The organism is Nocardioides sp. URHA0020, from assembly GCF_000620705.1.
Lineage (GTDB): Bacteria > Actinomycetota > Actinomycetes > Propionibacteriales > Nocardioidaceae > Nocardioides.
On the sequence record NZ_KK211166.1, the window covers coordinates 272,822 to 326,796 of the forward strand.

General features: G+C 72.4%; 60 protein-coding genes (1 of these 60 cut by a window edge). 28 read left to right on the top strand and 32 right to left on the bottom strand.

What is annotated here, in order from left to right:
- Positions 1 to 144: 144 nt before the first annotated feature.
- Positions 145 to 459, bottom strand: coding sequence for a hypothetical protein (locus N542_RS0105735; protein ID WP_028643104.1), 315 nt, complete (start codon positions 457 to 459; stop codon positions 145 to 147).
- A gap of 117 nt (positions 460 to 576) precedes the next feature.
- On the opposite strand from N542_RS0105735, the gene N542_RS0105740 reads away from it, so the two are divergent.
- Together N542_RS0105740 and N542_RS0105745 are read left to right on the top strand one after the other, a co-directional pair.
- The gene (locus N542_RS0105740; RefSeq protein ID WP_028643105.1) at positions 577 to 1,287 is read left to right on the top strand and encodes a response regulator transcription factor; all 711 of its coding nucleotides are present in this window, start codon (positions 577 to 579) and stop codon (positions 1,285 to 1,287) included.
- Positions 1,284 to 2,696, top strand: a complete 1,413-nt coding sequence (locus N542_RS0105745; RefSeq protein ID WP_028643106.1) for a sensor histidine kinase — start codon at positions 1,284 to 1,286, stop codon at positions 2,694 to 2,696. The genes N542_RS0105740 and N542_RS0105745 overlap by 4 nt, the downstream gene beginning before the upstream one ends.
- On the opposite strand, the gene N542_RS0105750 is transcribed toward N542_RS0105745, so the two are convergent.
- The gene (locus N542_RS0105750) at positions 2,680 to 3,279 is read right to left on the bottom strand and encodes a TetR/AcrR family transcriptional regulator (RefSeq protein ID WP_028643107.1); all 600 of its coding nucleotides are present in this window, start codon (positions 3,277 to 3,279) and stop codon (positions 2,680 to 2,682) included. The two genes, N542_RS0105745 and N542_RS0105750, sit on opposite strands and share 17 nt — an antisense overlap.
- A gap of 49 nt (positions 3,280 to 3,328) precedes the next feature.
- Between N542_RS0105750 and N542_RS0105755 the strand changes: the two genes are divergently transcribed.
- Both N542_RS0105755 and N542_RS0105760 read left to right on the top strand, forming a co-directional pair.
- A complete protein-coding gene (locus tag N542_RS0105755) occupies positions 3,329 to 4,852 on the top strand; it encodes a flavin-containing monooxygenase (RefSeq protein WP_028643108.1) in 1,524 nt (507 codons plus the stop codon).
- Complete coding sequence (locus N542_RS0105760; RefSeq protein WP_028643109.1) at positions 4,849 to 5,685, top strand: SDR family NAD(P)-dependent oxidoreductase; 837 nt, start codon at positions 4,849 to 4,851, stop codon at positions 5,683 to 5,685. Before N542_RS0105755 ends, N542_RS0105760 begins: the two co-directional genes overlap by 4 nt.
- On the opposite strand, the gene N542_RS23595 is transcribed toward N542_RS0105760, so the two are convergent.
- Entirely contained in the window at positions 5,682 to 7,088 is a 1,407-nt protein-coding gene (locus tag N542_RS23595; RefSeq protein WP_081795035.1) for a threonine/serine ThrE exporter family protein, read from the bottom strand. The genes N542_RS0105760 and N542_RS23595 overlap by 4 nt on opposite strands.
- A gap of 37 nt (positions 7,089 to 7,125) precedes the next feature.
- Here N542_RS23595 and N542_RS0105770 point away from each other — a divergent pair, with 37 nt between their 5' ends.
- Positions 7,126 to 7,668, top strand: coding sequence for a DUF402 domain-containing protein (locus N542_RS0105770; RefSeq protein ID WP_028643110.1), 543 nt, complete (start codon positions 7,126 to 7,128; stop codon positions 7,666 to 7,668).
- Positions 7,669 to 7,687: 19 nt separating this feature from the next.
- Positions 7,688 to 8,818 carry a glutamate--cysteine ligase gene (locus N542_RS0105775; RefSeq protein WP_028643111.1) on the top strand — a complete coding sequence of 377 codons (1,131 nt, stop codon included), beginning with the start codon at positions 7,688 to 7,690 and terminating at the stop codon, positions 8,816 to 8,818.
- On the opposite strand, the gene N542_RS0105780 is transcribed toward N542_RS0105775, so the two are convergent.
- The 3 genes from N542_RS0105780 to N542_RS0105790 are packed head-to-tail and all read right to left on the bottom strand — an operon-like array spanning position 8,812 to position 11,334.
- Entirely contained in the window at positions 8,812 to 9,882 is a 1,071-nt protein-coding gene (locus tag N542_RS0105780) for a DNA polymerase IV (protein WP_028643112.1), read from the bottom strand. The genes N542_RS0105775 and N542_RS0105780 overlap by 7 nt on opposite strands.
- A complete protein-coding gene (locus N542_RS0105785) occupies positions 9,879 to 10,979 on the bottom strand; it encodes an FUSC family protein (protein WP_028643113.1) in 1,101 nt (366 codons plus the stop codon). The genes N542_RS0105780 and N542_RS0105785 overlap by 4 nt, the downstream gene beginning before the upstream one ends.
- A 37-nt stretch (positions 10,980 to 11,016) precedes the next feature.
- Entirely contained in the window at positions 11,017 to 11,334 is a 318-nt protein-coding gene (locus tag N542_RS0105790; protein WP_028643114.1) for a hypothetical protein, read from the bottom strand.
- 182 nt (positions 11,335 to 11,516) lie between these two features.
- Between N542_RS0105790 and N542_RS26445 the strand changes: the two genes are divergently transcribed.
- Positions 11,517 to 13,115 carry a protein kinase domain-containing protein gene (locus N542_RS26445; protein WP_051551433.1) on the top strand — a complete coding sequence of 533 codons (1,599 nt, stop codon included), beginning with the start codon at positions 11,517 to 11,519 and terminating at the stop codon, positions 13,113 to 13,115.
- A 46-nt stretch (positions 13,116 to 13,161) separates the two neighbouring features.
- A complete protein-coding gene (locus N542_RS0105800) occupies positions 13,162 to 14,568 on the top strand; it encodes a WS/DGAT/MGAT family O-acyltransferase (RefSeq protein WP_028643115.1) in 1,407 nt (468 codons plus the stop codon).
- Here N542_RS0105800 and N542_RS0105805 read toward each other — a convergent pair.
- Positions 14,512 to 15,405 (bottom strand): EamA family transporter, encoded by an 894-nt coding sequence (locus N542_RS0105805; RefSeq protein WP_028643116.1) that lies wholly within the window; start codon positions 15,403 to 15,405, stop codon positions 14,512 to 14,514. The genes N542_RS0105800 and N542_RS0105805 overlap by 57 nt on opposite strands.
- A gap of 84 nt (positions 15,406 to 15,489) precedes the next feature.
- Between N542_RS0105805 and N542_RS0105810 the strand changes: the two genes are divergently transcribed.
- Complete coding sequence (locus tag N542_RS0105810) at positions 15,490 to 16,359, top strand: LysR family transcriptional regulator (RefSeq protein WP_028643117.1); 870 nt, start codon at positions 15,490 to 15,492, stop codon at positions 16,357 to 16,359.
- Here N542_RS0105810 and N542_RS0105815 read toward each other — a convergent pair.
- The gene (locus tag N542_RS0105815) at positions 16,344 to 17,525 is read right to left on the bottom strand and encodes a site-specific DNA-methyltransferase (protein WP_028643118.1); all 1,182 of its coding nucleotides are present in this window, start codon (positions 17,523 to 17,525) and stop codon (positions 16,344 to 16,346) included. The two genes, N542_RS0105810 and N542_RS0105815, sit on opposite strands and share 16 nt — an antisense overlap.
- A gap of 25 nt (positions 17,526 to 17,550) precedes the next feature.
- Positions 17,551 to 17,991: a hypothetical protein gene (locus tag N542_RS0105820; RefSeq protein WP_028643119.1), complete on the bottom strand. Its 441-nt coding sequence runs from the start codon at positions 17,989 to 17,991 to the stop codon at positions 17,551 to 17,553.
- A 51-nt stretch (positions 17,992 to 18,042) separates the two neighbouring features.
- On the opposite strand from N542_RS0105820, the gene N542_RS0105825 reads away from it, so the two are divergent.
- Entirely contained in the window at positions 18,043 to 18,609 is a 567-nt protein-coding gene (locus tag N542_RS0105825) for a mismatch-specific DNA-glycosylase (RefSeq protein WP_028643120.1), read from the top strand.
- Positions 18,610 to 18,704: 95 nt separating this feature from the next.
- Here N542_RS0105825 and glgC read toward each other — a convergent pair whose 3' ends face one another.
- Positions 18,705 to 19,952, bottom strand: a complete 1,248-nt coding sequence (glgC, locus tag N542_RS0105830) for a glucose-1-phosphate adenylyltransferase (RefSeq protein ID WP_028643121.1) — start codon at positions 19,950 to 19,952, stop codon at positions 18,705 to 18,707.
- A gap of 37 nt (positions 19,953 to 19,989) precedes the next feature.
- Here glgC and glgA point away from each other — a divergent pair, with 37 nt between their 5' ends.
- The gene (gene glgA, locus N542_RS0105835; RefSeq protein ID WP_028643122.1) at positions 19,990 to 21,177 is read left to right on the top strand and encodes a glycogen synthase; all 1,188 of its coding nucleotides are present in this window, start codon (positions 19,990 to 19,992) and stop codon (positions 21,175 to 21,177) included.
- 80 nt (positions 21,178 to 21,257) lie between these two features.
- Here glgA and N542_RS23605 read toward each other — a convergent pair whose 3' ends face one another.
- Positions 21,258 to 22,526, bottom strand: coding sequence for an MFS transporter (locus N542_RS23605; RefSeq protein ID WP_197025869.1), 1,269 nt, complete (start codon positions 22,524 to 22,526; stop codon positions 21,258 to 21,260).
- 29 nt (positions 22,527 to 22,555) lie between these two features.
- On the opposite strand from N542_RS23605, the gene N542_RS0105845 reads away from it, so the two are divergent.
- Positions 22,556 to 23,224, top strand: coding sequence for a hypothetical protein (locus N542_RS0105845; protein WP_028643123.1), 669 nt, complete (start codon positions 22,556 to 22,558; stop codon positions 23,222 to 23,224).
- Here the strand turns inward: N542_RS0105845 and N542_RS0105850 are convergent.
- Genes N542_RS0105850 through N542_RS0105870 form a run of 5 tightly spaced genes read right to left on the bottom strand, consistent with a single transcriptional unit; the run spans position 23,209 to position 27,707 of the window.
- Complete coding sequence (locus N542_RS0105850) at positions 23,209 to 23,589, bottom strand: DUF427 domain-containing protein (protein ID WP_028643124.1); 381 nt, start codon at positions 23,587 to 23,589, stop codon at positions 23,209 to 23,211. The two genes, N542_RS0105845 and N542_RS0105850, sit on opposite strands and share 16 nt — an antisense overlap.
- A gap of 40 nt (positions 23,590 to 23,629) precedes the next feature.
- On the bottom strand, positions 23,630 to 24,517 hold the full coding sequence (locus N542_RS0105855) for a DUF1707 SHOCT-like domain-containing protein (protein WP_197025870.1): 888 nt from the start codon (positions 24,515 to 24,517) through the stop codon (positions 23,630 to 23,632).
- 29 nt (positions 24,518 to 24,546) lie between these two features.
- Positions 24,547 to 25,905, bottom strand: a complete 1,359-nt coding sequence (locus N542_RS0105860; RefSeq protein WP_036506558.1) for a GntT/GntP/DsdX family permease — start codon at positions 25,903 to 25,905, stop codon at positions 24,547 to 24,549.
- Positions 25,905 to 26,408 carry a gluconokinase gene (locus N542_RS0105865; RefSeq protein WP_028643127.1) on the bottom strand — a complete coding sequence of 168 codons (504 nt, stop codon included), beginning with the start codon at positions 26,406 to 26,408 and terminating at the stop codon, positions 25,905 to 25,907. The genes N542_RS0105860 and N542_RS0105865 overlap by 1 nt, the downstream gene beginning before the upstream one ends.
- A gap of 9 nt (positions 26,409 to 26,417) precedes the next feature.
- The gene (locus tag N542_RS0105870) at positions 26,418 to 27,707 is read right to left on the bottom strand and encodes a hypothetical protein (RefSeq protein ID WP_155992864.1); all 1,290 of its coding nucleotides are present in this window, start codon (positions 27,705 to 27,707) and stop codon (positions 26,418 to 26,420) included.
- 187 nt (positions 27,708 to 27,894) lie between these two features.
- Between N542_RS0105870 and N542_RS0105875 the strand changes: the two genes are divergently transcribed.
- From N542_RS0105875 to N542_RS0105900, 6 genes are read left to right on the top strand one after another with little or no spacing between them, the layout of a single operon-like run.
- Positions 27,895 to 29,070: an acyl-CoA dehydrogenase family protein gene (locus tag N542_RS0105875; RefSeq protein WP_028643129.1), complete on the top strand. Its 1,176-nt coding sequence runs from the start codon at positions 27,895 to 27,897 to the stop codon at positions 29,068 to 29,070.
- Between the two features lie 9 nt (positions 29,071 to 29,079).
- Positions 29,080 to 30,222, top strand: a complete 1,143-nt coding sequence (locus tag N542_RS0105880; RefSeq protein WP_028643130.1) for an acyl-CoA dehydrogenase family protein — start codon at positions 29,080 to 29,082, stop codon at positions 30,220 to 30,222.
- Positions 30,223 to 30,271: 49 nt separating this feature from the next.
- Positions 30,272 to 30,601 carry a WXG100 family type VII secretion target gene (locus tag N542_RS23610; protein ID WP_036506562.1) on the top strand — a complete coding sequence of 110 codons (330 nt, stop codon included), beginning with the start codon at positions 30,272 to 30,274 and terminating at the stop codon, positions 30,599 to 30,601.
- Positions 30,601 to 30,888: a WXG100 family type VII secretion target gene (locus N542_RS0105890; protein ID WP_036506565.1), complete on the top strand. Its 288-nt coding sequence runs from the start codon at positions 30,601 to 30,603 to the stop codon at positions 30,886 to 30,888. The genes N542_RS23610 and N542_RS0105890 overlap by 1 nt, the downstream gene beginning before the upstream one ends.
- A complete protein-coding gene (locus N542_RS0105895) occupies positions 30,873 to 32,282 on the top strand; it encodes an RNase A-like domain-containing protein (protein ID WP_155992865.1) in 1,410 nt (469 codons plus the stop codon). Before N542_RS0105890 ends, N542_RS0105895 begins: the two co-directional genes overlap by 16 nt.
- Positions 32,283 to 32,293: 11 nt before the next feature.
- A complete protein-coding gene (locus N542_RS0105900; protein WP_155992866.1) occupies positions 32,294 to 32,587 on the top strand; it encodes a contact-dependent growth inhibition system immunity protein in 294 nt (97 codons plus the stop codon).
- Positions 32,588 to 32,903: 316 nt separating this feature from the next.
- Here N542_RS0105900 and N542_RS27400 read toward each other — a convergent pair whose 3' ends face one another.
- The gene (locus N542_RS27400) at positions 32,904 to 33,047 is read right to left on the bottom strand and encodes a hypothetical protein (protein ID WP_155992867.1); all 144 of its coding nucleotides are present in this window, start codon (positions 33,045 to 33,047) and stop codon (positions 32,904 to 32,906) included.
- Positions 33,048 to 33,119: 72 nt separating this feature from the next.
- On the bottom strand, positions 33,120 to 33,281 hold the full coding sequence (locus N542_RS27405) for a hypothetical protein (protein ID WP_155992868.1): 162 nt from the start codon (positions 33,279 to 33,281) through the stop codon (positions 33,120 to 33,122).
- Between the two features lie 12 nt (positions 33,282 to 33,293).
- On the opposite strand from N542_RS27405, the gene N542_RS0105915 reads away from it, so the two are divergent.
- Complete coding sequence (locus N542_RS0105915; RefSeq protein ID WP_028643134.1) at positions 33,294 to 33,896, top strand: hypothetical protein; 603 nt, start codon at positions 33,294 to 33,296, stop codon at positions 33,894 to 33,896.
- Between the two features lie 4 nt (positions 33,897 to 33,900).
- Here the strand turns inward: N542_RS0105915 and N542_RS0105920 are convergent, their stop codons facing one another.
- Positions 33,901 to 34,395, bottom strand: coding sequence for a DUF4234 domain-containing protein (locus tag N542_RS0105920; RefSeq protein ID WP_197025871.1), 495 nt, complete (start codon positions 34,393 to 34,395; stop codon positions 33,901 to 33,903).
- A gap of 105 nt (positions 34,396 to 34,500) precedes the next feature.
- Here N542_RS0105920 and N542_RS0105925 point away from each other — a divergent pair, with 105 nt between their 5' ends.
- Entirely contained in the window at positions 34,501 to 35,130 is a 630-nt protein-coding gene (locus tag N542_RS0105925) for a maleylpyruvate isomerase N-terminal domain-containing protein (RefSeq protein WP_028643136.1), read from the top strand.
- 4 nt (positions 35,131 to 35,134) lie between these two features.
- On the opposite strand, the gene N542_RS0105930 is transcribed toward N542_RS0105925, so the two are convergent.
- Both N542_RS0105930 and N542_RS0105935 read right to left on the bottom strand, forming a co-directional pair.
- Complete coding sequence (locus N542_RS0105930) at positions 35,135 to 35,524, bottom strand: DUF2237 family protein (protein ID WP_028643137.1); 390 nt, start codon at positions 35,522 to 35,524, stop codon at positions 35,135 to 35,137.
- Positions 35,525 to 35,539: 15 nt separating this feature from the next.
- Positions 35,540 to 35,980 carry a hypothetical protein gene (locus tag N542_RS0105935; RefSeq protein ID WP_028643138.1) on the bottom strand — a complete coding sequence of 147 codons (441 nt, stop codon included), beginning with the start codon at positions 35,978 to 35,980 and terminating at the stop codon, positions 35,540 to 35,542.
- A 29-nt stretch (positions 35,981 to 36,009) separates the two neighbouring features.
- On the opposite strand from N542_RS0105935, the gene N542_RS23615 reads away from it, so the two are divergent.
- Positions 36,010 to 36,432, top strand: a complete 423-nt coding sequence (locus N542_RS23615) for an SHOCT domain-containing protein (protein WP_036506567.1) — start codon at positions 36,010 to 36,012, stop codon at positions 36,430 to 36,432.
- 16 nt (positions 36,433 to 36,448) lie between these two features.
- Here the strand turns inward: N542_RS23615 and N542_RS0105945 are convergent, their stop codons facing one another.
- From N542_RS0105945 to N542_RS27410, 3 genes are read right to left on the bottom strand one after another with little or no spacing between them, the layout of a single operon-like run.
- Positions 36,449 to 38,656: a heavy metal translocating P-type ATPase gene (locus N542_RS0105945; protein WP_028643139.1), complete on the bottom strand. Its 2,208-nt coding sequence runs from the start codon at positions 38,654 to 38,656 to the stop codon at positions 36,449 to 36,451.
- Between the two features lie 52 nt (positions 38,657 to 38,708).
- On the bottom strand, positions 38,709 to 39,698 hold the full coding sequence (locus tag N542_RS0105950; RefSeq protein ID WP_028643140.1) for an aldo/keto reductase: 990 nt from the start codon (positions 39,696 to 39,698) through the stop codon (positions 38,709 to 38,711).
- 17 nt (positions 39,699 to 39,715) lie between these two features.
- Positions 39,716 to 39,859: a hypothetical protein gene (locus N542_RS27410; RefSeq protein ID WP_155992869.1), complete on the bottom strand. Its 144-nt coding sequence runs from the start codon at positions 39,857 to 39,859 to the stop codon at positions 39,716 to 39,718.
- A 59-nt stretch (positions 39,860 to 39,918) separates the two neighbouring features.
- Here N542_RS27410 and N542_RS0105960 point away from each other — a divergent pair, with 59 nt between their 5' ends.
- Entirely contained in the window at positions 39,919 to 40,251 is a 333-nt protein-coding gene (locus N542_RS0105960; protein WP_028643141.1) for a TfoX/Sxy family protein, read from the top strand.
- A 3-nt stretch (positions 40,252 to 40,254) separates the two neighbouring features.
- Here the strand turns inward: N542_RS0105960 and N542_RS0105965 are convergent, their stop codons facing one another.
- Positions 40,255 to 40,587, bottom strand: a complete 333-nt coding sequence (locus N542_RS0105965; protein ID WP_028643142.1) for a TraR/DksA family transcriptional regulator — start codon at positions 40,585 to 40,587, stop codon at positions 40,255 to 40,257.
- Positions 40,584 to 41,714, bottom strand: a complete 1,131-nt coding sequence (gene rlmC, locus N542_RS0105970) for a 23S rRNA (uracil(747)-C(5))-methyltransferase RlmC (protein WP_028643143.1) — start codon at positions 41,712 to 41,714, stop codon at positions 40,584 to 40,586. The genes N542_RS0105965 and rlmC overlap by 4 nt, the downstream gene beginning before the upstream one ends.
- Positions 41,715 to 41,804: 90 nt before the next feature.
- On the opposite strand from rlmC, the gene N542_RS23620 reads away from it, so the two are divergent.
- Positions 41,805 to 43,265, top strand: coding sequence for an MFS transporter (locus N542_RS23620; protein WP_051551434.1), 1,461 nt, complete (start codon positions 41,805 to 41,807; stop codon positions 43,263 to 43,265).
- Positions 43,266 to 43,419: 154 nt separating this feature from the next.
- Positions 43,420 to 43,842, top strand: coding sequence for a DoxX family protein (locus N542_RS0105980; protein ID WP_028643144.1), 423 nt, complete (start codon positions 43,420 to 43,422; stop codon positions 43,840 to 43,842).
- Here the strand turns inward: N542_RS0105980 and N542_RS0105985 are convergent.
- Entirely contained in the window at positions 43,839 to 44,792 is a 954-nt protein-coding gene (locus N542_RS0105985; RefSeq protein ID WP_051551435.1) for a bile acid:sodium symporter family protein, read from the bottom strand. The two genes, N542_RS0105980 and N542_RS0105985, sit on opposite strands and share 4 nt — an antisense overlap.
- A 147-nt stretch (positions 44,793 to 44,939) precedes the next feature.
- Between N542_RS0105985 and N542_RS0105990 the strand changes: the two genes are divergently transcribed.
- From N542_RS0105990 to N542_RS0106000, 3 genes are read left to right on the top strand one after another with little or no spacing between them, the layout of a single operon-like run.
- Positions 44,940 to 45,335, top strand: coding sequence for an ATP-binding protein (locus N542_RS0105990; protein ID WP_028643146.1), 396 nt, complete (start codon positions 44,940 to 44,942; stop codon positions 45,333 to 45,335).
- Between the two features lie 45 nt (positions 45,336 to 45,380).
- Positions 45,381 to 46,259 carry a DUF1295 domain-containing protein gene (locus N542_RS0105995; protein WP_028643147.1) on the top strand — a complete coding sequence of 293 codons (879 nt, stop codon included), beginning with the start codon at positions 45,381 to 45,383 and terminating at the stop codon, positions 46,257 to 46,259.
- Positions 46,256 to 47,362, top strand: a complete 1,107-nt coding sequence (locus N542_RS0106000; RefSeq protein ID WP_028643148.1) for an NAD(P)/FAD-dependent oxidoreductase — start codon at positions 46,256 to 46,258, stop codon at positions 47,360 to 47,362. The genes N542_RS0105995 and N542_RS0106000 overlap by 4 nt, the downstream gene beginning before the upstream one ends.
- A 6-nt stretch (positions 47,363 to 47,368) precedes the next feature.
- On the opposite strand, the gene N542_RS0106005 is transcribed toward N542_RS0106000, so the two are convergent.
- The 4 genes from N542_RS0106005 to N542_RS0106020 all read right to left on the bottom strand — a co-directional run bounded on the left by N542_RS0106005 (position 47,369) and on the right by N542_RS0106020 (position 51,607).
- Positions 47,369 to 48,523 carry a fatty acid desaturase family protein gene (locus tag N542_RS0106005; protein ID WP_028643149.1) on the bottom strand — a complete coding sequence of 385 codons (1,155 nt, stop codon included), beginning with the start codon at positions 48,521 to 48,523 and terminating at the stop codon, positions 47,369 to 47,371.
- Positions 48,524 to 48,621: 98 nt separating this feature from the next.
- The gene (locus tag N542_RS27785) at positions 48,622 to 49,662 is read right to left on the bottom strand and encodes a nuclease-related domain-containing protein (RefSeq protein WP_081795038.1); all 1,041 of its coding nucleotides are present in this window, start codon (positions 49,660 to 49,662) and stop codon (positions 48,622 to 48,624) included.
- Between the two features lie 92 nt (positions 49,663 to 49,754).
- A complete protein-coding gene (locus tag N542_RS0106015) occupies positions 49,755 to 50,225 on the bottom strand; it encodes a TspO/MBR family protein (protein ID WP_028643150.1) in 471 nt (156 codons plus the stop codon).
- 2 nt (positions 50,226 to 50,227) lie between these two features.
- On the bottom strand, positions 50,228 to 51,607 hold the full coding sequence (locus tag N542_RS0106020; protein ID WP_028643151.1) for an NAD-dependent succinate-semialdehyde dehydrogenase: 1,380 nt from the start codon (positions 51,605 to 51,607) through the stop codon (positions 50,228 to 50,230).
- Positions 51,608 to 51,687: 80 nt separating this feature from the next.
- On the opposite strand from N542_RS0106020, the gene N542_RS26455 reads away from it, so the two are divergent.
- Positions 51,688 to 52,107: a hypothetical protein gene (locus tag N542_RS26455; RefSeq protein WP_155992870.1), complete on the top strand. Its 420-nt coding sequence runs from the start codon at positions 51,688 to 51,690 to the stop codon at positions 52,105 to 52,107.
- Positions 52,108 to 52,793: 686 nt separating this feature from the next.
- Here N542_RS26455 and N542_RS0106030 read toward each other — a convergent pair.
- Positions 52,794 to 53,975 carry the 3' portion of a cysteine desulfurase-like protein gene (locus tag N542_RS0106030; RefSeq protein ID WP_028643152.1) on the bottom strand. The gene runs 12 nt beyond the window's last position, so the window shows 1,182 of its 1,194 coding nt (coding positions 13-1,194); its start codon lies beyond the right edge, outside the window; it ends in the stop codon at positions 52,794 to 52,796.

Consider the following 53,975-nt stretch of genomic DNA (forward strand, 5'->3'; position numbering starts at 1 on the left):
CTGGCGCCTGAGCGTCGTCGAGACCCCCGCAACCCACCCGCGAACAACGCCCTGCCCACGCTGCGGAGGTTTCGAGGCTCGGGCCTGGCGGCCCTCACACCTCAACCACCGGCGATGCCGTACGCCGCCGGTGGTCGAGCAGCGTCAGCTGTCGCTGCCCTGCTGGCCGCTCGGGGGCTGGGGGACGTTGTTGCCCGGGCCACCCTGCTGGAAGCGCTGGCCGGGGCCGCCCTGGCGGAAGCCGTTGTCGGGGCCGTCGGAGTGCACGGCGTACCCGATGATGCCGCCGGCGAGGCCGCCGATCAGCAGGGTGGCGGCGGCGATGGCGGCCACGATGGGGAGGGCGAGGGTACGGCGCACCCGCGGCTGCTTCGGCGGGGCGATCGGTGCCTCGACGTACGGCGGGGGCGGCGGACCGTCGGCCGGGACGGTCACGGTCTGGTCACTCTGGCTGCTCATGGTGCGAGGGTCGCGACGACACCTGTGCTGAGCCTGTGGACGGGCGATGAGCAGGTCGTGAACGCAGCACAGGGCGCTCACAGGAGAGGCACAGGTACGGTCGGCAAGGTGTCCGTCATGGAGCTGACCCGACCCGACGGCACCCCCCTGCGCGTGCTCGTCGTCGACGACGAGGTGAACATCGCGGAGCTGGTGTCGATGGCGCTGCGCTACGAGGGCTGGGAGGTGCGCGCCGCGCACACCGGCTCCAAGGCGGTCGCCGCGGCCAAGGAGATGAAGCCGGACGCCGTCGTGCTCGACATGATGCTCCCGGACTTCGACGGCCTGGAGGTCCTCCGCCGGATGCGCGCGGCGCAGCCCGACCTCCCGGTCGTCTTCCTCACCGCACGCGACGCCGTCGAGGACCGGATCGCCGGGCTGACCGCCGGCGGCGACGACTACGTCACCAAGCCCTTCTCGCTGGAGGAGCTGGTGGCCCGCCTCCGCGCCCTGATGCGGCGCGCCGGCGCCCAGCAGGCCGCGACCACCTCGGTCCTGACCGTGGGTGACCTCGAGCTCGACGAGGACAGCCACGAGGTACGCCGCGGGGGGCAGGACGTCACGCTGACCGCGACCGAGTTCGAGCTGCTGCGCTTCCTCATGCGCAACCCGCGCCGGGTGCTCAGCAAGGCGCAGATCCTCGACCGTGTCTGGAACTACGACTTCGGCGGCCAGGCCAACGTCGTCGAGCTCTACATCTCCTACCTGCGCAAGAAGATCGACGCCGGGCACGAGCCGATGATCCACACCATGCGCGGCGCCGGGTACGTGCTCAAGCCGGCGTCGTGACGAGGCTCCGTGACCGGTTCCGGTCGCTGACCGCCCGGCTGGTGCTGACGACCGTCGCGCTGATCCTCGTCGCGACCACGCTGATCGGCGTCGCGACCACCGCGGCGATGCGCAACTACCTCACCGACCAGCTCGACCACCAGGTGCAGGACAACCTGTCACGCATGCTGCGGGGCCCGCGCGGCCCCGGCCTCGGGAACGAGGTCGGCACCGTGACCGGGGTCTTCCCGACCGGCGACACGGCGTCCTCGAGCGTCGTCGAGGACGACGAGTCCGGTCGGCCCAAGGCGCAGGCCCTGCCCGAGAAGGCCACGGCCGCGCTCGACCGGGTCCCCGCCGACGGCGACGTGCACAGCGTCGACATCCCCGGCCTCGGGAGCTACCGGGTCGTGGCCGCGGACCTGTCCGACGGGACCCTCGCCGTCGGCCTCCCGACCGGCGACATCGACGACGCGCTGTCCACGCTCTGGTGGCTCGAGGTGCTGTTCGGGCTCGTCGCTGTGCTCGCCGGTGGCGGTGCCGCGCTGGTCGTCGTACGCCGCCAGCTGCGGCCGCTGCGAGAGGTGGCCGCCACGGCGCACGCGGTGTCCGAGCTGCCGCTGGCCGAGGGCGAGATCGACCTCGCCGAGCGGGTCCCCGACCACCTCACCGACGAGCGCACCGAGGTCGGCCAGGTGGGCTCGGCCCTCAACACCCTGCTCGAGCACGTCGAGACCTCCCTGGCCGCCCGGCACCGCAGCGAGCAGCAGGTGCGGCAGTTCGTCGCGGACGCCTCCCACGAGCTGCGGACCCCGCTGGCGACGATCGCCGGCTACACCGAGCTCGCCCGGCAGCGACCCGACGACCCGGGAATGCTCGGCACCGCGCTCGACAAGGTCGAGGAGGAGTCGGACCGGATGACCTCCCTGGTCGAGGACCTGCTCCTGCTGGCCCGTCTCGACGCCGGCCGGCCGCTCGAGCGCGAGCCGGTCGACCTGACCCGGCTCCTGGTCGAGGCGGTCTCCGACGCCCGCGTGATCGACGCCGACCACCGGTGGCGGGTGGAGCTGCCCGACGACCTGGTCGACTCCCCCGCCCTCGTGACCGGCGACGAGCTGCGGCTGCACCAGGTGGTGACCAACCTGCTGACCAACGCCCGCAAGTACACCCCCGCCGGTACGACGGTGACCGTGACCGTGCGGCGCACCGGCTTCTCCGTCCACGACGACGGGCCGGGCTTCCCGCCCGACCTGGTCGAGCACGCCTTCGAGCGGTTCGCCCGCGGCGACGCCGCACGCACGCGCGGTCAGGAGGTGGGGGTCGGCCTCGGCCTGGCCCTCGTCGACGCGATCGTCTCGGCCCACCACGGCCGGGTCACGCTGCGGTCGGCGCCCGGCGACACGACCGTGGACGTCAGCCTTCCGGGATGATCCCGATCACGGCCGGCAGCGAGATGGCCACGATCTCGAGCAGCTGGTCGCGACTGACGCCCCGGGGCTCGTCGATCCAGGACAGCACGAGCTCCTCGGCCATCGCGGACCACCCGCGCACCACCAGCCGGGAGGCCGGGGTGTCCGGGAGGATCTCGCCCTGCCCCTCCTGCCGGAAGAGCCGGTCGTTGAGGGCCGCTCGCGACTCCTCGTAGATCGCCCGCAGGCTCTCGTTGCCCCCGGCCGCGGCCTTCACCAGGGAGACGTACCCCTCGTGGTTGGCGATCACGTAGTCGACGTACGCCGTCACCGCGGCCATCATCCGCACCAGCGGCTCACCGTCGGCCGGCGGCGCGGTCTGCGCGATGAGGTCGTCGGCCGCTCGGCGTACGACGGCCTCGTGGAAGGCCTGCTTGCTACCGAAGTAGTGGTACAGCAGACCCCGCGAGATCCCGGCCTCCTCGGCGAGCAGGTCGATCGACAGCTCCTCGAGGGACCGGTGCGCCAGGAGTCGTACGCCGAGGTCGAGCAGCTGCTCGCGGCGCTGTTCGGGCGACAACCGGGTGCGGGGGGTGGTCGTCATGGTCCTCACTCTATTGACGGTCGTTCAATAACGGAAGTACGGTCGGCGCATGACTCCACCGGAGGTCGGCGAGCACGTCGACCATCTCATCGTCGGCGCCGGGTTCGCAGGACTGTGCGCCGCGATCAAGCTCCAGGAGGACGGCGAGCGCGACTTCCTCGTCGTCGAGAAGGGACCGGACGTCGGCGGCACCTGGCGTGACAACACCTACCCCGGCGCCGCCTGCGACGTCCCGAGCCAGCTCTACTCGTTCTCCTTCGCGCCCAACCCGGAGTGGAGCAGCTCCTACTCCCCCGGCCCGGAGATCCAGGACTACATCCGCGGGGTCGCCGCAAGGTCCGGCACGCTCGACCGCTTCGTCTTCGACACCACCTTCGACGACGCCTCCTGGGACGGGGCCGCCGGCCGGTGGACCGTGCGGATCACCGGTCCCGGCGGGTCGCGCACCCTGACCGCCACGACGCTGATCCTCGGTGCGGGCGGCCTGTCCGAGCCGAGGCTGCCCGACATCGAGGGCATCGGCACCTTCGGGGGCGCGCTCTTCCACTCCTCGCGCTGGGACCACTCCGTGGACCTGACCGGCAAGCGGATCGCCGTCATCGGCACCGGCGCCTCGGCGATCCAGATCGTGCCCGAGCTGCAGGCGGTGGCGAGCCACCTCGACGTCTACCAGCGCACCGCGCCCTGGGTGATCCCGCGCAACGACCGGACGTACGGCGCCCTCGAGCGCCGCCTCCTGCGCACGGTGCCCGCGCTCGGCCGGCTCTACCGGACCGGCATCTACTGGGCCCACGAGGGCTACGTGCCGGCGTTCACGATCGAGCCCAAGATCGCCGCACCGGCGAAGAAGACCGCGATCGCCAACATCCACCGCGGCATCACGGACCCGGCGCTGCGCGAGAAGGTGACGCCGTACTTCGAGTTCGGCTGCAAGCGGGTGCTGCGGTCCAACACCTACTACCCGGCGCTCGCGGCGGACAGCACCGAGCTCGTCACGGACCCGATCGCACGCATCACCGAGACCGGGGTCGTCACGGCCGACGGCGTCGAGCGACCCGTGGACGTGCTGGTCGTGGCGACCGGGTTCTACACGACCGAGCTGCCGGTCACGGACCACATCACCGGCAGCGAGGGCCGCACCCTCGGCGCGGTCTGGCGCGAGAGGGGCATGGCGGCGTACAAGGGCACCACCGTGCCGGGCTTCCCCAACCTCTTCATGCTGGTCGGGCCCAACACCGGCCAGGGCCACACCAGCATGGTCTTCATCATCGAGTCGCAGGTCGCCTACGTGCGCGACGCGATCCGCACGATGCGCTCGCGCGGCTGGGCCTCGGTCGAGCCGCGACCCCAGGCGCTGCGGCGCTGGAACTCCGACCTCCAGCGCCGGATGAGGCGCACCGTCTGGACCCGCGGCGGCTGCTCGAGCTGGTACCTCGACGAGCACGGCCGCAACACCACCCTGTGGCCCAAGTCGACGATCACCTTCCGGCGCCAGCTGGCCGCCTTCGACCCCGACGCCTACGACGTACGTCGCCCCACGACCACCCCCTCCCGAGAGGATGTCCCCGCATGAAGAGCTTCGACGGCAAGGTCGCCGTGATCACCGGCGCCGGCTCCGGCATCGGCCGGGCGCTGGCGCTCGACCTCGCCGGCAAGGGCGCGCGACTGGCGCTCTCCGACGTCGACGACGCCGGACTCGCCGAGACCGTCGACCTGGTCAAGAACGCCGGGGCGCGCGAAGTGCGCTCCGACCACCTCGACGTGGCCGACCGCGCCGCGTTCACGGCGTACGCCGCACTCGTCGTCGAGCACTTCGGCCGCGTCAACCTGGTCGTCAACAACGCCGGCGTGGCGCTGGCGGGCGACCTGGTCGACCTCGAGTACCCCGACATGGACTGGATCATGGGCATCAACTTCTGGGGCGTCGTGCACGGCACCAAGGAGTTCCTGCCGCACCTGATCGCCTCCGGCGAGGGGCACCTGGTCAACATCTCGTCGCTCTTCGGGCTGGTCTCGATGCCGGGGCAGAGCATGTACAACGCCGCGAAGTACGCCGTCCGCGGGCTCTCCGAGGCGGTCCGCGAGGAGATGCTGGTGGCCGGTCACCGCGTCGGCGTGACCGTCGTGCACCCCGGCGGCATCAAGACCGCGATCGCGCGCAACGCCCGCTACTCCGACAAGGAGGACGGCGCCGAGAGCGCGGCGTTCTTCGACAAGAACCTGGCGCGGATGACCCCCGAGCGCGCCGCCGAGATCATCCTCAAGGGCGTCGAGACCGACAAGGCCCGCGTGCTGGTCGGGATCGACGCGCACGCGGTGCACCACATCGCGAAGCTGCTCGGCTCGCGCTACCAGGAGGTCTTCGCCAACCGGGCGAAGAAGCTGGCGCCCACCAAGATCGTCTAGCTCGCGTCCGAGGACCGGGGCTTGGCCCGCGCGCGCCGGGCTGCCCCGTCGGCCGGGTCGGCCCGGTCGGCCCGGAGGGTCCGCCGCGGGCGGTGCGGCCGCGACCGCAGCGGGCCGACGAGTCGCGGACCGGCCAACCGGCTCTCGAGCCGGCGGGCCTCGCGGTCGAGGGGCTGGGCGACGTACTCGCCCAGGATCACGCCGGAGGACAGCGCGATCGCGACCGAGGCCGCGGTGATCAGGGCGAGCAGTCCCTCCGAGGTGGCCTCCCCGCCCTCGGCCAGCAGGCTCAGGCCGCGGTAGATCGAGAGTCCCGGCAGCAGGGGGACGACGGCCGAGACCACGATGACCAGCGGCGGGATCCGCAACCGGGCGGCGAGGCCGTAGCTGATGAACCCGACGAAGACCGCGGCGAGCGCGGTCGGCCAGGTGCGTCCGAACCCGCCGACGCTGATGGACTGCGAGATGGCCATCGCGGCGGCGGCGATCAGGCCGATCGGCAGGAAGCTGCGTCGTGGGGCGTACGACGCGAACGCGAAGCCCGCCGCGCAGATGGCGGCACCGAGCGCCATCACCGGGACCCCCTTGAGGTCCGCTCCGACGCCGGGGTCGAGACGACCGACGTCGACGCCGATCACCTCGCCGAAGGTCAGGCCGCCGCTGACCCCCGCGATGATGCCCGCGGTCGCGAGCAGCGCCTCGGTGAGACGCGCGGTGGCGGTGACGTAGAAGCCGGTCAGGGCGTCCTGGAGCGCACCCATGAAGCCGATGCCGGCCAGCAGCATCACGATGTTGGCGGTGACGACGAGCGACGGGTCGAGGTCCAGGGGGCTCGCCGCCGCCAGCACCGCGATCACGGTGGCGACCCCACCCCCGGCGACCTGGCGGTAGAACGCGGGCAGCCGGCGCCGCGACATCACCAGCTGCAGTCGGTCGATGCAGACGGCCGCGACGAGGGCGATCGCGACGACGGCCACGTCGCCGCCGAGCTGCAGGCCCACGCCGGCGCACATCACGCCCCAGCCGAGGCTCACCGCCCAGCGGGGCAGGAGGTGGCCCGAGGAGACGATCCGGGCCAGCCGGGTCCGGGCCTCCTTGAGGTCGCAGTCACCGTTGAGCACGTCGCGCGTCAGGTGGTCGACCAGCGTGAGGTCCTCGTAGTCGATGTCGCGGTGCTTGACGTGCCTGATCAGCACGAACGCCGGCTCCTCGGGGTCGGCCTGGTAGCTCATCGACAGCTGGGTGAAGGTGACGTCGACCTCGGGGTTGCGCGCCCCGAACTGCCACGACAGCGACTGCATCGCCGCGGTGACGTCCGCCGCGCCGGCGCCCGAGGAGAGCAGCAGCTCGCCGATGCGGAGGCAGAAGTCGAGAGTCAGGTTGATCTCGCGCTCCTCCGTCATGGGCGCCATCGTCGCAGCCGTCTGGTAGACAGCGCACGTGGCACATCCCAGCCCCGGCGACGCCGTCCGTGTCGAGATGACCAAGTGGGGCGACCGGCCGCACTGGGAGTTCGCGGCGACGTACCTCGGTCGCGACGACCACGGCGACTGGCTGGGCATCCCCGCGGGGACCCGGATGACCCGACCGGGGGCGACGTACGTCGCGGAGACCAAGCAGGTGGGCCTGGTCCCGCCGCCCGGGCCGGACGACGCGCGCGGGTGGCTGGCGACCTTCCACGACGTCGGCGGACCGCTGCGGGTCTACGTCGACATCACCACGCCCCCGCGCTGGGACGGCGCCGTGGTGCGCGCCGTCGACCTCGACCTCGACGTCGTCTGCGGGCCGACGGGCCGGATCTGGATCGACGACGAGGACGAGTTCGCCGAGCACCGGGTCCGCTACGGCTACCCCGAGGAGGTGACCCGGGGCGCCCTGAGCTCCTGCGGCCGGGTGCACGCGGCGGTCGTCGACGAGGCGGCGCCGTACGACGGCAGCGCGACGCGGTGGCTCACCCGCCTGGGAGATCTGCTCGACGGCTGAGCTGTGGAACGCTGTACGGGTGCGCATCGACTTCCACGGGTCCCCCGAGCCGACGCTCGGCGTCGAGTGGGAGCTGGCGCTGGTCGACCGGCGTACCCGCGACCTGCGCAACGACGCCACGCACCTCTTCGCACGGGCGAAGCCGCGCCTGGCCGACCCGGGCAAGCTGCACAAGGAGCTGCTGCGCAACACCGTCGAGGTGGTCAGCGGGATCTGCCACACCGTCGGCGAGGCGATGGACGACGTCCGCGGCACCCTGGAGGCGGTGGTGCCGGCCGGCGACGAGCTCGACATCGACCTCTACGGCGCGGGCACCCACCCGTTCGCGTCGTGGACCGTGCAGCAGCTCTCGGAGGGCCACCGCTACGAGGAGCTGATCAACCGCACCCAGTGGTGGGGGCGGCAGATGCTGATCTGGGGCGTGCACGTCCACGTCGGCCTGCCGGTGCAGGAGCGGGTGATGCCGGTGCTGTCGGCCCTGCTCAACTACCACCCGCACCTGCAGGCGCTGTCCGCCTCCTCGCCGGTCTGGGCCGGCGTCGACACCGGCTACGCGTCCAACCGGGCGCTGATGTTCCAGCAGCTGCCGACCGCCGGGCTGCCCTTCCAGTTCGCGACCTGGGCGGAGTACGAGTCCTTCGTGCAGGACCAGATGACGACCGGCGTCATCGACGAGCAGAACGAGATCCGGTGGGACGTCCGGCCCGCCGCACACCTGGGCACCATCGAGAACCGGATCTGCGACGGCGTCTCCACGCTGACCGAGCTGGCCGCACTCACGGCCCTGACCCACTGCCTCGTCGTCGACCTCGACGCCCGGCTGGCCGCCGGCGAGGAGCTGCCCACGCTGCCGCCGTGGCACGTGCAGGAGAACAAGTGGCGCGCCGCGCGCTACGGCCTCGACGCGATCATCATCACCGACGCCGCCTCCCACGAGCGGCTGGTCACCGACGACCTGACCGACCTGGTCGAGCGCCTCGCGCCGGTGGCCGAGCGGCTCGGCTGCTCCGCCGAGCTCGCCTCGGTGCTCGAGGTGCCGCGGCGCGGGGCGTCGTACCAGCGCCAGCGAGCCGTCGCCGCCGAGCACGACAACGACCTGGTCGCCGTCGTCGACTCGGTCGTCCGCGAGCTGCGCTCGAGCCTTCAGTAGCCGCCCTCGGGCGGCACCATCTCCAGCCGCACGCCGAGCAGGCGCACGGCGCGGTCGTGGTCGACCCGCTCGAGCAACGAGACGGCCGCGTCCGCCAGCACGTCCGGATCGTTGGTCGGCTCGGGCAGCGTCAGGCTGCGGGTCAGGGTGATGAACGGCTTGAGCCGGATCTTCAGGCCCACCCGAGCCGCCGGTCGGCCCTCGTCGTCGATGTCGGCGACCGCGCGACGGGTGATGCGGCGGACGGCGGCCGCGACCTCGGCCCAGTCGTCCAGGTCGGTCTGGAACGTCTCCTCCCGCCCGTGCGCCCGCGGCACCCAGGGCGTGGCGTCCACCGGGCTGGCGTCCTCGCCCCGACCGAGCTGGTGGAGCCACGGCCCGGTCGTGGGCCCGATCTCGGCAGCCAGCTCGCGGGCGTCGGAGCGCGCGAGCTGGTCGACGGTGTCGATGCCGAGCGCGCCCAGCCGCTTGGCCGTCTTGCTGCCGATCCCCCACAGCGCCGTCGTGGGGCGCTCGCCCATCACCTCGTCCCAGTTCTCCGCCGTCAGCTGCCAGATCCCGCGGGGCTTGCCGAAGTCCGTCGCGATCTTGGCGCGCAGCTTGTTGTCGCCGATGCCGACCGAGCAGTGCAGCCCGGTCGCGGACAGCACCGCGTCGTGGATCTGTGCGGCGTACGCCCGGGGGTCACCGAGCTCGCCGTGCTCGGGCCCGGCGGCCAGGAAGGCCTCGTCCCAGCCCAGCACCTCGAGCACCACCGGCACGCCGCCCCAGGTCAGCGACCGCAGCGTCGCCATCACCTCGGCCGAGGCCGCGTCGTACACCTCGCGATCGACGGGGAGGAAGACCGCGTCCGGACACTTCCGAGCGGCCACCCGCAGCGGCATCCCCGACCCCACGCCGAAGGCGCGGGCCTCGTACGACGCCGTCGACACGACCCCGCGCTCGGTCGGGTCGCCCCGTCCGCCCACGACCACCGGGAGCCCCGCCAGCTCGGGGTGCCGCAGCACCTCGACCGCGGCCAGGAACTGGTCGAGGTCCACGTGCAGCACCCAGCGAGGGCTCATCGTGGTGGCGGCGGCAGTGCGTCCGTGGCCTCCAGCTGCCCGAGCCCGGAGACCATCAGCAGGTCCACGACCACCGAGCGCACCTGCGCCAGGACCGCCTCCGCGGCGAGCACCTCGGTGCGCTCGACCCGACCGGTGGCCTCGCCGACGGCGAGCAGCGGGACCTGCGAGGCGATCGCCATCCGGTCGGCCGCGAGCTCGGCCGCCGCCATCTCGGCCGCGGCCGCGAGGTCGAGCACCAGGCGGGCGTAGGACGACGGGACCGGCCGGCGGTGGTACGCCGCGACGGCCGTCTGCCGCACCAGCACCCGGGTGCTGCGCAGCGCCCGGTCGAGCGGGTCGACCAGCTCCGACATCTTGCGCAGGTCGCCGCGGTGGCGAACACGGAACGGCGAGGACGCGACGACCGACAGGCCCTCGTCGGCGGCCGCCTGCAGCTCGCGGATCAGGTAGTCGGTCGACCGGGCATCGGCCAGCAGGTCGAGCGCCCGCTCGACCTCACCGTCCCCCATGACCTCCCCGGCGGCCCGCAGCAGGCCCGCGACCTTGCGCATCACCACCGACGCCTGCTCCCGGGGCCGACGCAGCGGCGCGGCCGGGACCGCCGTCGCCGCGAGCAGCGCGACCGCGCCGCCGATGACCGCGTCGGTCCAGCGGGTGAACGCCGCGCCCGGGTCCGGCACCAGGGCAGCGACCACGATCGACTGCACCGCCGCCTGCGTGACCAGCAGCTGACCGCTGTCGAGCAGGAACGCCGCCGTCATCGACAGCGCCACGATCAGGGCGATCTGCCACCACCCCGACCCGAGCCCCGCGACCAGCAGGTCGGCCAGGAAGACCCCGACCGCGACCCCGATGGTGACCTCGACGACGCGCCGCAGCCGCTGGCCGTACGACGTCCCGAGCGCGACCACGGCGGCGACCGGGGCGAAGAAGGGGGTCGTGTGGCCGAAGAGGTCGGCGGCGATGAGCCACGCCACCCCGGCGGCCACGGCACACTGCCCGATCTGCCACCACTTCGACCGCCAGCGCGCGACCCGGGACCGGGCCGACGTACGCCCGCGATCCCACATCCGATCGAGCGGTCCGGCCTCCATGGCCGCGATCCTGTCATGACGTCGGCGACCGTCCGGGCTACCGCCCGTGCGCCCAGCGCAGCGCCCGCTTGAGGACGGCGAGGTCGCGGTACCAGGTGCGGACCTCGGCCCGGCAGCGCACCCGGTCGACCCGTCGCTCGTACTCGTTGCACTCGGCGCGCGCCTCCGAGTCCGTGGGTGGGTAGTCGGAGGTGCCGTCGTAGTGCTGGATCTCGAAGCCGTTGGCGGCGTCACCGGTCACCGCGACGACGGTGCTGCCGGGCGGCGCCCGGTGGCCGGCGACGGCGGCGACGCCGAGACCGCAGCCGACGGCGGTGACCACCGCCGCGACGACCAGGACGATCAGGTTCCTCATGGATGCTCCCGAGAGGTCGGGCACCGGCGAGTTCCGGTGCGTGACCGACGCTAGGAGCGAGCGGGGACGCCGGGGAGGACGCGATCGGGCCGCTGTGGACGACCGGGTCCCGGCCGTCGCTGTGCACGAAATGCGGCTCGTGGAAGTGCATCCGCCCAGCGAGGGGTGGGTACCCGACCCCCGTGAACCCCCGTGCGCCCGGCGACCTGCTCGACGGCAGGTACCTCCTGGCCGACCGGATCGGCTCCGGCGGGATGGGGACGGTCCACCTCGCCCACGACACCCGCCTCGACCGCAGGGTCGCGATCAAGCTCCTCCACCCGGGACGCGAGGTCGACGAGGTCATGCGGGCCAGGCTCCGCGCCGAGGCCAGGTTCGCCGGCGCCCTCCAGCACCCCGGCATCGTCCAGGTCTACGACTACGGCGAGGCGCCCGGTGCTGACGGTCCGACGCCGTACGTCGTGATGCAGTACGTCGAGGGCACGTCGCTGTCGGACGTCCTGCGCGAGCAGGGGCCGCAGTCGGCCGCGACGGTCGCCGCCCTGCTCGACGACATCGCCCGAGCCCTCGGCGTCGCGCACGCGGCCGGGATCGTGCACCGCGACCTGAAGCCGTCGAACATCCTGGTGACGCCGTCCGGTCGCGCCGTGCTCGTCGACTTCGGGGTGGCCCACTCCGACAACGCCGAGCCGTTGACCGAGACCGGCACGATCATCGGGTCGGCCGACTACCTCAGCCCGGAGCAGGTGCGCGGACAGCGGGCCCGGCCCGCCTCCGACATCTACGCGCTCGGGATCGTCGCCCACCAGTGCCTCAGCGCCACCTCCCCCTTCCGCCGGGAGACCCAGACCGCCACGCTGCTGGCCCGACTCCAGGACGAGGTCCCCGACCTGGACGCCGGCGTGCCCGCACCCCTGCGGTCGCTGGTCGGCCGGATGATGTCGGCGGACCCCGCCGACCGCCCCACGGCGACCGAGGTGGTCCGCCAGGTCGCCGCGCTCGACGACGAGACCGTGGCCGTGCCGGCGCCCACCGTCGCCGCGCCCCGTCGGTCGATCGGTCGGTCGTGGGACCGTCGCCGCCTGGCCGCGCTGGGCGTCGCGGCCGCGCTCGTCCTCACCCTCGGCAGCGTGCTGCTCGTGATCCGCGGCGGTGGCGCCACGCCGCCTGCAGGGGCCGCCGACCTCGTCGTGCCCTCCGTCCGCGGCGAGCAGTTCGCCGAGGCCTCCCACGAGCTGGAGGCAGCCGGGTTCCGCGTCGTACGCCGTGCCGCTGACGGACCGTCCGCGCGCGGCACGGTGCTGCGCCAGTCCCCGGCTGCCGGCGTCTACACCGGTTCCGCCCCCGCCACGGTGGTCGTCCGGGTGGCCACGGGCATGGTGGACCTGGACGGCGACGACCTCGTCGGCACGACGTACGCCGCGTCCGCGCGCACCGTCCAGCGTCTGGGCCTGACCCCGGTCCGCCGGACCCGGCCGTCGTCCGCCGACCCGGGCACCGTGGTCGCCGTCGGCACCGACGGTCGACTCCGCGTCGGCTCGACGGTCGCGCTGACCGTCGCCACGTCCACGCCCTCGGTCGCCACGAAGAGCACCACCAAGCCCGCCACCAAGCCCGCCACCAAGCCCGCCACCAAGCCCGCCGCGAAGCCTGCCACGAAGCCCGCCACCCAGCAGGCCACGCCGGCCCCGTCGACCACGAAGCACCCGGGGAAGCCCGCGAAGGCGGGGAAGCCCGCGAAGGCCGGGAAGTCGGGCAAGTCGGGCAAGAAGAAGCACTGACCCGTACGCTGCGTGTGGCCGACATCACTCGTAGAGAAGGCGCACCGTGGTCTCACTGATCGACCCGACCGGAGCGTCGTTCCTCCTCGTCGAGAACCGCAGCATGCCGATGCACGTCGGTGGGCTGCAGCTCTTCGAGAAGCCCGAGGGGGCGGGCCGCGGTTACGGCCGCGAGATGTACGAGTCGATGCGCGACGTCGAGGAGATCGCGCCGCTCTTCCTCAAGCGGCCGCACCGCTCGCTCTCGACCGCCGGACAGCTGGTGTGGGTCGAGGACGAGCAGTTCGACATCGACCACCACATCCGGCACAGCGCGCTGCCCAACCCGGGACGGATCCGCGAGCTCCTCGACCTGAGCAGCCGGCTGCACGGGACCCGGCTCGCCTGGGAGCGGCCCATGTGGGAGGCCCACGTCATCGAGGGCCTGCGCGACGGCCGGGTCGCGCTCTACACGAAGGTCCACCACTCCCTCGTGGACGGCATCTCCGCGATGCGACTGGTGCAGAGCACCCTTAGCGGCGACCCGGACCTGCGGGAGATGCCGCCCCCGTGGGACGCCCGCACCCGACGGGGCCGCCAGCGGCCCGTCACCACCGACACTGAGTCCGGCCTGGCCGAGATCCCCACCCAAGCCCTGCGCTCGGCGCTCGGGATCACCGCCGAGGCGGCGGGGATGCCCGGGGCCCTGATCAAGACGCTCACCAAGAGCGTGCGCAACGAGACCTCCGCGCTCTCGCTGCACGCGCCCCGCACGATCTTCAACCAGAAGATCACCGGCTCGCGGCGGTTCGCCGCCCAGGACTGGTCGATCGAGCGCCTGCGCGCCGTCGGTGCGGCCACCGGGGCCACGATCAACGACGTCGTGCTGGCGATGTGCGGCGGCGCCGTACGCCGCTACCTCCTCGAGCTCGACGCCCTCCCGGACGCGCCGCTCGTCGCGATGGTGCCGATCGGCCTCAAGGCGAAGGAGTCCCAGCTCGCATCGACGGACGGCGGCAACGCGGTCGGGTCGGTGATGGTCCAGCTCGGCACCGACCTCGCGGACCCGGCCGATCGGCTCGCGGCGATCCACACGGCAATGGTCGACGGCAAAGAAGCGCTCTCGACGATGACCCCGATCCAGATCATGGCGATGAGCGCGCTCGGCCAGGCGCCCGCGATCGCCGCGCCCATGCTCCGGATGTCGGGCCTGGTGCGGCCGCCGTACAACCTGATCATCAGCAACGTCCCGGGCCCGCGCACCACGCAGTACTGGAACGGCGCCAAGATGGTCGGCCACTACCCGCTGTCGATCCCGATCAACGGCATGGCGCTCAACATCACCTGCATCTCGTACGACGGCAACATCGGCTTCGGCCTGACCGGCTGCCGGCGCACGGTGCCGCACCTGCAGCGGCTACTGAGCCACCTCGACCGCGAGCTCGTCGCGCTCGAGCGGGCCGTCGGGGCCTGAGACCGCCCGGGCACCGCCGCGCTCGGCGCCGATGCCGGCGGCGACCACGAGGCCGATCCCGGCGACGGCGAGGACGTCGGGCACCTGGCCGAGCGCGACCAGCCCGATCAGCATCGCGAACGCCGGCTCCAGGGCCATCAGGGTGCCGAACGCACCCGCGTCCAGCCGCCGCAGTGCCAGCAGCTCGAGGGTGAACGGCACGACGGGCAGCAGGACCGCCAGCCCGATGCCGAGCAGGAACAGCTCGGGCGTGATCCGGTCCAGCACCCCGGGACCTGCGACCACGGTCGCGGTCAGCGCGGCGACCGGCATCGAGATCGCGAGACCGCCGATGCCGGTGACCTCGTCGCCGACCCGCTGGGTGAGCAGGATGTACGCCGCCCAGCAGCACGCGGCCGCCAGCGCGAAGGCGACCCCGACCGGGTCGGCGCCCCCGCTCCACGGCTGCGTGAGCAGCAGGACGCCGGCCCCGGCCAGGACCGGCCAGGTCCTCGTGCCAGCCCCGCCGCGGAGCACCGCGACCCCGAGCGGGCCGAGGAACTCCAGGGCACTCGCCGTGCCCAGCGGCAGCCGCTCGACCGCGGCCATGAAGAGCATCGTGACGCCGGCCGTCACGACACCGAGCGCGACGCCGTACCGCAGGGCCGTGCGGGAGAAGTGCGAGCGGCGCGGCCGCACGATCACCAGCATCAGCACGCCCGCCCAGAAGAGCCGCAGCCAGGCTGCTCCCTCGGCACCGATCCGGTCGATCAGGCCGACGGACACCGCCAGGCCCAGCTGGACGCACAGCATCGAGGCGACCGCCATGCCGGCGCCGATGCGGGACTCGTTCCTCATGCCGACCAGTGGACCCCGCCTCGACCGTTCGCGTCCACGTGACTCTGCTGGACATACCGTTCAGCGACCGCGAACAATGGCTGGATGGACGTACGCCGCCTGCGGCTGCTGCTCGAGCTCTCCCGGCTCGGGTCGATGCACGAGGTCGCGGCCGAGCTGGGCACCACGACGTCGGCCGTCTCCCAGGGCATCGCCGCGCTGGCGAAGGAGGTCGGGACGCCGCTGCTCGAGCCCGACGGCCGCCGGGTGCGGCTCACCCCCGCCGGGCGACGGCTGGCCGAGCACGCGGTCACCATCCTCGCGTCGGTCGAGGCCGCACGCCTCGACCTCGATCCGGCGGCCGAGCCCGCCGGCGTGGTGCGGGTCGCCGGCTTCGCCAGCGCGGTCCGACGCTCGCTGCTGCCGGCGATGGACGACCTGGCGCGGACCCATCCGGCCGTCGAGGTGCGGGTGCACGAGCACGAGCCGCAGGAGGCCTTCGACCTGCTCGCCCGCGACGACATCGACCTGGCCCTGACCTACGACTACAACCTCGCCCCGCTGTCCTGGCGCAGCGACCACGAGGCGGTCGAGCTCTGGCACGTCGACTGGGGGCTGGGGGTGCCGGCGCGCGAGCGACCAGCCCCCTTCGCGTCGTACGCCGACCGCGACTGGGTCGTGAACTCCCGCAACACCGCCGACGAGGAGGTGCTGCGCACGCTCGCGTCGATGGCCGGCTTCAGCCCGCGCGTCGTGCACCGCATCGACGCGCTCGAGCTGGTCGACGACCTGATCGTCGCCGGGCGCGGTGTCGCGCTGCTGCCGCACGGACGGGCCTCGCGTCGCGGGGTCCGCGTCCTGCCGCTGACCGAGCCACGGGTCACGATGCGGGCGTACGCCGTGACGCGGCGCGGGCGCGAGCGCTGGCCGCCGCTGCGTGCGGTGCTCGACCGACTGGCCTACCGCTCCTCGTAGCCGCCGCCGACGGTGTCGGCGACGGCCTGGAGCCGCGCCCGGGTGATGTCCGCGACGCTCAGCAGGCCGGCGTTGCGGGCGTTGGAGCCCTCGCGGGTGGGCTCGGCGGAGTTGATGCTGACGCACCGGCGCGAGCCACCGTCGGCGGCGTTCTGGAGGGCGACCGCGTGCCCCGTCGTACCGCTGCCCGCGAAGAAGTCCACCACCAGCGCGTCGTCGGGCATGGTGCCGAGGATCCGGCGGACCAGGCCGGTCGGCTTCGGCGACTCGAAGACGTGGCCGACCAGCTCCTTGAGCTCGGCGACCGCGGTGTCGGTCGAGCCGACCTCCTCGGCGAGCCAGATGGTGCGCAGCTTCTTGCGGCGCCCGCCGGGGGTGTCGCGCAGCAGCCAGTCGCGCTGGTAGACGTCGACGCGGTCGCCGGTGCGGCCCTTGACCACGCGGCACACCAGGTCGTCGGGCCGCGCGTCGATCAGCGGCCGGCTCCACCGCCAGACCGCCGGCCGACCGTCTCCGAAGACGGGCTCGATCTCGACCGCGCCGTCGTACGGCGTCGTGCTGACCCGCCCGGTCGCCGGATCGCCCCACACCGAGAAGTGCAGGGTGCGCGCGGTGACCGGGTTGAACTTCTTGTTGGTGTTGCGCAGCGGCAGCAGCCGGTAGCGCCGACCGTCGGGCGTGGTGAGGTTGAAGTCGCGCTCGTCGACGCCGTCGGAGCTGCTCGCGTCGAGCACCGTACGACGAGCGTCCCGGGCGTAGACCAGGACGTACTCGTGGTTGGTGGCGAAACCGCGGCCGAGCTGACGGCCCTTGGGGTTGAGGTTGACCACGACCTGGGCGAGCAGGTTGTCCTCGCCGTACACGTCGTCCATCAGCAGCCGCAGGTAGGCGACCTCGTTGTCGTCGATGCTGACGCAGATGGCCCCGGTCTCCGCGAGGACCTCCCGCGCGGCGAGCAGCCGCGGGCGCATCATCGCCACCCAGGCCTGGTGCCGGCTGCGACGCGAGCCGTCCTCGCGGAAGTCGTCGACGTAGGCGAAGTCGTTGCCGGTGTTGTACGGCGGGTCGATGTAGACCAGGTCGACCGCGCGGCCCAGCAGCGCCGGGAGCGTGGGCAGCACGTCGAGGTTGTCGCCCTCGATGAAGACGTTCGCTGCCTCGCCCACGCGATCGAGCCTAGGGGAGGACGAGCTACGCCGGCAGCAGCACCAGCGCGACCGTGGTCACGGCGGCGAGGCACTCCTTGGTCGAGGGCGGCAGCTCGGCCCGCAGCGCCAGCTCGTCCCCCGAGCCGTCGGCCACCACCTCGGTGGGCACCTCGCAGCCGATGGAGACCACTGCGGCCGCCAGCTGCTGCCCCGCCGGCACGTCCGCCGCCGCGGCGGCGGCCACGACCTCCCGCTCGAGCTCGTCGCCACGGAACCCGGCCGCGTACCGACGTACGGCGGCAGGGTCCGGCAGCCGCGTCGGCGTGGTCGTGACGACTCCTCCCGCGGCCGTGGCCGACAGCAGCGCCACCTGGGTCAGGGTCGACGGGGTCGACGGGGCCGACTCCGGTGCGTCGGAAGCGGGCTCGGGGCCGCAACCGGCGACGGCGAGCAGGAGCAGCAGGGACCCGAGAGTGCGGCGCATGACACTGGGACGATATCCAGTGCGCGAGGGTTCCCGTGGCAGGCTGCGCGGGTGCCCCGCTTCACCCGCGCCGAGCTCGAGTCCTTCCGCGACGCCGAGGTGCCCGACCTGGTCGGCCCCGACCTGCGGCTGCTCTTCGTCGGGATCAACCCCGGGCTCTGGACCGCCGCGACCCGGACCCACTTCGCGCACCCGGGCAACCGCTTCTACCCCGCGCTGCTCGAGGCCGGCATCATCACCGAGCCGATCAGCCCGTCCGCCGGCATGACCGACAGCGACCGCGACCGGCTGCGCGCCCGGGGCATCGGCATCACCAACATCGTCCGCCGAGCCACCGCCCGGGCCGCCGAGCTCACTGACGACGAGCTCCGCGCCGGTGGGCTCCAGCTGGCCGAGACGGTGCGGCGTACGACGCCGCGCGTGGTCGCCATCGCCGGCATCACGGCGTACCGCACCGCCTTCGGCGCCCGCCAGGCGACGCCGGGCCGGCAGCCGGAGCCGTTCGAGGGCGCCGAGCTCTGGGTCGTGCCCAACCCGAGCGGCCTGAACGCGCACGAGACCGTTCACACGCTGGCGGTCGCGTACGGCGCGGCCGCCCGCGCGGCGGGGGTCATCTGAGGAGGGGTTGCGGTGGGAAACTCCGGGTTCTTGGACGAAGTTCTGTCGCGGAACCCGCAGTTTCACCGGCTAAGCGGTGAAACCTCCTCACCGACTCACGCAGGAAACGCCTGGTCCTTCCCCATCACGGTGAGCCCGTCCTCCACCACGAACCCGCGCGCCCGGTCGGCCTCGGGGTCGACGCCGACGCTCGCGCCGGCGGGGACGACCACGTTCTTGTCCAGGATCGCCCGGTGCACGACCGCGCCGGCGCCGATCTGGACGCCACTCATGAGCACGGATCCGACCACCTCGGCCCCGGGACCGACCCGCACGGCCGGCGACAGCACCGAGCTCTGCACGGTGCCCCCGGTCACCACGACGCCGGGCGAGAGCACGGCCTCGTCGACGAGGGCCTGCTCGCCTGCAGCGCCCTTGACCAGCTTGGCCGGCGGCTGCGGGCCGTAGAAGGTGTAGATCGGCCACTTGAAGTTGTAGAGGTTGAAGACCGGCAGCGGCGAGACGACGTCCATGTGGGCGTCGTAGAACGACGACAGCGTCCCGACGTCTCGCCAGTAGCCGCGGTCGCGGTCGGTCGAGCCGGGCACGTCGTTGTTGATGTAGTCGTAGACGGCTGCCTGCTGGCGGCGTACGAACGACGGCACGATGTCGCCGCCCATGTCGTGCTTGGAGCCGATCTCGGTCGCGTCGCGGGTGACCGCCTCGACCAGCGCGTCGGCGTCGAAGACATAGTTGCCCATCGACGCGAGCACCTCGCCGGGGCTGTCCGGCAGACCCACCGGGTTGGTCGGCTTCTCCAGGAAGTCGCGGATCTTGGACGGGTCGTCCGGGTGCACGTCGATCACGCCGAACTGGTCGGCCATCTCGATCGGCTGCCGGATCGCGGCGACCGTGCACGCCGCACCGCTGGCGACGTGGGCCTTCACCATCTGGTGGAAGTCCATCCGGTAGACGTGGTCGGCGCCCACGACCACGACGATGTCGGGCTTCTCGTCCTTGATCAGGTTGAGCGACTGGTAGATCGCGTCGGCGCTACCGAGGTACCAGTGCTTGCCGACCCGCTGCTGCGCCGGCACGGGCGTCACGTAGTTGCCGAGCATGGTCGACATCCGCCAGGTCTGCGTGACGTGACGGTCGAGGCTGTGCGACTTGTACTGCGTCAGCACGACCACCTGCAGGTATCCGCTGTTGACGACGTTGGACAGCGCGAAGTCGATCAGGCGGTAGATGCCGGCGAACGGCACCGCCGGCTTGGCTCGGTCCGCCGTCAGCGGCATCAGCCGCTTGCCCTCACCTCCCGCCAGCACGATCGCGAGGACCTTCTTCCGGGAGCTGAGTGCCATGGACCCAAGGTAGTCCGCGACGAGTAGGTTCGACATCGTGCGAGTAGACGTGCTGTCCCGTGAATATCCCCCCGAGGTGTACGGCGGCGCCGGCGTGCACGTTGCCGAGCTGGTCCGGGCGCTGCGCGCGCGGTCCGACGTGGAGGCCCGTGTCCACGCGTTCGGCGCCGTCCGCGACGAACCGCTCACCTCGTCGTACGCCGATCTCAGCGAGCTGTCGGGCGCCAACGCCGCGCTGCGCACGCTCGGCGTCGACCTGGCGATCGCCGACGGCTGCGCGGGCACCGAGCTGGTGCACTCGCACACCTGGTACGCCAACTTCGCCGGCCACCTCGCCTCGCTGCTGCACGGCGTCCCGCACGTCGTCTCCGCGCACTCCCTCGAGCCGCTGCGCCCGTGGAAGGCCGAGCAGCTCGGCGGCGGGTACGCGATCTCGTCGTACGTCGAGAAGACCTCGTACGAGGCCGCCGCGGCCGTGATCGCGGTGTCGGCCGCGATGCGCGACGACGTCCTGGCGTCGTACCCCTCGGTCGACCCGGCCCGGGTGCACGTGGTCCACAACGGCATCGACACGGCCGACTGGTCGCCGATCGTCGACCCCGACCGGGTCCGCGAGCTGGGCGTCGACCCGGACCGACCGTCGGTGGTGTTCGTCGGCCGGATCACCCGGCAGAAGGGCCTGCCGCTCTTCCTGCGCGCGTGCGCCGAGCTGCCGCCCGAGGTCCAGGTCGTGCTGTGCGCGGGCGCGCCGGACACCCCCGAGATCATGGCCGAGGTCGAGGGCCTGGTCGCGAGCCTCCGGGCCGGCCGGGACGGTGTCGTCTGGATCGCCGAGATGCTCCCTCGGCCCGACGTCGTGGCGCTGCTGACGGCCGCGACCGTCTTCGCGTGCCCCTCGATCTATGAGCCGCTCGGCATCGTCAACCTCGAGGCGATGGCCTGCGAGACCGCCGTCGTCGCGACCGCGACCGGCGGCATCCCGGAGGTCGTCGTCCACGGCGAGACCGGTCGGCTGGTGCCGATCCTGCAGGCCTCCGACGGCACCGGCACCCCCCTGGACCCGGACCAGTACGTCGCCGACTTCGCCGAGGCGCTGATCCAGGTTGTCTCGGACCCCGAGCGCGCCGCCGAGATGGGCCGGGCCGGGCGGTCGCGCGCCATCGCGTCGTTCAGCTGGGGCGCGATCGCCGAGCACACCGTGGACGTCTACCGCTCGGTGCTCTGACCCGCCGCCGCGGCGTACTCCTCAGGCACTTCACCAACTTCTCGGGCTCTGCACTGCCGTAGAAGTTCGGGGATACCCGGTTAACCGGGTATCCCCGGGGCAGCCCCACCCCGACCCAACCCCCACACCGCAGGCACCGCCACGACACACAGCGCGGCAGCGACCCCGAGCACGGTCATGCCCACCAGCGTCGCCTGCAGCCCGAACGCAGCACTCACCACGCCGGCGAGCACGTTGCCGAGGGGGATCATGCCGGCGCTGGTGAGGTAGTCGTAGCTCGACACCCGGGAGAGGGCCGCAGCCGGGATGTGCTCGCCCAGCGACGTCTCCCACAGCGTGAAGGCACCCGTCACGCACACGCCCGCCAGCAGCTCCAGCCCGCCGATCCCCCACGCCCCGAGGCCGCTGCCGATGAACGCCGCCTGGCACGAGGCCCCGACGAGCAGCACCGCGGCCACGCGCAGTGCGTACGCCGGCCGCCACCGCAGGAAGAGCAGGTCTCCCAGCACGCACCCGGTCCCGAAGAGCGCGGTGATGAGCGCCCACGACCGCGCGCCGTCCAGCTCCTGCTCCATCAGCACCGGCCCGATCACGAAGATCGCGGGCAGCACAATCACGTGGTACGCCGCGAACCCGCCCAGGAAGGCCAGCACCCACGACCGCGACCGCACTTCGCCCCAGCCCTCCCGCAGCGAGGTCCAGAAGTGGTCGGTGGTCGCGACCGGGTCCTCCGCCGACACGATCACGTCGACCACGACGGCGCGCATCGGCAGCAGCAGCACGATCGAGACCGCGAAGGTCGCCGCGTCGAAGAGCAGCGCCCCGCCCGGTCCACCCGCGAACGCGATCAGGACCCCCGCCACCACCGGCCCCACGATCGAGCCGACCGAGTACGACAGTCCGCGCAGCGCGTTGGCCGGCTGGATGTTGGTCGGGCGGACCGTCGTCGGCAGAAGGCCGCTGAAGGCCGGCGCGAAGAAGGCGTCGGCGGCGCCGTACGCCGCGGCCAGGACGACGAGGTGCGCGACGTGGGCGGTGTCGGTGAGCAGGAGGCTGGCGGCCACGACCTGGCTGACGAGTCGTACGGCGTCCGACGCGACCAGGATCCGCTTGCGGTCCCACCGGTCGGCCCACACGCCGGCCGGCAGCGCGAGCACCACGAAGGGCAGGAACTGCGCCGCCGACACCAGCGCCACCTCGGCGACGCCGCCGCCGATCGCGAGCACCGCGAACGGCAGCGCCACCATCGTGACCCGGTCGCCGAGGACGGAGAGCACCTGGCTGCCGAAGAGCAGCCGGTACTGCGGCTCGTCCCGCAGCACGGCGGGCAGCTGGATCCTCCTCGACACCGGAGCAGGATGCCCTACCGTGAGCGCTCGTGAGCAAGCTGATATTCGCCGTGTGGGGCGACGACCTCCCCGAGCGGCTGCGTGACGCCGACCTGCACGCCCGGCTGGCCGCGGTCGGCGTACGCCGTCTCCAGGTCAACGTCGAGGACCTCGACGTCGCCGGCGCGATGCGGATCAACCACCTCGACGACCCGATCGCTGGCTTCGTCACCGTCTGGGACGTCGAGGCGGAGCCGGTGGCCGCGGTGCTGCGGACCGCCGCCCGGGAGGTGCACGGCTACCGCGTGGACGAGCGCCGCCGGCTCGACCCTCCGGAGGCGTGGGACGGCAGCCGGGCCGACGCGCTCGCCAACATCGCCGTGCTGCGCCGCCCCGACGACCTCGACCAGGAGGAGTGGCTGCGCCGCTGGATGCTCGACCACACCGCGGTCGGGATCCGCACGCAGGCCACCTTCGGCTACCAGCAGAACATCGTGCTGGAGCCGCTCACCCCGGGTGCGCCGCGCGTGGACGGCATCGTCGAGGAGCTCTTCCCGAGCGCGGCGCTGACCGACATCCACGCCTTCTACGGCAGCGGCGGCGACGACGTCGAGCTGGGTCGCCGCATCGACGTGCTGATGAGCAGCGTCGCCCGCATCGGGGCGGACCGGCAGATCGACCTGGTGCCGACCAGCCGCTACCTCTACACGCTGGGGTAGACCCGCACGTCCACCACGGTCGGGTAGAACGCGACGTGACCGGCGATCGGCGCGACCGCGTCGTACGGCGTCTCGTAGGCCCACACCGCCTTGTCGTGGGTCTCGCCGTCGGCGACCAGGCTGTAGTACGACGCGTCGCCCTTGTAGGGGCAGTACGTCGCGTGGTCGGTGCGCTCCAGCACCGCCGGGTCGACGTCGGCCAGCGGCACGTACTGCGCGGCCGGATAGCTGGCCTCCTGCAGCGTGAGTGCGGACGTCGTGTCGGCGACGATCCGCTCCCCCAGCGTGACGACGACGCGGCCGGGGTTGGGGGTGACCGTGATGGGGTGACCGGCGTCGGGGACCAGGACCAGCTTCTCGCTCATACCCGGTCCAACACCGACGGCCCGAGCGGGATTCCGCCGGTCAGTGCTTCGTGGAGTCGTAGACGACCGTGCCGTCGCGGGTCGCGCCCAGGTACGCCGTCTCGCCGTACTCGTTGCTCGCGTAGGCCCACACCATCGCCCGGTCGGCGCTCGGCGCCCGCACGATGGTGTACCAGGTGCTCGGCTCGTCGACGAGCTGGCGCACCTGGTCGACGAGGTCCACGAGGACGGCCCCGTCGACGAGGGTCAGGTCGAAGCGCGGGTCCGACGACGTGCTCTTGCTGTTGTTGGCGCGCAGGTCGTCACCGTCCCAGTAGTACGACGACTCGCGGCTGCTCGTCGCGTCGACCGGGAGGGAGACCACGGCGTACGACGGGTAGAGCACCGCGTCGAACACCGAGGTGCTGCCGATCTCGTCCTCGACGGCGGCCACCAGGTCGTCGTACCCCTCGTCGGTGAGCACCTGCCCCGCGGGCTCCGCGACTGCGGTCTGGTCGTCGCTGCCGCCGCCCGCCACCGCGAGGAACACGCCGACGCTGGCGACTCCCACGACGAGCAGGACCACGACCAGCGGGATCACGTACAGCGCCTTCGACGGCCTCGCGGTCCCGGCCACCGAGCTCGTCGAGACGTCGGCCAGGCTGGTCGTGGCCGGCCCGTACGGCACCGGTGGCGGGGGTACGACGTCCACCGGCTGGACCGGCTCCTCCGGCTCGACCGGCACCGACTCGGTGCGGTAGGTCGGGGTCGTCGCCTGCAGTCCGCGGGTCAGCAGGTCGATCTCGGCGAGCGTGTGGGCGCGCTGCAGCTCCTGGACCCGCTTGTCGCGGTCGGCCTCGATGATCTGCCCGTCCGCCCAGGCCGCCTCCACGAGGCTGATCGCGGCGTCACGGTCCTGGTCACGGGCGCGCTGCTCGGGCGTGCTCACGAGCAGCACGCTAGCGGGGATCGGGCTCGCTAGATGAAGATCCCGAGGATCAGCACCACGACCAGGCCGGTCACCGAGAGCACGGTTTCCATCAGCGACCAGGTCTTGATCGTCTGCCCGACCGACATCCCGAAGTACTCCTTCACCAGCCAGAAGCCCGCGTCGTTGACGTGCGAGAAGAAGAGCGAGCCGGCGCCGACCGCCAGCACCACCAGCGACGTCTCTCCGGTCGAGAGCCCCTCCACCAGCCCGATCATGAGCGACGAGGCCGTGATCGTGGCGACGGTGGCCGAGCCGGTGGCGAGGCGGATCAGCACGGCGAGCACCCACGCGAGCAGCAGCACCGAGATGTTCGCGTCGCTCGCCCAGTCGGCGAGGCGGGTCCCGATGCCGGTGTCGACGAGCACCTGCTTGAAGCCACCGCCGGCCGAGACGATCAGCAGGATGCCGGCGATCGGCGGGAGCGCGTCCGAGACCGTGTCGGACAGCTTCTGCTTGTCCATCCCGACCCGGATGCCGAAGGTGTACATCGCGACCAGGACCGAGATCAGCAGCGCGACGAACGGGTTGCCGATCACGTCGGCCACCCGCTGGACCATGCGCTTCTCGTCGTCGACGACGATGTCGACGACCGCCTTGCCGAGCATCAGGACCACGGGGAGCAGGACGGTGGCCAGCGTGACGGCGAACGACGGGCGGGTCAGCGAGTCGTCGCGCTCCGGGGCGTCGAACCTGTCCGGCGCCTCGAGCGGGACCCAGCGACCCGCGACCGCACCGAAGAGCGGGCCGGCGACGATGATCGTCGGTACGGCGACCACCAGGCCGAGCGCCAGGGTGACGCCGAGGTCGGCGTGCAGGTACTGGATCGCGGTCACCGGGCCGGGGTGCGGCGGCACGAAGCCGTGCATCGCCGAGAGCCCGGCCAGGGCGGGGATGCCGACGGTGATCAGCGAGACCTGGGCGCGCTTGGAGACCAGGTAGATCACCGGCATCAGCAGGACGAGGCCGATCTCGAAGAACATCGGGAGGCCGATCAGCGCGCCGACCCCGGCCATGGCCCACGGCAGCATCCGTCCCGAGGCCCGACCCACGATCGTGTCGACGATCTGGTCGGCACCACCCGAGTCGGCGAGCAGCTTGGCGAACATCGCACCCAGCGCGATTAGCGCGCCGACGCCCGCGGCCGTGGTGCCGAAGCCCGTGGTGAACGAGGTCAGCACCTTGCTGACGTCCTCGCCCGCCACGATGCCGACGGTCAGACCGCCCAGGATCAGGGCGAGGAACGGGTGCAGCTTGAGCAGGGTGATCAGCACGACGATGAGCGCGATGCCCGCGAGGGCAGCGACGATGAGGTGGCCGCTGCCGGCCACCGGTTGCACGACGTCCATCAGCCCTGCTCGCTCTCACGTGTCATGTGGTCCACGTACCCCTGCACGATCTGGTCGACACTCTGGTCGACGTCGAGGACCAGCCCGTCCTCGTCCGGCTGCAGGGGCTCGAGCGCCGCGAACTGCGAGGTGAGCAGCGAGGCCGGCATGAAGTGACCGGGCCGGCTCGCCTGTCGGGCCGAGATCACGTCCCGGGTGCCCTCGAGCAGCAGGAACTGCACCTGCGGCGCATGGTGCCGGATCTGGTCGCGGTACTTCCGCTTCAGCGCCGAGCAGCTCATCACGCCGCCCTCGTCGTACACGGCCAGCCACTCCCCGACGAGCGCGAGCCACGGGAAGCGGTCCTCGTCGTTGAGCGCCTCACCACGGCTCATCTTGGCGATGTTCGCCGAGGGGTGCAGGTCGTCGGCGTCCGCGAACGGGACTCGCAACCGTTGCGCGATGGCCGCACCGACGGTCGACTTGCCCGATCCCGAGACACCCATCACTACGAGGGGTCGCATGGATCCAAACTATCCCGCGGGGGCGTCACCCGGGTCAGCGGCCGGAGGAGACTGGTCGTCGGCCGGCGGGTCCGTCGGGGCGTCCGCAGGCGGATCGGAGGGCTCCTCGGCCGGCGGGGGCGGCTCGCTCGCCGCCTCGGTCGGATCCGGGTCGGCGGTGGGCTCCGGGTCGGCGGTGGCCGGGGGCGCCTTCTCGGTGGCTGGGGGTGGCGGGGCGGGGTCCGAGGCGGCGTCGTCGGTGGCGGGAGTGGACGGTCCGTCGCTCGGGAGGTCCGTCGGCCGGTCGGACGGCTCGTCGCCGGGCTCGTCCGGGTCCGCGACGCGCACGGTGAACGCGTCGGACGCGCTGCCCTCGTAGCGGGCGCGGTCGAAGTACTTCCAGCGGTACTTGGTGGTCGTGCCGGGCTTCACGACGGCCGACACGTTCGGGCCCTCGTCGACGGCGACCGTCTCCCACGACCCGTCGTCCTGCTTCGCCTCGAGCACCACGCGCCCGGCGACAGCGCTCCCGGAGCCGTCGACGACCCGCCCGGTCAGCGTGACCTCGTCGCCCGGCGCGACCGGCTTGTCCGGACCGTCGATCGCCGTCGTCGTGCGATAGCCCTCGAAGTCGTACGTCGTCGTCGCCCCGGGGCGGCCGATCTGCCAGCCGTCGAGGTCGAACGCGTTGCCGTCGCAGCCGAACCCGACCGCGTAGAACCCGTAGCCGTCGCCGCCCATCGCCTTGACGAACGCCGGGACCCCCGAGGCGCTCACGGTGGCGACCGACTCGTGGGTGACCATGTCGTACTGGGTCCAGTCGTAGCCCAGGCCGGTGACCCCGACCGTGGTCCAGCTGCCGCTGGCCGGCGCGCCGACCACCGCGCGGCCGATCCACATCAGGTCGGTCCCGACGTCCTTCGGGGCCTGGAAGCCGGCGTACGCGACCCCGCTGGAGCCAGACAGGGTGTGGACCGAGACCCCGGCGACGGTCGTCGCGGTCATCGAGGAGACGTAGCTGACGAAGCCGGTCGCGCTGCCGGCGGACGGCGTGAAGGCCAGGCTGCGCTCGCCGAGCGCGCCGGCGCCCTGGGCGATCCCGATCATCGCCTGCGCGGAGCCCCCGCGCGCGAAGACGGAGTCACAGCCGACCTCGGCCAGCTGGGCCCGGCTGCCGGCGGGGAGCACCCCGCCGCGGACGACGATCGTGGCGTCGCCGGTCGCGGAGGCCCCCGGGAGCGTGCCGGCAGCGAGCGCTGCCAGCGTCGTCGCAACGACCGCTACTCCCCGACGCACTGCGCTCCCCCGTCCGCTGTCCATGTCGCTTCCTCGATCCGGTAACCAGGCTACGTCCGATCCAAGCATCCGGCCCGAGGGATGGTGAAACGTCCGGAAAACAGGGGATGACCTGCGGGCGGGCGAGCCCGGAATCCGAACCTACTGAGCGGTCGCTTCGTGCACGCGGCATGATGTGACTGTTCACCAGGAGCCACCAGGAGGTGCCCAGATGCAGTTGGCGCTGTCGGCAGAGGACGCCGAGTTCCGCGACCAGATGCGGGAGTTCTTCACCACGAAGATCCCGCAGGAGATCCGCGACGCCGTACGTGACCGGCGCGAGCTCGGCAAGGACGCGTTCGTCCAGAGCATGCAGATCCTGAACGAGGCGGGTCTCGCCGTCCCCAACTGGCCCGTCGAGTGGGGCGGCCAGGACTGGACCCCGCTGCGACGCCACATCTGGCACGAGGAGATGCAGCGCGCCTACGTCCCGACCCCGCTGGCGTTCAACGCCTCGATGATCGGGCCGGTGATCGCGCAGTTCGCCTCGCAGGAGATGAAGGAGCGCTTCCTGCCGAAGACCGCCAACCTCGACATCTGGTGGTCGCAGGGCTTCTCCGAGCCCGACGCCGGCTCCGACCTCGCGTCGCTGCGCACCAGCGCCGTGCGCGACGGTGACGAGTACGTCGTCAACGGGCAGAAGACCTGGACCACGCTGGGTCAGTACGGCGACTGGATCTTCACCCTGGTGCGCACCAACCCCGACGTGAAGAAGCAGGCCGGCATCTCGCTGCTGCTCATCGACATGACCTCCGAGGGCGTCGACGTGCGGCCGATCGAGCTCATCGACGGCGGCCACGAGGTCAACGAGGTCTGGTTCGACAACGTCCGCGTGCCCGTCGAGAACCTCGTCGGGGAGGAGAACCGCGCCTGGGACTACGCCAAGTTCCTGCTCGGCAACGAGCGGGTCGGCGTCGCCCCGGTGGGCGCCACCAAGAGCTCCCTCGCCCAGGCGAAGGAGTGGGCCGCCACCATCTCCGTCGGCGACGACAGGACGCTGCTCGACGACCCGCTGGTCTCGACCCGGATCGCCGAGCTCGAGAACGAGCTGCTCGCGCTCGAGCTCACCGCGCTGCGCGTGGTCGCCAACTCCGCCGACGGCAAGCCGCACCCGGCCTCGTCGGTGCTCAAGCTCCGCGGCACCGAGCTCCAGCAGGCGGTCACCGAGCTGATCGTCGACCTGGCCGGACCCGCCTCGGCCGCCAGCGGCGCCCGGGACGAGTCGGACCTGCCCTGGTGGGCCACGCACTCGGTGCCGGTCTACCTCAACTTCCGCAAGGCCTCGATCTACGGCGGCTCCAACGAGGTGCAGCGCCAGATCATCGCCCGCACGATCCTGGGACTCTGAGGAGGAGACATGGACTTCACCTATGACGACGAGCAGCAGGCGCTGCGCGAGGCTGTCCGCGGGCTGGTCGGCAAGGCCTACTCCGACTTCGAGAACCGGCGTCGCGCCGCCGCCGACGACCCCGGCTTCAGCGAGAAGGTCTGGACCCAGCTCGCCGAGATGGGCGTCCTCGGGCTGCCCTTCGACGAGGAGTACGGCGGGATGGGGGCCGGCGCGATCGAGGTCGGCATCGTCGCCCAGGAGCTGGGCCGGGTCGTCGCGCCCGAGCCCTTCCTGACCACGGTGGTGCTGGCCGGCGGGCTGATCGCCGCGGCCGGCTCGGAGGAGCAGAAGACCGAGCTGCTGGGCGCGCTGTCGTCCGGCGAGCTCGTCCCGGCCTTCGCCCACGCCGAGCCCGGCTCGCGCTGGCAGGCGACCGCGTCGGGCGTCACCGCGTCCGGCTCGGGCGACTCCTGGACGCTCTCCGGGGTCAAGGAGCCGGTCCCCAACGGCGCCCGCGCGGACCTGCTCGTGGTCTCCGCGGCGCTGCCCGACGGCGGCACCGGGCTCTTCGTGGTCGCCGGGGACGCCTCCGGGCTGACCCGCGAGGGCTACGCCACCCACGACGGCGGCCGGGCCGCGAAGGTGACGCTGGCCGACACCCCCGCCGCCCCGCTGGGCTCCGCCGAGGACCGGGCCGGCGTGATCGCCCGGGTGCTCGACATCGCCCGGATCACCGCGTGCAACGAGGCCATCGGGCTGATGGAGGTGGCACTGGAGAACACCACGGCGTACCTCAAGAGCCGCAAGCAGTTCGGCGTCACGCTCAACACGTTCCAGGCGCTGAACTTCCGCTCGGCCGACATGTACGTCTCGCTCGAGCTGGCTCGCAGCCTCGCCGTCTGGGCCTCGATGGTGCTGGCCGAGGGGTCGGGCGAGCAGGCCGCCGAGGCCGCCTCGCGGGCGTCGTTCGGCGTCAGCCGGGCCGGTCGTCACATCGGCCAGGAGGCGATCCAGCTGCACGGCGGCATCGGCATGACGGCGGAGTACAGCATCGGCACCTACACCAGCCGGCTGACCGCCCTCGACCACCTGCTCGGTGACGGCAACCACCATCTGGGGCTGCTCGCCGCGGGCATCGGTGGGTACGACGAGGTCGACCCGCTGCCGTAGTTCTCCACAGATCGACGAACGACGGTGTCCCCGGGCCGCTGGCCCGGGGATGCTGTCGTTCATCGGACTCGGGATCCTGACCGTCGACCACCCGGCCTTCCGGACCGCCGTCGCCGAGGTCGGCACAGCCGCCGCCCAGCTGCGCACCGACCGCGACGCCGTCGCCCGCCACGTCGACGCGCTGCTCGACGGCGGCTGGAGCGGACCGGCCGCGACGGCGTACGCCGAGGCCTGGCGCGAGTGGTGCGCCGGCGCCGAGCAGGTGCTCGACGGGCTGGTCACGATGGCGCGGCTCCTGGACGCCGTACACCTGGACCTGACCGAGCGTGACCTCGGCGCCGGCTCCGGTCTGGGGCGGCTCGCGGCGAGGCTGGGCTGATGTACGCCGTCGACCTGGACCTGCTCGACGAGACGACCAGCTCGATGGCGCGCTGCGGCGACGCGCTCGACGACCTGCTCGACGAGGTCTCGCGCCGGGTGACCGCGCTCCGGACGACGTGGGACGGGGCGGCGGCCCTCGCCCAGGACGAGGCGCAGTCGGAGTGGGAGGACGGCTTCCGGGAGATGCGCGAGGCACTGGCGGCGATGCGGGCGGCCGGCCGGGCCGCGCACGGCCACTACGGCGACGCGGTCGCGACCAACCTGCGGATGTGGGACCAGCTCTGATGCGCGTCGCGGTCAGCGAGCAGGGCTACTCCTCCGCGGTGGAGTCGCTCGTCGGCGGCAACGAGCTCGCCGCGCGCACGGCGACCCGGCTCGCCGGCCGCCTGCGCGCGTGCGCCGGGATGGCCGGTGACGACTCGACCGCGAGCGAGTTCGCCGCGTCGTACGACGCCGCCGCGACCGCGACGATCGCGGCGCTGGAGTCGACGGTCGGCGCCCTCGGGGTGCTCGGCCGGCTGGTCGAGGCGTCGCTGGCCAACCACGCGCACGCCGACGCCCGCTCGACCCTCCCCGGCTGGGCGCACGCTGCGGCCGGTCCGCCGACCGTGGCCGACCGGGCCGTCGGCGTACGCCTCGCGCCTCCGCCCTCCTCGCTCGGCGCGCACGACGACGGTCCCAGCGGACCGGCTGGACTGGTCCTCGACGTGCTGCAGGACGTGTTCTGGCCCAACGCCGACACCTCCCGCCTCCGCTCGGCCGCCCGCTCGTGGGCCGCCGCGGCCACCCATGTCGGCCTCCTCACCGCCCACTGCGACTCGGCGCTGGCCGCGCTTGAGGGCGAGCGGTCACCGGAGATCCCGGTCGCCGTCGGCGTGCTGCGCGACGTCCGCACCCGGGTCGGCGACCTCGCCGCCCAGCTCCAGGCGCTCGGCTCCGCTTGCAGCGAGTACGCCGAGCACGTCGACGCCAAGCGGGACGAGCTCCGCTCCCTCCTGGAGGACCTGGCTTGGGAGCTCGGCGCCACCGCCGCCGTCGGCAGTGCGCTCTCCTTCGTCTCCGGCGGCCTCGCCGCCGGCGCCGCGGGCAGTGCCGGCGCCGCCCGGATCGCCGCCGCCGGCAGCAGGGCCCGCGGGATCCTCGACAGCCTGCGGGTGCTCGCGGGCGGCACCGCCGTCACCGTGCGCCCGGTTGCCGTCACCGCGGGCGAGATCGGGGCGCGGACCGAGCAGATCAACAGCGCTCGCGTGATGCTCACAGAGGCGGGCGGACGCACTTCCGGTCTAGCTCACGAAGCGGGCCTCTGGCGCCCAGGCTGGCTGCGGGTTCACGAGATCAAGAACAGCCACACGCTGTCGGAGCATGTCAGTAGGTCGAATGCACAACTGCTGGAACGACTGGCGAAGCGGAGGATCCCGTACGCATCTACCTTCACCGATCAACGAACCGCAGAGCGCCTGATCGCGCGCACTATCGACAGACAGGCCGGAGCTGTCGATCGGTGGCTTCGAACCGGGACGCCCCGCATCAAGTTGGTCGACAAACTGGCGACGGCGACGGGACGGAGTGCTGGACGTGACGGCGTTGTCTCCGACGTGACCGGCATCAGAGTCGTGTTGGAGCGCGATCCGTCGATGTCCGAGGGCTTTAGGGTCTTGACTGCCTTCCCCCAACCGTGAGGAGCATCGACGTGAACGACGTGCCCGCACTTGACCAGCTGATGGGCGCCTACTTCCATCAAGACTGGGACGTTGACGGTGACGAGTGGGACGTCCTCGACCTGTTCCGCAAGGACGAACCTGGCCTGGCAGCGGCGCTTCCCGACGAGATCGAGCGCACTCTTGCGGACCATCCCGACGAAGCCGGCTTGAGGTCGCTCATCGTCGACGAGCTGGGTGGGAGTTACGCAGCTGACGGGGACGGCGGCACTTACCGCGAGTGGCTCACCCAGATCGCCGACCGCATCCGTACGACGCCAGCCTGACCCGAATCGGCTCCCTACTCCTCAGGCACTTCACCAACTTCTCGGGCTTTGCAGTGCCCGAGAAGTTAGGGGATACCCGGTTAACCGGGTATCCCCGGGGAGCCAGCCACGACTCCCGGTGACCGATCCACCGACGCACACCCGCACACCCGTGGATCTCCCACCGCTCAACGACCAGCAGGCCCGGGACGTCGTACCAGTCGTGGGGCCCACGACTCGTAGGACGCCCCGGGCCTGACGGACCGGCTGACGCGCTGACGGCCCTGACAGGCCTGACGGCCCTGACCGACCAGCGCCCGCGACGACGCACACCAGCTCATCGGAGGTGCGTGGTCAGCCGCAGCATCTCGAACTGGACGTCGCGCTGCTGCTGGGCGCGCATGGCCTGGAGGCGGTGGTGCTTGTCGACGCTCGACATCGAGCGCCACGCCCGGCGCCGCTGGAGCTGGATCGTCTTCATGGGTGAGTTCCTCTCGGGTGGTTGCCCGCCACCCTGGCGAGCACGCCCATCGTGGGCGCACCCGCTTGGAGCTCACTGGGAGTCGGCTTGGGACTCCTCGAGACGCTGGTGCAGCCGATCGCGGACCTGCTCCGGCGTCAGCTGCGCCCGTTGGCGCTGATCGCGCGCGATGATGGCCCCGGACGCGGCCACCCCTGCCAGCCCGGCCACACCGAGCACCTTCCACAGCTTCACGAGGACTCCTCCATGACCTTGACGCTCGACCAAGCGGTCGACCTCACCCGCACCGGCGACCTCTGGCTCTTCCGCGGGAGCTCGGCTGCCGACCACGCTATCCGGGTCGTGACCAACGCGCCGGTCAACCACGTCGGGATGGCGGTCGTCCTGGACGACCTGCCGCCGTTGATGTGGCACGCCGAGCTCGGCAAGGGCCTGCGCGACGTCTGGACCGACAGCCACCACCGCGGCGTGCAGCTGCACGACCTGCGCGAGGCGGTGGTCCAGTGGACCGGGCGCTACGAGCAGCAGGCGTGGCTGCGTCAGCTCGACCTGACGGTGACCCGCCAGATGGAGGACGGCGTCCTGCGGGCGATCGGCCGCCTCGACGGCACGCCGTTCCCCTCGACGGCCAAGCTGGTGGGGCGCTGGGCGCGAGGTCGGGTACGGCGCGCCGCGTCGGCCGAGCTCACCTACTGCGCCGAGGTCGTGGCGGCGACGTACGAGGAGATGGGGCTGCTCGGGAGCGACCGGCCCACGAACTACTACGACCCCGGGATGTTCTGGTCCGGCGACGACCTCGAGCTGCTCGGCGGTGCCGTGCTCGGCGGCGAGGTCGCCGTCCGGACCTAGAGCATCAGGCCGTGGCGCCCTGCGACTTCCAGTACTCGTTCAGCGCGCCGTTGGTCTTCACGAACCACACGATCGGGCCGACCAGGAGGAGCCACGCCAACAAGAGGTACCAGAGACCGGTCGCCGCGCCGACCGGCCGGGCCTGCCCCTTGCGCTCGTAGAGCCCGCCGACCTCGTTGGGGCTGATGAACGGCATCACGATGCCGACGACCAGCGCGAGCAGCAGGGCGATGCCGCCGCCGATCCCGTTGCCGCTGTGCCGCTTCATCTCGTCGTGGGTCTTGTAGTACCAGACGAGGGAGTAGATGCCGAGGGTCACCACCATGAGCAGGAAGCAGGTGCCGGTGCTGCGGATCTGGCCGAGCGGACCGTCGGCCGGGCCGCCCATCGGCGCCAGCGGGTAGCCCGGGCCGGCAGGCGCGGGAGGACCGCCGTACGGCGGCGGCGCGGCGGCCGGCAGGTCCGGCGTCTCGGCAGGCGGGTCGTAGCTCTCGGTCATGGATCAGTCCTCACGTCGTGGGCAGGCACCCCTGAGGTTAGGACCGGCGAGTCCGCACGGCGGGCAATTCGAGGAATCCCTCGGCTCGGAGCCGACAATGGACCCATGACCGGCCTGGAGGAGACCAGAGCGACGTACGCCGAGGCGAGCGCCGCCTTCCTCGCCCTGGCCGCCCGGCTCCCGGTCGAGCGGTACGCCGAGCCCGCCCTCGGCAACTGGGACCTGCGCTCCCTCGTGGGCCACACCGCCCGCTCCCTGATCACCGTGACGACGTACCTCAGCACCCGCGCCGACGCGGTGGAGACCGAGGACGCGGCCGACTACTTCGCGACCGTCAGCCGGCTCGTCCACGGCACCGTCCGCGACCAGGTGCACCTGCGCGGGGTCGAGGCCGGCATCGCCCTCGGCGACGAACCGATGACGGTGCTCGCCAACGCGCGCGACGAGGCGGAGATGGCGCTCGACCTGCTGGAGGGCACCGACCCGGTCGTCACCACGGCGGCCGGCGGGATGCGGGTCAGCGACTACCTGCCGACGCGCACCTTCGAGCTCACCGTGCACAGCCTCGACATCGCCCGCGCCACCGGCATCGACTTCGTCCCGCCCGCGGAGGCGCTCGCCGACACCCTCGCCCTGGCGAGCGCCAGTGCGCTGCGGCAGGGGTACGGCGTCGAGGTGCTCCTCGCGCTCACCGGTCGCCAGCCGCTGCCCGAGGGCGCGTCGGTCGTGCCGTAGGCGCTCAGAGCAGCGAGCTGGCGTCCCCGGGCACGTCGACCGCGTGCTCGCGCAGCGACGCGATCGGCACCAGCTCCAGGGTGCGCGCGTTGGTCGACGCGAGCACCACCGGCGGGGCGAGGCCGTCCTCGTACGCCTCCAGCCAGCGCGTCGCGACGACGCACCACCGGTCGCCGGGGTGCAGCCCGGCGAAGCCGTACTCGGGCCGCGGGGTCGACAGGTCGTTGCCGACCGCCCGCTGGTGACGCAGGAAGTCGTCGGTCACCACTGCGCAGATGCTGTGCAGCCCGACGTCCTCCGGCCCGCAGGTGCAGTAGCCGTCGCGGTAGAAGCCGGTGACCGGGTCGGTGCCGCACGGCTCGAGCTCGCCGCCGAGGACGTTCAGCTCGCTCATCGGGCCGGCCTCGGGTCAGTCCGCGAGGGACCAGACGCCGGGCTGCCCCTTCGTCATGATGCCGTCGGCGACCAGGGCCTGGCGGGCCCGCCGGGCGGCGTACCGCCACCGCAGCTCACCCTCCGGCGTCTTGTCGTGGTCCGCCGTGGTCAGCCGCTCGCCCACCGCGGTCTCCAGCGCGGCGAAGAGGTCGTCCTGCTCGAGGCTGCCGCCGTGCTCGCGCAGCACCTCGAGGATGTCGGGCTTGAACGCGTCGGGCGGGGTCCACTTGCGTGGGACCGCGCGCGCCGGCTGCGACGTCGACGTCGGCGTCGAGGTCGCCTTGCGGCGGGTGACGGGCGAGGCCCGAGGAGTGCTCACCCGGGCCGCAGCCGGAGGCGGCGGCGCCGGCGGGTTGCCGTGGATGCACGTGCTCCAGGGGAGGTCACACAGGTCGCAGTAGTCCGGCTCGCTCATCGTCGCCAGCCTAGCCGTACGCTTCGAACGTGGACGAGGAGAGTCGTACGGCGACCGGGCTGCTCGACGGCATGCCGGCACACATCGAGCTCACCGACGAGCGGCTGGTCGTGCGGATCGGCAGCGAGGCGGTCCCGCGCTACGAGGTCGCCTTCCACCAGATCACCGCCGTGGAGGGCCTGGCCGGACTGATGACCGGCTACCTCACCATCCACATGGGCGACGACAGGCTGGTCTTCTCCCGCATCGCCAAGGCCGACGTCCTGCCGATGGCCGACGCGCTGCGCACGCTGGTGGCGCACGCGGAGCCGGCACCCGACGAGCCGCCGGTCGACGGGCACCCGCCGTCGCCGCTCGACGAGCTGGAGCGGATCGGCCGGCTCCGGGACTCGGGAATCCTGACGCCGGACGAGTTCGACGAGGCGAAGCGCAAGCTCCTCGACCGGCTCTGAGCCTCCGGGCGGCGCCCTAGGACCTGCGCAGCCGCAGGGCGTTGGTCACCACGCTGACCGAGCTCAGCGCCATCGCGGCGCCGGCCAGCACCGGGTCGAGCAGGAGGCCGTGCCACCAGTAGAGCGCGCCGGCCGCGACCGGGATCAGCAGCACGTTGTAGGCGAACGCCCACACGAGGCCCTGCTTGATCGTCCGGACCGTGCGCCGGGACAGGTCGATCGCGGAGACGACGCCCTGCAGGTCCCCGCCGACCAGCGTGACGTCGGAGGCGGCGACCGCGACGTCGGTGCCGGTGCCGATCGCGATGCCGAGGTCGGCGCCCGCCAGGGCCGGCGCGTCGTTGACGCCGTCGCCCACCATCGCCACCACGTGACCGGCCGCCTGCAGCTCGGCCACCCGCGCCGCCTTGTCCGCAGGTCGTACGTCGGTCAGCACGTGGTCGATGCCGACCTCGGCGGCGACCGCGCGGGCGCTGGTCTCGTGGTCGCCGGTGACCATCCACACCTCGAGCCCGAGGTCGCGCAGCTGCGCCACCGCGGCCGCCGAGCTCGGCTTGACGGTGTCCGTGACCTCCAGGCGACCGGCGTACGCACCGTCCACGGCGACCAGGATCCCGGCGCCGTACGCCGTGACGCCGTGCGCCGCCAGGTGCGCCGCGTTGCCGGCGACCACGGTGCGGTCACCGATCTCGGCCACGACTCCGTGGCCGGGCGTGGAGTCGAAGCTGTCGACCGTCGGCAGGGTCAGTCCGCGCTCGCGGGCGGCCCGGACGACCGCCTCCCCGACCGGGTGCTCGCTGCCGACCTCGGCCGCAGCCACGAGCGCGACGAGCTCGTCGCTGCTCCAGGGGTCGACCGTCGTGACAGCGGCGAGGTCGGGACGGCCGCGCGTGATCGTGCCGGTCTTGTCGAGCACGACCGCGGTCAGCCGCCGCGCCGTCTCGAGCGCGAGGCCGTCGCCGATGAGGATGCCCAGCTCGGCGGCGCGTCCGGTGCCGACCATCACCGCGGTCGGCGTGGCCAGCCCGAGCGCGCACGGGCAGGCGATGATCAGCACCGCGATCGTCGTACCGATCGCGAGGGTCACCCGCTGCCCCTCCGGGCCGAACGTCAGCCAGCTGAGGAAGGTCACCAGCGCGACCACCAGCACCGCCGGCACGAACCACGCCGACACCTTGTCGACCAGCCGCTGGATCGGCGGCGCCGAGGCCTGGGCGTCCTCGACCAGGCGCACGATCTGGGCCAGCGCGCTGTCGGCGCCGACGGCCGTGGTGCGGACCACGAGGGTCCCGGTGGTGTTGACGGTCGCGCCGATCACGGCGGCTCCGACGGTCTTGTCGACGGGCAGGCTCTCGCCGGTGAGCATCGACTCGTCGACGGCGGAGCGGCCCTCGGTGACGACGCCGTCGACCGGCAGCTTCTCCCCCGGGCGGACCCGGACCAGGTCACCGACCACGACGCCGGTCAGGGGCACGTCGACCTCGACGTCCCCGCGCAGCACGCGCGCGGTCGCCGGGGCGAGACCCACCAGGGCCCGCAGGGAGGAGGCGGTGCGCTTCTTGGCCTTGAGCTCCAGCCAGCGGCCCAGCAGCACCAGGGCCACCACGATCAGGGCGGTCTCGAAGTAGAGGTGCAGCGGCAGCCCCCACCGCTCGGCGAGCTCCGGCCAGAGGACCACGAAGGCGCTGTAGCCGTACGCCGTGCCGGTGCCCAGCGCGACCAGGGTGTCCATGCTGGTGGTGCGGTGCTTGAGGTTGGTCCACGCCTGGCGGTAGATGTCCTGACCGGCCCAGGCCTGGACGACCGTGGCGACCACGAGCAGCACCGGCCCCAGCCAGCCCATCGGGTCGAGGTCGCCCGGCAGGTACATCACCGCCATCAGCGCCAGGCCCGTGACCAGGGCGACCTGCCAGCGCCGCCGAAGGGTGGCGATCTCCAGGTCGCGCCGGGCGTCGAGACCCGCGCCGGGGTCGGCGGTCAGCTCCGGCACGGCCGCGCGGACGGTCCCGCCGTACCCCGCCTTGGCGACCGCCGCCGAGAGCACGGTGGCGTCCACGGCCCGCGGGTCGTAGGTGACGGCGGCGGTCTCGGTCGCAAGGTTCACCGAGGCCTCAACCACGCCGTCGACCCGGGTCAGCGCCTTGGCGACGCGGTTGACGCAGGACGCGCAGGTCATCCCCTCGATGTCGAGGGTCGACTCGGCCAGCGTCTCCGTGGTGCTCACGAGATCGACGGTAACATACCCCCCAGGGGTACCCAAGGGCGTGCGTCGAGCGTCACCAGCGGCCGTGGACCGCCGCCCGGAAGTGCTCGTCGTAGATCCGGCGTACGCCGTCCAGCAGCTCCTGGGGCAGCGGGTCGGCGTCGCCGGCGGCCGCGTTGGCCCGCGCCTGGCCGGCGTTGCGCGCGCCCGGGATCACCGTGCTGACGCCCGGCTGCTGCCACGCCCACGCGAGCGCGACCTCGGCCGGACTGAGCCCGGTCGGGCCGACCTCGTCGATCAGGGCCGAGAACTTCCGCGCCGCGCGGACACCGGTCTCGAAGTCCACCCCCGCGAAGGTCTCGCCCACGTCGAAGGCGCTGCCGTCGCGGTTGTAGGTGCGGTGGTCGTCGGCGGCGAAGGTGGTGCTCTCGTCGTACTTCCCGGACAGCAGCCCCGACGCGAGCGGCACCCGCACGATGATCCCGACGCCGGCCTCCTGCGCTGCCGGCAGCACCGCGTCGAGCGGCTTGAGGCGGAACGCGTTGAGGATGATCTGGATCGAGGCCACCCCCGGGCGCGCGATCGCCGATAGCGCCTGGTCGACCGTCTCGACGCTCAGCCCGTACGCCGCGATCGCGCCCTCGGCGACCAGCGTGTCGAGGGCGTCGTACGTCGCGTCCGCGTCCACGGTCGCGCTCGGCGGGCAGTGCAGCTGCACGAGGTCGAGGGTGTCGACGCCGAGGTTGCGCCGGGACCGGTCGGTCCAGGCGCGGAAGTTGTCGAGGGAGTAGTTCTCGGGCACCTGGTCGAGCCGGCGACCCATCTTGGTGGCGACGGTGATGCCCTCGTGGGTCTGGAGGAACCTGCCGATCACCTGCTCGCTGCGCCCGTCGCCGTACACGTCCGCGGTGTCGAAGAACGTCACCCCCGCCTCGGCGGAGGCCTCCAGCACGGCGAGCGCGTCGTCCTCGGAGACGTCACCCCAGTCGGCACCGAGCTGCCACGTGCCGAGTCCGACGACCGAGATCTCACGACCGGTCCTGCCCAGGGTGCGCTGCTCCATGCACCGAGTCTGTCAGGTCAGGTGGAGCGCCCCAGGAGCAGGACCCGGGCATCCCTGGCCACCTGCTGGTGCTGGCGCTGGCGCAGGCCGGCGAGGCGGCGCTGCTTCTCGGCGGAGGTGAGCGAGCGCCAGTCCGGGCGCGGTGCGCTGAGGGTCTGCATGTCGGTGAGGAGCGGTCCGGCACCCGCGAGATACCAAGATCCGGGTGCAGAATCGACCCATGGCGTACGACGAGGCGCTCGCCGAGCAGCTCCGCGAGGTCGCGGCCGGTCTGCCCGGGATCAGTGAGCGGAAGATGTTCGGCGGTCTGGCGTTCCTGGTCCACGGCAACATGGCGGTCGCCGCCAGCGGCTCCGGCGGTCTGCTCCTGCGGGTGCCGCCCGAGCGCACGGCCGAGCTGCTGGGCGAGCCGCACACCGACGAGTTCGTGATGCGCGAGCGGTCGATGGCCGGGTGGCTGCGGGTGGAGCCGGGCGGGCTGGCGACGTACGACGACGTCGAGCGCTGGGCCGAGATCGGGCTCGACCACGCCGCGACGCTGCCACCGAAGTAGCAGCTAGCCGGCGCAGCCCACGCACGTCGTCGCGGTCGGCCGGACCTCGAGCCGGCCCTCCGGGATCGGCCGTCCGCACACCGCGCAGACGCCGTAGGTCCCGGCCGCGAGGCGCACCAGCGCGGCATCGACCTCGTCGAGGTGGGTCTCGGCCTGGTGCACCAGCGCGCCCACCTGCGAGCGCTCGAAGGCGATCGTCGCGCCCTCGGGGTCGTGCTCGTCGTCGGCGTTGCTGTCCTTCGAGGCCTCCACGAAGCCGCGGTAGTCGCCGCGCAGGTCGGCCAGCCGCTGCGTCGTACGACGCCGCTCGTCGTCGAGGCGGTCGCGGGCGCTCACCGGCGCCCCAGGAGGGTCAGCACCTCGTAGTGCCCCGTGTTGGGGAACATGTCCAGCAGCTGCCCGCGCACCGGCCGCAGCGACGGCATCGCGGTCAGGTCGGCGGCCAGGGTGGTCGCGTTGCAGCTGGAGTAGAGGACGTGCTCGACGCCGGAGGACTGCAGCCAGCCGCTCAGCTCCGCCCCGATCCCGCGCCGCGGTGGATTGACCACCACGAGGTCCGGGGGCGACGCGGAGGCGATTGCGTACGCCGTCGCGTCGCCCGCCTCGAAGCGCACGTCGCCGAGCCCCGCCTCGGCGGCCGTCAGCGCGGCACTCGCGACGGCCTCCCGGCTGACCTCGATCCCGGTCACCGCGAGACCCGGCCGCGCGAGCGACAGCGCGAACCCACCGACACCGCAGTAGAGGTCCCACATCGACGTCGGCGCGAGGTCGGCCGTCCAGGCGCGCGCCCGCGAGTAGAGCTCGCTCGCCATCGCGGTGTTGGTCTGGAAGAAGCTCTGCGGTCGCAGGTGGAGGTCGAGGCCGGCGACCCGCATCAGCAGGGTCTCCTGCTCGGTCAGCACGATCTCGCGCTCGCCCTCGAGCACGGCCTTGTGCTCGGGCTGGAGGTTGACCGACGCCACCACCAGTCCGGGGAGCGCCGCCTGCAGGGCGGGCAGGTGCTTGCGGATCCGCGCGAGCGGCTCCTGCGAGCGCAGCACGAAGCGCACCATCAGGCCGCCGTCCGGCGACTCCGTCACGAGCAGGTGCTTGAGCTCCCCGCGACGGCCCGGCACGTCGTACGGCGTGAGCGCGGCCGTGCGCACGAAGTCGGCCAGCACCGGGAGGGCCGCGCGGATGCCGGGCGTGTGCAGGGGACAGTCGCGCAGGTCGACCCCGCCGCCGGCCGGGTCCAGGATCCCGAGCGTCGGCTCCGACACCGAGCCGGTGACGACCATCTTCGCCTTGTTGCGGAAGCCGAGCTGGGCGCTGGGCACCGGCGGCTCCCAGGCGACGTCCACCAGCTCGGCGACCTGGCGCTGCTTGTCGGCCAGCTGCTCGGCGTACGGGCGGGCGAGCCAGCGGCACGACCGGCAGCGCCCCGCGTCGAAGTGGTGGCAGAGCTCGCTGATGGGGAGAGACATGGCCGGACCAGGCTACGGCGAGGGACGGATCACACCGGATTCGGGAAGGTTGTCGGAATCAACCGATGACGGGCAGAGTTAGACGCTGAGATGAATACCGCAATCGAGCGCCGCACCGACTACCGCCTCACCTTCCTGGTGCTGTGCGTGGGTGTCGCGTCCTTCTCCCTGCTCCAGTCCATGGTCAACCCGGTCCTGCCGACCATCCAGGCCGCGCTGCACACCGACCAGGCCACGGTCACGTGGGTGCTGACGGCGTACCTCGTGTCCGCCTCGATCTTCACCCCGATCATCGGCCGGGTCGGTGACAAGGTCGGCAAGGAGCGGATGCTGGTCGTGGCGCTCGGCGCGCTGGCCGTCGGGTCACTGCTGGCGGCGGTCGCCGGGACCATCGGCGTGCTCATCGCGGCCCGCGTGATCCAGGGCATCGGCGGCGGCGTGCTGCCGCTCACCTTCGGCATCATCCGCGACGAGTTTCCCCGCGAGAAGGTCGCCTCGGCGATCGGCATGGCGGCCGCGCTGCTCGCCGTCGGTGGCGGCGTGGGCCTGGTCATCGCCGGCCCGCTGGTCGACGCACTCAGCTACCACTGGCTCTTCTGGATCCCGATGGCGATGACCATCCTGGCCGCCGTCGCCGCGGCGGTGTGGGTGCCCGAGTCGCCGGAGCGGACGCCCGGCAGGATCAACGTCGGTACGGCGTTCCTGATGTCGACCTGGCTGGTCGCGCTGCTGGTCGGCGTCAGCCAGGGCCACCACTGGGGCTGGTCGTCGGGCAAGGTCATCGGCCTGTTCGTGATCGCCGCGGTCATGCTGCCGGTCTGGGTGATCGCGGAGGCGCGCAGCAAGGAGCCCCTCATCGACATGCAGATGATGCGGATCCCGACGGTGTGGACCGTCAACCTGGTCGCCCTGCTCTTCGGCATGGGCATGTACGCCATGTTCGCCTTCGTGCCGCAGTTCCTGCAGACCCCCGAGGCGGCCGGCTACGGCTTCGGCGCCTCGATCACCGAGTCCGGCCTGCTGCTGCTGCCGCAGACCGTCGCGACGTTCATCGGCGGCATCGCGGCCGGCCGGCTCGCGACCCGCTACGGCTCCAAGTCGCTGCTCGTCGTCGGCGCGACCCTGACCGCGATCGGCACCTTCGGGATGGCCTTCGCCCACGACGAGATCTGGATGGTCCTGGTCGAGACCACGATCCTGGGCCTCGCCTTCGGCCTCGCGTTCGCCGCGATGTCGAACCTGGTGGTCGCGGCGGTCCCGCAGAGCCAGACCGGCGTCGCCAGCGGCATGAACACCAACATCCGCACCGTCGGTGGCGCCATCGGCTCGGCCGTCATCGCCACCGTCGTCACGAGCAGCCTGCAGCCGAGCGGGGCACCGACCGAGTCGGGCTACACCCACGGGTTCCTGCTGCTGGCCATCACCTCGACGGCCGCGGCGGTCGTGGCGCTCCTGGTCCCGGTGGTCCGCGCGCAGACCCACGTCGTACCCGGCCCCCAGGCGGAGGCCGAGCGCCTCGAGGCCGAGCGTGCGGAGGCCGCTCGGGCCTGACGGGCCCGCATCACCGGCCCCACCGGCCCCTCCGGCCGGGCTCTTCCCGCACTTCTCGGGTGTTGCAACGCCCGAGAAGTGCGGGAATCCCCGGTGAACCGGTGATCCCGGCGAGGGGCCACCCCGCCCGTCCGCGTCCACTACGGTCGTGAACATGAGCCTCCTCTCCGCTCCCCCGACCTCGCGGCCACGGACCCTGGCCCGGATCCTGCTCGGCGCGATCCTGGTCTTCGCCGGGGTCAGCCACCTGACGTTCGCGCGCCAGGAGTTCGAGGCGCAGGTGCCGGACTGGTTCCCAGTCGACGACGACCCGGTCGTGGTCGTCTCCGGGATCGTCGAGATCAGCCTCGGTGCCGCACTGGTTGCCTTCGGTCGCGGGCGGGTGGGCGTCGGCTTCGTGGTCGCGGCGTTCTTCGTCGCGATCTTCCCGGGCAACATCGCGCAGTACGTCGACGGCGTGGACGCCTTCGGCCTCGACACCGACCAGAAGCGGTTCGCCCGCCTCTTCTTCCAGCCGCTGCTCGTGCTCTGGGCGCTGTGGTCGACCGGCGCCTGGCGGGACCGCCCCCGCCGCTAGACCCCGTCCCGGACCACGGGCTCCTCGGCGGGGCGGCGCCCCGCCGGCGGCCGCCGACGCCACCAGGTCGAGAGCGTGAGGCCGGTGATGACGTCCCACAGACCCCACATCGCGGCCACGAAGGCCACGCCGCCGAGCTCCCCGAAGAAGCTCAGCGCCAGCACCAGTGCGAGGCCGGTGTTGCGCAGGCCCAGTTCCAGCGTCATCGCGCGCACGCCCGGCTCCGGCAGCCGGGTCAGCCGGCCCGTGCCGTAGCCGACCAGCAGCGACAGGGCGTTCTGCACGACGATCGCGACCGCGACGACGCCGACGTAGTCGATGAACGTCGCGAGCTGCCCGGCGAGCCCACCGACCACGATCAGCAGCAGCAGCGTGAGCGCGGCCGGCTCGACGATCCTGCGGGCCCTCGCGGAGACCGACGGGCGCCGCCAGGCGATCAGGATCCCCAGGGCGAAGGGCAGCCCGATCAGGAGGATCGCCTCGCTGACCATGTCCCAGGGATCGATGTGCACGTCGCGCAGCAGGTCGTCGGCGGCGGGGTTGAGGCCGCACCAGAAGGCGAGCGCGACCGGGGTGACGACCACCGCGGCGATGGTCGAGACGCCGGTCAGCGAGACCGACAGGGCGACGTCGCCGCGCGAGCGGTGGGTCAGGATGTTGGAGAGGTTGCCGGCCGGGCAGCAGACCACCAGGATCATGCCGATCGCCACCGAGCCGCGCACGTCGAGCGCCAGCGTGAGCAGCACCGTCAGCGCCGGCATCACGACGTACTGCGCGACGAGGCCCGCGAGGATCACCCACGGGCGCCGGGCGACGTCGCGGAAGTCGCCGATCGTGGTGTCCAGGGCGATCCCGAAGAGGAAGAGGGCGACGATCGCCTTGACGGCGAGCTGGAAGCCACCGGGGAGCTGGAGGTCCAGCTGGTCGATGTCGGCGGCCCTGAGCAGCATGGCCCGAACACAACCACGGCCCCGCGCCGCGCGGGTGAGTTCCCGCACAATCTTCAACGATTCGGTCCAGCTCCGTTTCCGCCCCGCTGTACCGGGCAGACCCTCTGTGACCGCCGCAGCCGGTTGGTCGTGACATGAGGGGCAACGATGGAGACCACTGGGGGGCCGATGACGACGCGACTGCCACTGCCGCCGTCCGCGCAGACCGGCACCCTCGCCCGCCGTGCCCTGCGCCAGCTCCTCGAGACCACGGCGATCGACGAGGACACCCGCGAGACCGCCGTCCTGCTCGCCAACGAGCTGGTCACCAACGCGGTCGAGCACGGCCGCGGCACGGCGTACCTCGACGCCGCCGTGCAGACCCGCGCCATCCGGCTCGAGGTCACCGACTCCAGCACCGTGATCCCGCGTCCCAACACCGAGGTCAGCGACCTCGCCGAGCGCGGCCGCGGGCTGCTGCTGATCGAGGCCCTGGCCTCACGGTGGGGCGTCCAGCCCCGGTCCGACGGCAAGACCGTCTGGTGCGAGCTCGACATCGCCTGAGCGATCACCGGCGAAACAGGAACATGTTCTAGTAACGTCCGCGGGGTGAGCAAAGCCGCGTCGCTGACCCGTGTCCTCGTGGCGTACGTCGTCGCCATCGCCGTCGGTGCGGCCTGGCTCTACCTGGGGCCGGACACCGACCACCTGTGGCTCGACGGCCTGATCGCCGACGTGCTGGCCACGCTGGTGATCTTCGTGGCGAGCCGGATCCACCACAACTCCAGCTTCTACGACGCCTACTGGAGCGTGCTGCCGCCGCTGCTCGCGATCTACTGGTGGAGCGAGAGCACGCCCGAGGTCAACGACCTCCGCGCCGCGCTGGTCGTCACCGTCATCCTGGTCTGGGCGGTCCGGCTGACCGGCAACTGGATCTACGCGTTCCCCGGCTTCCCGCACGAGGACTGGCGCTACCCGATGCTCAAGGACGGCAAGGGCAGCCTGGAGCCGCTGGTCGACCTCCTCGCGATCCACCTGGTCCCGACCCTGCAGGTCTTCCTCGGCATGGTGCCGGTGTACGTCGCGGTCACCCGCACCGGCCGTGACGTCGGCTGGCTCGACGTCGTGGCCGTCGTGGTCGGCCTGGGGTCGGTGGCGCTGACCTACACCGCCGACCTGCAGATGTACCGGTTCGCGCGGACCAAGCAGCCCGGCCAGGCGATGGACCGGGGTCTGTGGGGCTGGTCCCGGCACCCCAACTACCTCGGTGAGATCGGCTTCTGGGTCTCGCTGGGGATCTTCGGTCTCGCGACGTCGCCCTCCGACTGGTGGTGGGTCTTCGTGGGCGCCGTCGCGATGGTCGCGCTCTTCCTCGGCGCCAGCATCCCGATGATGGAGGAGCGCAGCCTCGAGAGACGCCCCAGCTACCAGGACGTGATCGACCGGGTGCCCAAGCTGCTGCCGCGCCCGCCCCGGCGTACGGCGTGACGCGCGTCGTCGTCGCCGGCCTCGGCGACAGCGGCCTGCTCACCGCGATCCACCTGGCCAACCACGTCGACGTCGTCGGCATCTCGGCCAAGCCGGCGCTGGTCAGCGGCCAGGAGCTGGGCACCCGCCTGGCCCGCCCTGACGACTGGGCCCGCGACTACCTCGTGCCCTTCGACCGCTACCGCAGGCTGCGCGGCGTTCGCACCGTGCACGCCACCCTCACCGGTCTCGACCTGGCGGCGCGCTCGGTCGCCGTACGACTGGCCGACGGGTCGGCGAGCGCGGAGCCGTACGACGTCCTGGTCATCTCGACCGGGGTCAGCAACGGCTTCTGGCGCCGGCCCGACCTGCAGTCCGCCGGCGAGATCGACGAGGCGCTGCGCGCGCCCCACGAGCGTCTCGCCGCCTCCGGCACGATCAGCGTCCTGGGCGGTGGGGCGGCCGCGGTCAGCACCGCCGCCAACCTCGCGTCCACCTGGCCCGACAAGCAGGTGCACCTCTACTTCCCCGGCGATCGGCCGCTGCCGCGCCACCACCCCCGGGTCTGGACGACGGTCGAGGCCCGGCTCGCCGAGCGCGGCGTCGTGCTGCACGCCGGCCACCGCGCCGTCGTACCCGACGGCTTCGACTGCGACCGGATCACCGACGATCCCGTCGAGTGGAGCACCGGCCAGCCGGCCACGACCGCCGACGCCACCGTCTGGGCGATCGGCCGGGTCCGGCCCAACACCGACTGGCTGCCACCGGAGCTGCTCGACGCGGACGGGTTCGTCCGGGTCGACCCGGACCTCCGGCTCCCCGGGCTGGCCGGGCTCTTCGCGATCGGCGACGTGGCCGCGACCGACCCGATCCGCTCCTCGGCCCGCAACCGGGCCGACCGCCTGCTGGCGGCCAACATCCGCGCGTCGCTGAGCGGCAGGCCGCTCAAGGAGTTCAAGGCGCCCCGCGGTCGCTGGGGCTCGGTGCTCGGCGTCCAGTCCAACGGTCTGGAGGTCTTCGCCACCAACGGCAAGCCGTTCCGCTTCCCGGCGTGGTCGATCGACTCGGTGCTGCAGCCGTGGATCGTGCGGCGCGGGATCTACGGCGGCGTACGCCGTCCCTAGGCCCGGCTACGGGGTGCGAGCCGTCAGCTTGCGCAGCTGTGGCAGGAGGTTGCGGCGGTTGGTCTCGGCCAGCCAGCCGTTGGGCAGCGAGAGCCGGACGACCTTGTGCCAGGCGCTCGCGACCTGCTTGACCAGCGGGCGCGCGTTGTAGTCGAGGTCGTAGCGCTCGAAGACCGCGCGCACCTTCGGCGCGATCTCGTAGTAGCGGTTGCTCGGCAGGTCGGGGTAGATGTGGTGCTCGATCTGGTGCGAGAGGTTGCCGGTCATCAGGTGAAGTGCGCGGGAGCCGGAGATGTTGGCGGAGCCGAGCATCTGGCGGACGTACCACTCCCCCTTGGTCTCGTGCGCGGGGAGCTCGGGCTGCTCGAAGGTCGACACGCCCTCGGGGAAGTGGCCGCACATGATCACCGAGTGGCTCCACAGGTTGCGCACCAGGTTGGCCGTGGCGTTGGCCGCGAGCGTCGAGCGCCAGGCCCGTCCGGACAGCGCCGGGTAGAGCACGAAGTCCTTGCCCAGCTGGCGCCTCGCCTTGGCCAGCGTCACCTGGACCTCGGCCTTCTTCTCGGGCGTCAGCCCGCGCTTGTCGCTCAGGCCCTCCCCGAGGTCGAGGTCGAAGAGCGCGATGCCCCACTCGAAGATGCAGGCGGTCACGAAGTTCAGCGCCGGCTGCGCCAGGTGCCAGCGCTGCCACTCCTGGGCCTCGTCGACCCGCATGACGCCGTACCCGAGGTCGTTGTCCTGGCCGACGATGTTGGTGAAGGTGTGGTGGGTCTCGTTGTGCGCCCGCTTCCACTGCGCCGCCGGCGAGACGTGGTCCCACTCCCAGGTCGAGGAGTGGATCTTCGGGTCGCGCATCCAGTCCCACTGGCCGTGCAGGACGTTGTGCCCGATCTCCATGTTGTCGAGGATCTTGGCCAGCGACAGGCCCACCGTGCCCAGGACCCGCAGGCGCCGGTCACCGCTCCTGACCAGGGCCGCGCGGCTGGCCAGCTCGAGCACCCGCTGCACCCGCACCAGGCGTCGGATGTACGCCGCGTCGCGCGCCCCGCGACTGGCCAGCACCTCCTGCCGGATCGCGTCGAGCTCCGCACCCACCCGCTCGACCTGGTCCGGGCTCAGCCCTCCGGGGATGGTGGTGCTGGTGTCGAGCGTGGCCGTCATGGGGCGAGTGTGCCTCGCCCGCCTGAGGAGCGCACGTCCGCGCGCCGCACCGGGCCCGGGAGCGGCCGCCCGACCGGCGTACCGACCTCATCCACCGGCTACGGCACCTGCCAGGTCGCGCGGTCCAGGTCCAGCTCCCCGACGGTCGCCACCACCGCCTCCGGGGTGCGACCCGCCGGCACCGTGAAGCGGTAGGTCACGACGCGCTCGCTGCCGGGCCGCAGCCGCACGCCCGCGAGCCGGGCCGTGGCACCGGGCACGCCGACGCGGCGCAGGTTGTCGAGGACCAGGGTCGCGGTGACACCGTCCATCCGGAACTCGTCGTCGCCGTCGTTGCGCACCGTGAGCTGCACGACGTACTTCCTGCCGCCCTGGACGTGCTCGGCCTCCACCTCGAGCGGCGGCCGGGTCGTCGTGCTCGCCAGCCGGACCTCCTCGCCGAGCACGGGCGTCCCGGGCGAGCCGCCGCCGCGCAGGTCCCGCACCTCACCGACGGCCCACGGCAGCGCGGTGGCCGCTGCAGCCAGGGCGAGCAGCACGACGCCGAAGCGGCCCGTCGACCCTGCTCGGCGGTTGCGCCGACTGCTCGGGGGACCGGGCTTCGGCGTACGCCGTCGGCCCGGCGGCGGGGCCGGTGCCTGTGCAGGGGCCACGGCGGCGATCACGTTGTCGCGGATGGTGCTCAGGGTCTCGCGGGCGAAGACCCGCTCGTGGCTGAGCAGCGTCTCGACGATCGTCGCCGGGGCGCACACGACGACGCCGCGGACCTGGCTGGAGAGCTCCTGGTCGGAGAAGCAGAGGACCGGACGCACGTGCCACCGGTCCACCGACGCCCCGATCGCGAGCACGTCGGCGGCCGCCGAGCAGGTGATGGCGACCGACATCCGCGCCCGGCGGTTGAGCCGGAGCACGCCGCCGCTGACGTCGACGCGGCCGGGCCAGTACTTGGAGTCGATGGCGAAGACGCCGCCCGGACCGATGGCGACATGGTCGATGGTGGCGACCGAGCGGCCGGGCCAGGCGACGTCCTGCAGGACGGTCCACTCGGGGGGCAGCTCGGCGAGGGCGCTCGCGGTCTCCTGCACCGCCTGCGCGCCACGGTGCGACCGCGCCGGCGGCTGCGCGAAATCATTCGCCATCTCGACCCTCCCCCGGTCTGGGGGCACGCTAGGGCGTGCACGGTCCCCCGCGGAACGGTCGTTGCGCAGAAATGGCCGAATGGCCGGCCGAACTACCCGGTCGGGCCACCCCGGTTGCGCCACCAGATGGAGGCGTTGAGCGCGGTCGCGAAGCCCGACCACACGGCGTACGGCGTCAGCGCCAGGGCGGCGCTCCGGTCGTGCTCGGCGGCCTCGCGGACCAGGGCGACGTTGAGCACGTCGAGCGCCACGATCACCCCGAGCCCGGTGGCGGGTGACTGCTTGGCGAAGAACGCCCAGCACCACCCGGCGTTGAGCGCCAGGTCGGCGGTGGTCAGGACGAGCATCCGACGGTCGTCGGCGCCCGCCCTCTCCAGCGCGCGCCCGGTGCCCCACCCGATCAGCCCGTAGAGCGGCGTCCAGACGAGCGGGAACGCGATGCCGGGTGGTTGCCAGGCCGGCTTGTCGAGCGAGCGGTACCACGCACCGTCGGGCTTGGTGCCGAGGAAGCCGACGCCCGCGGCCGCGGCCGTGATGCCCGCGGCCACGAGCCGGGCGCGCACGGTCAGCCGACCTTCGGACGGTAGATCAGCTTCTTGTTGACGAACTCCTCGATGCCGTAGGCGCCGAGCTCACGCCCGACGCCGGAGCGCTTGGTGCCGCCGAAGGGCAGGTCGGCCGCCGAGCCCTGGGCGGTGTTGATCCAGACCATCCCGGTGTCGAGACGGTCGGCGATCTCCTCGGCGTACGCCGGGTCGGTGCTCCAGACCACTCCGCCGAGGCCGAAGGGCGAGCTGTTGGCCAGCTCGACCGCCTCGTCGGCGTCGGCGACCTTGTAGATGACCGCGGCCGGGCCGAAGAGCTCCTCCTTGTAGGCGCGCATCTCGGGGGTCACGTCGGTGAGCACGGTCGCCTCCATGAAGGAGCCGGGCCGGTCGACGCGCTTGCCGCCGGCCTTGACGGTCGCGCCCTTGTCGACGGCGTCCTCGATCTGCTCGAGCAGGTTGGTGAGGGCGCCCTCGGAGGACAGCGGGCCGAAGGCGGAGCTCGGGTCGGTCGGGTCGCCCGGCGTCAGGCCTGACATCGCGGCGGTGAACTGCTCGACGAAGTCGTCGTACAGCTCGTCCACCACGATCATCCGCTTCGCGGCGTTGCAGGCCTGGCCGGCGTTGCCCATCCGGCCCTGCACGGCGGCCTTCACAGCCTGGCCGAGGTCGTCGGCGCCGAGCACGATGAAGGGGTCCGAGCCGCCGAGCTCGAGCACGACCTTCTTCAGGTTGCGCCCGGCGACCTCGGCCACCGCGGCCCCGGCGCGCTCGCTGCCGGTCACCGAGACGCCGACGAGACGGTCGTCGGCGATCATGTCGGCGGCCTGGTCGTTGGTGGCGAAGACGTTGATGTAGGCGTCGGCCGGGAGACCCGCGTCGTGGAAGATCTGCTCCATCGCCAGCGCCGACTCGGGGCACTGTGGTGCGTGCTTGAGGATGATCGTGTTGCCGATCATCAGGTTGGGCGCAGCGAACCGGGCCACCTGGTAGTAGGGGAAGTTCCAGGGCATGATCCCGAGCAGCGCACCCACGGGCTCCTTGCGGACCAGCGCCTCGCCCCCCATCGCCGGGTTGAGCGGGGTGTCGGCCAGCAGGTCCGGGCCGTTGTCGGCGTAGTAGCGGTAGATCGAGGCGACCAGCCGGATCTCGCCCTTCGCCTCCGGGATCCGCTTGCCCATCTCGCGGGCGATGATCGCGGCCAGCTCGTCGCGACGCTCGTCGTACAGGTCGGCCACGCGGAGCAGCAGCTTGGTCCGCTCGGCCTTGTCGGTCTGCTTCCACGCGCCGTACGCCGCGTGCGAGCGCGCCAGCACGTCCTGGATCTGCTCGTCGGTCGCGGTCTCGAACTCCCGCTCGACCTCGCCGGTTGCCGGGTTCACTACCTGGTAGTCGCTCATGTCGTCCACGTTACGTCGGCCGCGATGGTCGAGGGTCGCGAGGATGAGGGATCGCGGCGCCGCGCACCTACTGTGGCTCCATGGTCGCCTGGTCTGCAGTAACCCGTCAGCACGTGCTCGCCGCGATCCACGAGTACGACGAGGCCGGGCAGAGCGCGTTCCTCGATCGCTACGGCTTCGCTCCCGCGAAGGACTACGTGCTCCGGCACGCCAACAACAGCTACGAGTCGAAGGCCATCGTCGGCGCCGCGCTCGGCTACGCCACCGGCACCGCGGGCACCTCCGAGGAGATGACCAACGGCAAGACCGGCGCCACCAAGGTGCTGCGCAACCTGGAGTTCGACGTCCTCTCGCCGGCGAAGGCCGCCACGGCCGCGATCGTGCCCACCACGAGCATCCCCAACGCGCGCCGCACCAACGGCATCGAGCCCGTCGTCGAGATCTGCCCCAAGTGCTACCTCGCCCTCTCCGCCAACGGCGAGTGCCACAACTGCGAGTGACCGCGCCCTCTCGGTAGTCGCGCAGGGAGGGCCGCCAGGCCCGAGCGTCATCCCGCTGGTCGAGCAGGGAGGGCCCCCAGGCCCGAGCGTCGTCGAGACCCCCGCACCCAACCCCCGGCGACTTGGCTGCGGGGGTCTCGACACGGTTGCTGCGCAACCTGCTCGACCACCGAGGAGGGCCGCCAGGCCCGAGCGTCGTCGAGACCCCCGCACCCCACCCCCGCGCCCTGGCTGCGGGGGTCTCGACACGGTTGCTGCGCAACCTGCTCGACCACCGAGGAGGGCCGCCAGGCCCGAGCGTCGTCGAGACCCCCGCACCCCACCCCCGCGCCCTGGCTGCGGGGGTCTCGACACGGTTGCTGCGCAACCTGCTCGACCACCGAGAAGGGCCGCCAGGCCCGCGCGTCGTACCGCTGGTCGAGCAGCGAGGGCCGCCAGGCCCGAGCGTCGTCGAGACCCCCGCACCCGACGGCGGCGCCATCCCTGCGGGGGTCTCGACACGGTTGCTGCGCAACCTGCTCGACCACCGAGGAGGGCCGCCAGGCCCGAGCGCCGTCCCGCTGGTCGAGCAGGGAGGGCCGCCAGGCCCGAGCGTCGTCGAGACCCCCGCAGCCCACCGCCGCGCCCTGGCTGCGGGGGTCTCGACACGGTTGCTGCGCAACCTGCTCGACCACCGAGGAGGGCCGCTAGAGGTCCCGGATGCCCTGCACGAGCCGGTCGACGTCGCTCTCGTTCGTGTACGGCGCCAGCCCGGCACGCAGCGCGCCGGTGTCCCCGAGGCCGAGCCACCGCGAGGCCTCGAGCGCGTAGAAGTTGCTGGCCGGTGCGTTCACGCCCAGGCCGGCCAGGTGCTCATAGACCTCCCGGTCGCTGCGGCCCTCGACGGAGAAGAAGGCCGTCGGCGTACGCCGTGCGGGCGCGCCGTACAGGCGGAGGCCGTCGATGCCGCGCAGCCCCTCGAGGAGACGCGAGAACAGCCGGTCCTCGTGCTCCTCGACCGCCCGCATCGACTCCAGCACCCGGGTCCGCCGGTCCGGGGCGTCCGACGCGAGGCCGGCGATGTAGTCGACCGCGGCGGTGGCGCCGGCGAGCAGCTCGTAGGGCAGCGTGCCGTACTCGAACCGCTCCGGCACCCGGTCGGTCGCCGGCAGCAGCTTGTGCGGGTGCAGCCGCTCGAGGAGCTCCGGGTCCGCGACGACGATGCCGTGGTGCGGCCCGAAGAACTTGTACGGCGAGCAGCTGAAGAAGTCCGCGCCCAGCGCCTTCACGTCCACCGCCGCGTGCGGCGTCAGGTGCACGCCGTCGACGTAGACCAGCGCTCCTACCGCGTGCGCGGCCTCCGCGATCGCCGGCAGGTCCGGACGGGTGCCGAGCACGTTGGACGCACCGGTGACCGCGACGACCCGGGTGCGCTCGGACAGCTCGGCCCGGACGTCGTCGACCGCCAGCTCGGCCGTGTCGCGGTCGAAGCCGACCCACCGGACCTCCGCTCCCACCGACTCGGCCGCCTGCACCCACGGCCGGATGTTGGAGTCGTGGTCGAGCCGGGTCACCACGACCTGGTCGTCGGCCGCCCACTCCTGGGCGAGCACGCGGGAGAGGTCGTACGTCGCCTGCGTCGCCGACCGCGCGAACACCACCCCGTCCGGGTCGCAGCCCAGCAGGTCGGACACCGCACTGCGTGCTTCGACGACGACCTCGTCGGCCCGTCGCTCCGCGGCGGTGACCGCCCCCCGGTTCGAGAGACCGGCGGTCATCGCCGCCGCGATCGCCGCGGCGACCTGGTGCGGCACCTGGCTCCCACCTGGTCCGTCGAAGTAGGCGGTGCCGTCGTCGAGGGCCGGGAAGTCGCTGCGGACGCGGGCTAC

Excerpts from the sequence above, each read along its gene's own strand:
- N542_RS0105735 (WP_028643104.1), bottom strand. The coding sequence starts at position 459 with ATGAGCAGCCAGAGTGACCAGACCGTGACCGTCCCGGCCGACGGTCCG.
- N542_RS0105740 (WP_028643105.1), top strand. The coding sequence starts at position 577 with ATGGAGCTGACCCGACCCGACGGCACCCCCCTGCGCGTGCTCGTCGTC.
- N542_RS0105750 (WP_028643107.1), bottom strand. The coding sequence starts at position 3,279 with ATGACGACCACCCCCCGCACCCGGTTGTCGCCCGAACAGCGCCGCGAG.
- N542_RS0105755 (WP_028643108.1), top strand. The coding sequence starts at position 3,329 with ATGACTCCACCGGAGGTCGGCGAGCACGTCGACCATCTCATCGTCGGC.
- N542_RS0105760 (WP_028643109.1), top strand. The coding sequence starts at position 4,849 with ATGAAGAGCTTCGACGGCAAGGTCGCCGTGATCACCGGCGCCGGCTCC.
- N542_RS23595 (WP_081795035.1), bottom strand. The coding sequence starts at position 7,088 with ATGACGGAGGAGCGCGAGATCAACCTGACTCTCGACTTCTGCCTCCGC.
- N542_RS0105780 (WP_028643112.1), bottom strand. The coding sequence starts at position 9,882 with ATGAGCCCTCGCTGGGTGCTGCACGTGGACCTCGACCAGTTCCTGGCC.
- N542_RS0105785 (WP_028643113.1), bottom strand. The coding sequence starts at position 10,979 with ATGGAGGCCGGACCGCTCGATCGGATGTGGGATCGCGGGCGTACGTCG.
- N542_RS0105790 (WP_028643114.1), bottom strand. The coding sequence starts at position 11,334 with ATGAGGAACCTGATCGTCCTGGTCGTCGCGGCGGTGGTCACCGCCGTC.
- N542_RS0105805 (WP_028643116.1), bottom strand. The coding sequence starts at position 15,405 with ATGAGGAACGAGTCCCGCATCGGCGCCGGCATGGCGGTCGCCTCGATG.
- N542_RS0105810 (WP_028643117.1), top strand. The coding sequence starts at position 15,490 with ATGGACGTACGCCGCCTGCGGCTGCTGCTCGAGCTCTCCCGGCTCGGG.
- N542_RS0105820 (WP_028643119.1), bottom strand. The coding sequence starts at position 17,991 with ATGCGCCGCACTCTCGGGTCCCTGCTGCTCCTGCTCGCCGTCGCCGGT.
- glgC (WP_028643121.1), bottom strand. The coding sequence starts at position 19,952 with ATGGCACTCAGCTCCCGGAAGAAGGTCCTCGCGATCGTGCTGGCGGGA.
- N542_RS0105850 (WP_028643124.1), bottom strand. The coding sequence starts at position 23,589 with ATGAGCGAGAAGCTGGTCCTGGTCCCCGACGCCGGTCACCCCATCACG.
- N542_RS0105860 (WP_036506558.1), bottom strand. The coding sequence starts at position 25,905 with ATGGACGTCGTGCAACCGGTGGCCGGCAGCGGCCACCTCATCGTCGCT.
- N542_RS0105865 (WP_028643127.1), bottom strand. The coding sequence starts at position 26,408 with ATGCGACCCCTCGTAGTGATGGGTGTCTCGGGATCGGGCAAGTCGACC.
- N542_RS0105870 (WP_155992864.1), bottom strand. The coding sequence starts at position 27,707 with ATGGACAGCGGACGGGGGAGCGCAGTGCGTCGGGGAGTAGCGGTCGTT.
- N542_RS0105875 (WP_028643129.1), top strand. The coding sequence starts at position 27,895 with ATGCAGTTGGCGCTGTCGGCAGAGGACGCCGAGTTCCGCGACCAGATG.
- N542_RS0105880 (WP_028643130.1), top strand. The coding sequence starts at position 29,080 with ATGGACTTCACCTATGACGACGAGCAGCAGGCGCTGCGCGAGGCTGTC.
- N542_RS23610 (WP_036506562.1), top strand. The coding sequence starts at position 30,272 with ATGCTGTCGTTCATCGGACTCGGGATCCTGACCGTCGACCACCCGGCC.
- N542_RS0105890 (WP_036506565.1), top strand. The coding sequence starts at position 30,601 with ATGTACGCCGTCGACCTGGACCTGCTCGACGAGACGACCAGCTCGATG.
- N542_RS27400 (WP_155992867.1), bottom strand. The coding sequence starts at position 33,047 with ATGAAGACGATCCAGCTCCAGCGGCGCCGGGCGTGGCGCTCGATGTCG.
- N542_RS0105915 (WP_028643134.1), top strand. The coding sequence starts at position 33,294 with ATGACCTTGACGCTCGACCAAGCGGTCGACCTCACCCGCACCGGCGAC.
- N542_RS0105920 (WP_197025871.1), bottom strand. The coding sequence starts at position 34,395 with ATGACCGAGAGCTACGACCCGCCTGCCGAGACGCCGGACCTGCCGGCC.
- N542_RS0105925 (WP_028643136.1), top strand. The coding sequence starts at position 34,501 with ATGACCGGCCTGGAGGAGACCAGAGCGACGTACGCCGAGGCGAGCGCC.
- N542_RS0105930 (WP_028643137.1), bottom strand. The coding sequence starts at position 35,524 with ATGAGCGAGCTGAACGTCCTCGGCGGCGAGCTCGAGCCGTGCGGCACC.
- N542_RS0105935 (WP_028643138.1), bottom strand. The coding sequence starts at position 35,980 with ATGAGCGAGCCGGACTACTGCGACCTGTGTGACCTCCCCTGGAGCACG.
- N542_RS0105950 (WP_028643140.1), bottom strand. The coding sequence starts at position 39,698 with ATGGAGCAGCGCACCCTGGGCAGGACCGGTCGTGAGATCTCGGTCGTC.
- N542_RS27410 (WP_155992869.1), bottom strand. The coding sequence starts at position 39,859 with ATGCAGACCCTCAGCGCACCGCGCCCGGACTGGCGCTCGCTCACCTCC.
- N542_RS0105960 (WP_028643141.1), top strand. The coding sequence starts at position 39,919 with ATGGCGTACGACGAGGCGCTCGCCGAGCAGCTCCGCGAGGTCGCGGCC.
- rlmC (WP_028643143.1), bottom strand. The coding sequence starts at position 41,714 with ATGTCTCTCCCCATCAGCGAGCTCTGCCACCACTTCGACGCGGGGCGC.
- N542_RS23620 (WP_051551434.1), top strand. The coding sequence starts at position 41,805 with ATGAATACCGCAATCGAGCGCCGCACCGACTACCGCCTCACCTTCCTG.
- N542_RS0105980 (WP_028643144.1), top strand. The coding sequence starts at position 43,420 with ATGAGCCTCCTCTCCGCTCCCCCGACCTCGCGGCCACGGACCCTGGCC.
- N542_RS0105985 (WP_051551435.1), bottom strand. The coding sequence starts at position 44,792 with ATGCTGCTCAGGGCCGCCGACATCGACCAGCTGGACCTCCAGCTCCCC.
- N542_RS0105990 (WP_028643146.1), top strand. The coding sequence starts at position 44,940 with ATGGAGACCACTGGGGGGCCGATGACGACGCGACTGCCACTGCCGCCG.
- N542_RS0106005 (WP_028643149.1), bottom strand. The coding sequence starts at position 48,523 with ATGACGGCCACGCTCGACACCAGCACCACCATCCCCGGAGGGCTGAGC.
- N542_RS27785 (WP_081795038.1), bottom strand. The coding sequence starts at position 49,662 with ATGGCGAATGATTTCGCGCAGCCGCCGGCGCGGTCGCACCGTGGCGCG.
- N542_RS0106020 (WP_028643151.1), bottom strand. The coding sequence starts at position 51,607 with ATGAGCGACTACCAGGTAGTGAACCCGGCAACCGGCGAGGTCGAGCGG.
- N542_RS26455 (WP_155992870.1), top strand. The coding sequence starts at position 51,688 with ATGGTCGCCTGGTCTGCAGTAACCCGTCAGCACGTGCTCGCCGCGATC.